This is a genomic window from Paenibacillus sp. SAFN-117 (assembly GCF_051966115.1).
GTDB classification, from domain to species: domain Bacteria; phylum Bacillota; class Bacilli; order Paenibacillales; family NBRC-103111; genus Paenibacillus_L; species Paenibacillus_L residui.
Genome location: NZ_JBQCLK010000001.1, coordinates 440,150 through 495,286, shown reverse-complemented (window position 1 = coordinate 495,286; position 55,137 = coordinate 440,150). Strand labels below are relative to the sequence as shown.

The 55,137-nt window shown below is 51.2% G+C and carries 49 protein-coding genes and 2 other annotated features; of the genes, 47 read left to right on the top strand and 2 right to left on the bottom strand.

Annotation, left to right across the window (positions count from 1 at the left end):
- Positions 1-178 precede the first annotated feature (178 nt).
- Positions 179-865, bottom strand: coding sequence for an N-acetylmuramoyl-L-alanine amidase family protein (locus ACTHRH_RS02100; RefSeq protein WP_144938841.1), 687 nt, complete (start codon positions 863-865; stop codon positions 179-181).
- A gap of 186 nt (positions 866-1,051) precedes the next feature.
- Here ACTHRH_RS02100 and lonB point away from each other — a divergent pair, with 186 nt between their 5' ends.
- From lonB to ACTHRH_RS01930, 34 genes are all read left to right on the top strand, one after another.
- A complete protein-coding gene (gene lonB / locus ACTHRH_RS02095; protein ID WP_379287774.1) occupies positions 1,052-2,764 on the top strand; it encodes an ATP-dependent protease LonB in 1,713 nt (570 codons plus the stop codon).
- Between the two features lie 176 nt (positions 2,765-2,940).
- The gene (lon, locus tag ACTHRH_RS02090; RefSeq protein WP_379287772.1) at positions 2,941-5,289 is read left to right on the top strand and encodes an endopeptidase La; all 2,349 of its coding nucleotides are present in this window, start codon (positions 2,941-2,943) and stop codon (positions 5,287-5,289) included.
- The gene (gene yihA / locus ACTHRH_RS02085) at positions 5,289-5,900 is read left to right on the top strand and encodes a ribosome biogenesis GTP-binding protein YihA/YsxC (protein ID WP_144938832.1); all 612 of its coding nucleotides are present in this window, start codon (positions 5,289-5,291) and stop codon (positions 5,898-5,900) included. Before lon ends, yihA begins: the two co-directional genes overlap by 1 nt.
- 392 nt (positions 5,901-6,292) lie before the next feature.
- Positions 6,293-6,883, top strand: coding sequence for a non-ribosomal peptide synthetase module (locus ACTHRH_RS02080; RefSeq protein ID WP_144938829.1), 591 nt, complete (start codon positions 6,293-6,295; stop codon positions 6,881-6,883).
- A 303-nt stretch (positions 6,884-7,186) separates the two neighbouring features.
- Positions 7,187-7,588, top strand: a complete 402-nt coding sequence (gene speD, locus ACTHRH_RS02075) for an adenosylmethionine decarboxylase (protein ID WP_144938826.1) — start codon at positions 7,187-7,189, stop codon at positions 7,586-7,588.
- Between the two features lie 238 nt (positions 7,589-7,826).
- The gene (locus ACTHRH_RS02070) at positions 7,827-8,363 is read left to right on the top strand and encodes a hypothetical protein (protein ID WP_379290179.1); all 537 of its coding nucleotides are present in this window, start codon (positions 7,827-7,829) and stop codon (positions 8,361-8,363) included.
- Between the two features lie 125 nt (positions 8,364-8,488).
- Positions 8,489-9,886, top strand: coding sequence for a glutamyl-tRNA reductase (hemA, locus tag ACTHRH_RS02065; RefSeq protein WP_379290177.1), 1,398 nt, complete (start codon positions 8,489-8,491; stop codon positions 9,884-9,886).
- 119 nt (positions 9,887-10,005) lie between these two features.
- A complete protein-coding gene (locus ACTHRH_RS02060) occupies positions 10,006-10,827 on the top strand; it encodes a cytochrome C assembly family protein (protein ID WP_144938817.1) in 822 nt (273 codons plus the stop codon).
- Positions 10,828-10,937: 110 nt separating this feature from the next.
- Positions 10,938-11,882 (top strand): hydroxymethylbilane synthase, encoded by a 945-nt coding sequence (hemC, locus tag ACTHRH_RS02055; protein ID WP_379290174.1) that lies wholly within the window; start codon positions 10,938-10,940, stop codon positions 11,880-11,882.
- 8 nt (positions 11,883-11,890) lie between these two features.
- Positions 11,891-12,694 (top strand): uroporphyrinogen-III synthase, encoded by an 804-nt coding sequence (locus ACTHRH_RS02050; protein ID WP_379290172.1) that lies wholly within the window; start codon positions 11,891-11,893, stop codon positions 12,692-12,694.
- Positions 12,695-12,736: 42 nt separating this feature from the next.
- Entirely contained in the window at positions 12,737-13,732 is a 996-nt protein-coding gene (hemB, locus tag ACTHRH_RS02045) for a porphobilinogen synthase (protein ID WP_144938808.1), read from the top strand.
- Between the two features lie 1,267 nt (positions 13,733-14,999).
- Positions 15,000-16,073: a uroporphyrinogen decarboxylase gene (gene hemE, locus ACTHRH_RS02040; RefSeq protein ID WP_440413822.1), complete on the top strand. Its 1,074-nt coding sequence runs from the start codon at positions 15,000-15,002 to the stop codon at positions 16,071-16,073.
- On the top strand, positions 16,060-16,995 hold the full coding sequence (gene hemH / locus ACTHRH_RS02035) for a ferrochelatase (RefSeq protein WP_440413820.1): 936 nt from the start codon (positions 16,060-16,062) through the stop codon (positions 16,993-16,995). The genes hemE and hemH overlap by 14 nt, the downstream gene beginning before the upstream one ends.
- A 6-nt stretch (positions 16,996-17,001) precedes the next feature.
- Positions 17,002-18,441, top strand: coding sequence for a protoporphyrinogen oxidase (gene hemG / locus ACTHRH_RS02030; RefSeq protein WP_144938799.1), 1,440 nt, complete (start codon positions 17,002-17,004; stop codon positions 18,439-18,441).
- Positions 18,442-18,467: 26 nt separating this feature from the next.
- Positions 18,468-19,766 (top strand): glutamate-1-semialdehyde 2,1-aminomutase, encoded by a 1,299-nt coding sequence (gene hemL / locus ACTHRH_RS02025; RefSeq protein ID WP_144938870.1) that lies wholly within the window; start codon positions 18,468-18,470, stop codon positions 19,764-19,766.
- Between the two features lie 440 nt (positions 19,767-20,206).
- On the top strand, positions 20,207-21,127 hold the full coding sequence (locus tag ACTHRH_RS02020) for an RluA family pseudouridine synthase (protein WP_379290163.1): 921 nt from the start codon (positions 20,207-20,209) through the stop codon (positions 21,125-21,127).
- Between the two features lie 136 nt (positions 21,128-21,263).
- Entirely contained in the window at positions 21,264-22,901 is a 1,638-nt protein-coding gene (locus ACTHRH_RS02015) for a LysM peptidoglycan-binding domain-containing protein (protein WP_186328398.1), read from the top strand.
- A gap of 487 nt (positions 22,902-23,388) precedes the next feature.
- Positions 23,389-23,624 (top strand) — a binding site (T-box leader).
- 186 nt (positions 23,625-23,810) lie between these two features.
- Entirely contained in the window at positions 23,811-26,483 is a 2,673-nt protein-coding gene (locus tag ACTHRH_RS02010) for a valine--tRNA ligase (RefSeq protein WP_379290160.1), read from the top strand.
- A 65-nt stretch (positions 26,484-26,548) separates the two neighbouring features.
- On the top strand, positions 26,549-27,931 hold the full coding sequence (locus tag ACTHRH_RS02005) for a bifunctional folylpolyglutamate synthase/dihydrofolate synthase (RefSeq protein WP_370451744.1): 1,383 nt from the start codon (positions 26,549-26,551) through the stop codon (positions 27,929-27,931).
- Between the two features lie 7 nt (positions 27,932-27,938).
- Positions 27,939-29,327, top strand: coding sequence for a UDP-N-acetylmuramate--L-alanine ligase (gene murC / locus ACTHRH_RS02000; RefSeq protein ID WP_440413816.1), 1,389 nt, complete (start codon positions 27,939-27,941; stop codon positions 29,325-29,327).
- A 176-nt stretch (positions 29,328-29,503) separates the two neighbouring features.
- On the top strand, positions 29,504-30,781 hold the full coding sequence (locus ACTHRH_RS01995) for an SPOR domain-containing protein (protein WP_440413814.1): 1,278 nt from the start codon (positions 29,504-29,506) through the stop codon (positions 30,779-30,781).
- Positions 30,782-31,230: 449 nt separating this feature from the next.
- Entirely contained in the window at positions 31,231-31,473 is a 243-nt protein-coding gene (locus ACTHRH_RS01990; protein ID WP_144938779.1) for a DUF4321 domain-containing protein, read from the top strand.
- 139 nt (positions 31,474-31,612) lie between these two features.
- Entirely contained in the window at positions 31,613-32,215 is a 603-nt protein-coding gene (locus tag ACTHRH_RS01985) for a Maf family protein (protein ID WP_144938776.1), read from the top strand.
- 138 nt (positions 32,216-32,353) lie between these two features.
- The gene (gene radC / locus ACTHRH_RS01980) at positions 32,354-33,043 is read left to right on the top strand and encodes a RadC family protein (protein ID WP_144938773.1); all 690 of its coding nucleotides are present in this window, start codon (positions 32,354-32,356) and stop codon (positions 33,041-33,043) included.
- 47 nt (positions 33,044-33,090) lie between these two features.
- Complete coding sequence (locus ACTHRH_RS01975; RefSeq protein ID WP_144938770.1) at positions 33,091-34,125, top strand: rod shape-determining protein; 1,035 nt, start codon at positions 33,091-33,093, stop codon at positions 34,123-34,125.
- A 29-nt stretch (positions 34,126-34,154) separates the two neighbouring features.
- A complete protein-coding gene (gene mreC / locus ACTHRH_RS01970; RefSeq protein WP_225312619.1) occupies positions 34,155-35,012 on the top strand; it encodes a rod shape-determining protein MreC in 858 nt (285 codons plus the stop codon).
- A 4-nt stretch (positions 35,013-35,016) separates the two neighbouring features.
- Positions 35,017-35,544, top strand: coding sequence for a rod shape-determining protein MreD (mreD, locus tag ACTHRH_RS01965; protein ID WP_144938767.1), 528 nt, complete (start codon positions 35,017-35,019; stop codon positions 35,542-35,544).
- Positions 35,545-35,612: 68 nt separating this feature from the next.
- Positions 35,613-36,272 (top strand): septum site-determining protein MinC, encoded by a 660-nt coding sequence (locus ACTHRH_RS01960; protein ID WP_150959657.1) that lies wholly within the window; start codon positions 35,613-35,615, stop codon positions 36,270-36,272.
- Between the two features lie 27 nt (positions 36,273-36,299).
- Positions 36,300-37,094, top strand: coding sequence for a septum site-determining protein MinD (gene minD, locus ACTHRH_RS01955; protein ID WP_144938761.1), 795 nt, complete (start codon positions 36,300-36,302; stop codon positions 37,092-37,094).
- Positions 37,095-37,100: 6 nt separating this feature from the next.
- Positions 37,101-38,252, top strand: a complete 1,152-nt coding sequence (locus tag ACTHRH_RS01950) for an FtsW/RodA/SpoVE family cell cycle protein (protein ID WP_150959656.1) — start codon at positions 37,101-37,103, stop codon at positions 38,250-38,252.
- 283 nt (positions 38,253-38,535) lie between these two features.
- Positions 38,536-39,396, top strand: a complete 861-nt coding sequence (locus tag ACTHRH_RS01945) for a M23 family metallopeptidase (RefSeq protein WP_379290151.1) — start codon at positions 38,536-38,538, stop codon at positions 39,394-39,396.
- Positions 39,389-40,264, top strand: a complete 876-nt coding sequence (locus ACTHRH_RS01940) for a M50 family metallopeptidase (protein ID WP_225312617.1) — start codon at positions 39,389-39,391, stop codon at positions 40,262-40,264. The genes ACTHRH_RS01945 and ACTHRH_RS01940 overlap by 8 nt, the downstream gene beginning before the upstream one ends.
- A 35-nt stretch (positions 40,265-40,299) precedes the next feature.
- Positions 40,300-41,535, top strand: a complete 1,236-nt coding sequence (locus ACTHRH_RS01935; RefSeq protein WP_260982131.1) for an Rne/Rng family ribonuclease — start codon at positions 40,300-40,302, stop codon at positions 41,533-41,535.
- Between the two features lie 66 nt (positions 41,536-41,601).
- Positions 41,602-41,748, top strand: coding sequence for a hypothetical protein (locus ACTHRH_RS01930; RefSeq protein WP_186328396.1), 147 nt, complete (start codon positions 41,602-41,604; stop codon positions 41,746-41,748).
- A 450-nt stretch (positions 41,749-42,198) separates the two neighbouring features.
- Here the strand turns inward: ACTHRH_RS01930 and ACTHRH_RS01925 are convergent, their stop codons facing one another.
- A complete protein-coding gene (locus ACTHRH_RS01925; protein WP_150959654.1) occupies positions 42,199-42,381 on the bottom strand; it encodes a hypothetical protein in 183 nt (60 codons plus the stop codon).
- A gap of 721 nt (positions 42,382-43,102) precedes the next feature.
- Here ACTHRH_RS01925 and ACTHRH_RS01920 point away from each other — a divergent pair.
- The 13 genes from ACTHRH_RS01920 to ACTHRH_RS01860 all read left to right on the top strand — a co-directional run.
- The gene (locus tag ACTHRH_RS01920) at positions 43,103-43,759 is read left to right on the top strand and encodes an HAD family hydrolase (protein WP_440413807.1); all 657 of its coding nucleotides are present in this window, start codon (positions 43,103-43,105) and stop codon (positions 43,757-43,759) included.
- A gap of 97 nt (positions 43,760-43,856) precedes the next feature.
- Positions 43,857-43,946, top strand: a sequence feature (ribosomal protein L21 leader region).
- Between the two features lie 12 nt (positions 43,947-43,958).
- Positions 43,959-44,270, top strand: coding sequence for a 50S ribosomal protein L21 (rplU, locus tag ACTHRH_RS01915; RefSeq protein WP_144935946.1), 312 nt, complete (start codon positions 43,959-43,961; stop codon positions 44,268-44,270).
- Positions 44,271-44,283: 13 nt separating this feature from the next.
- Positions 44,284-44,640, top strand: a complete 357-nt coding sequence (locus tag ACTHRH_RS01910; RefSeq protein WP_144935949.1) for a ribosomal-processing cysteine protease Prp — start codon at positions 44,284-44,286, stop codon at positions 44,638-44,640.
- Positions 44,634-44,945: a 50S ribosomal protein L27 gene (rpmA, locus tag ACTHRH_RS01905; protein ID WP_144935952.1), complete on the top strand. Its 312-nt coding sequence runs from the start codon at positions 44,634-44,636 to the stop codon at positions 44,943-44,945. Before ACTHRH_RS01910 ends, rpmA begins: the two co-directional genes overlap by 7 nt.
- Before the next feature lie 162 nt (positions 44,946-45,107).
- Positions 45,108-45,842, top strand: coding sequence for a Spo0B domain-containing protein (locus tag ACTHRH_RS01900; protein WP_440413804.1), 735 nt, complete (start codon positions 45,108-45,110; stop codon positions 45,840-45,842).
- 55 nt (positions 45,843-45,897) lie between these two features.
- Positions 45,898-47,205 (top strand): GTPase ObgE, encoded by a 1,308-nt coding sequence (gene obgE / locus ACTHRH_RS01895; RefSeq protein WP_144935957.1) that lies wholly within the window; start codon positions 45,898-45,900, stop codon positions 47,203-47,205.
- A 262-nt stretch (positions 47,206-47,467) separates the two neighbouring features.
- Positions 47,468-47,920: an ACT domain-containing protein gene (locus tag ACTHRH_RS01890; RefSeq protein ID WP_144935959.1), complete on the top strand. Its 453-nt coding sequence runs from the start codon at positions 47,468-47,470 to the stop codon at positions 47,918-47,920.
- A 241-nt stretch (positions 47,921-48,161) separates the two neighbouring features.
- Positions 48,162-49,448 (top strand): homoserine dehydrogenase, encoded by a 1,287-nt coding sequence (locus tag ACTHRH_RS01885; RefSeq protein ID WP_144935962.1) that lies wholly within the window; start codon positions 48,162-48,164, stop codon positions 49,446-49,448.
- A gap of 42 nt (positions 49,449-49,490) precedes the next feature.
- Positions 49,491-50,552 (top strand): threonine synthase, encoded by a 1,062-nt coding sequence (gene thrC, locus ACTHRH_RS01880; protein WP_379290140.1) that lies wholly within the window; start codon positions 49,491-49,493, stop codon positions 50,550-50,552.
- Positions 50,553-50,573: 21 nt separating this feature from the next.
- Positions 50,574-51,548 carry a homoserine kinase gene (thrB, locus tag ACTHRH_RS01875; RefSeq protein ID WP_144935967.1) on the top strand — a complete coding sequence of 325 codons (975 nt, stop codon included), beginning with the start codon at positions 50,574-50,576 and terminating at the stop codon, positions 51,546-51,548.
- A gap of 170 nt (positions 51,549-51,718) precedes the next feature.
- Positions 51,719-52,594, top strand: coding sequence for a prephenate dehydratase (gene pheA, locus ACTHRH_RS01870; RefSeq protein ID WP_144935970.1), 876 nt, complete (start codon positions 51,719-51,721; stop codon positions 52,592-52,594).
- Positions 52,595-52,600: 6 nt separating this feature from the next.
- On the top strand, positions 52,601-53,479 hold the full coding sequence (gene ilvE / locus ACTHRH_RS01865; protein WP_144935973.1) for a branched-chain-amino-acid transaminase: 879 nt from the start codon (positions 52,601-52,603) through the stop codon (positions 53,477-53,479).
- A gap of 248 nt (positions 53,480-53,727) precedes the next feature.
- The coding region (locus ACTHRH_RS01860) for a LysM peptidoglycan-binding domain-containing protein (protein WP_440413800.1) at positions 53,728-55,137 on the top strand (1,410 nt) is incomplete at its 3' end.

The window sequence follows — 55,137 nt, the reverse complement described above, 5'->3', positions numbered from 1 at the left end:
AAATGAATTGGCAAGGGTCTAGTTTCGTATTGCCTAAAAGTTACTTTAAGCGTATCTAGATTTTCAAGGTAGTTTCCGTCTTCCGCTCCAAAGGAGCAAACTAGCTGTATGAAATCCAGTTAGACGCGCCCTTACATTTGCCGGCACCAGCAGAAAATGAAAAATAGAAGGATTCTCATTACCGGCCAGGATTTGTGTTCATATATTGTTCGATCCCTTCTGCTACGGCAGCCGCGAGCTCCCGCTGAAGCTTGGGATCTGTAAGACGTTTACGGTCTGAGTCGTTGGAGATGAATCCCATTTCGACAATGACTGTAGGGCATTTACTCTGATTCAGGAGAAAGTAAGTTCTGCCTATAGCTGTGGAATGATCTCGGTTATACAATTCGTTAAGCGACCTTTGGATAGAGTGGGCGAGCTGTTTGCTTTCTTCGCTTTTCTGATGCAGAACAATTCCTCCGGATTGTGAAGACCGCTTGGACCAATTGACATGGATGCTGACCATGATTTTGGGCTTGAGCCGGCTGGCAATTTCCTTACGTTGAATCAGATCTCGTCTATGGCGGGAATGCACCTTCGGAAAGCGGTTATCATCACTCAGCGCATAATCACCTATTCGGTTGATGGCGACATTATAATTTTTCTCCTGCAAAATACTGTACAAATGACGCGCCAGTTGAAGATTGATATCCTTTTCAAGTAATGAGCCGTGAGAGGTGCCTCCATCTATTCCTCCATGCCCTACATCGATCAGCACATCGGTGCGGGGAAGCAGCGGGGAATTGGAGGAGGGAACGGGAGCCTCCGCGTTTGTTAAGGAGAACCATTGCAATAAGGCCAGAAGTGGCAGCAAATATAAAGGCATTGGTTTCTTAGTCTCCTTTCGGGGATATGCTATGGCTTATTTGGATTTTGATTAATCTTAGTTTTAGGCACCCCCGTCCATTTCATTCTTCGAACAAAAAACTTTGCCCTCAGAAAGGACTATGACGAACTCTGAACGGCAATACTATGAGCATAATCGAATTGTTCGAAAGGACGGAGGTAACCTATGAGTTTAAGTTGGATACTGATGCTGATCCAATTATTTTTTGCGGTCATTATAGGATTGTATTTCTGGAATTTGCTGAGGAACCAGCAGAGCAACCGAACCGCAGTGGACCGGGAATCGAAGAAGGAAGTGGAGAAGCTTAGAAAAATGAGGACGATTTCCTTGTCCAAGCCATTAGCCGAAAAGACGAGACCGTCCAAAATGGACGACATTGTCGGACAGAAGGATGGGCTCAAAGCATTAAAGGCGGCCTTATGCGGTCCTAACCCTCAGCATGTCATCATTTATGGACCGCCTGGGGTAGGGAAAACGGCGGCTGCGAGAGTCGTTCTTGAGGAAGCCAAAGCTAACCCCTATTCCCCTTTCAGGCAGGATGCCAAGTTTACGGAAATCGACGCGACTACCGCCCGTTTTGACGAGCGGGGCATCGCCGACCCGCTGATCGGTTCTGTACATGATCCGATCTATCAAGGGGCGGGTGCGATGGGAGTGGCGGGAATTCCCCAGCCCAAGCCCGGAGCAGTCACCAAAGCCCACGGGGGGATTCTCTTCATTGATGAAATCGGGGAACTGCATCCGATTCAAATGAATAAACTGTTAAAGGTACTGGAAGACCGCAAAGTATTTTTGGAAAGCGCCTATTACAATTCGGAGGATTCGAATATTCCGAGTTATATCCATGATATTTTTCAGAACGGGCTGCCGGCGGACTTTCGTTTGGTAGGGGCTACGACCAGGACTCCGCAGGAAATCCCTCCTGCGATCCGCTCCCGCTGTATGGAAATCTTCTTCCGCCCGCTTATCCCGGACGAAATAGGGCAAATCGCGGTGAATGCGATCAGAAAAATAGGCTTGCCGGAAAACCACGAAGCGGTTGAAGTCGTTAAGCGCTATGCGACGAATGGACGTGAGGCCGTCAATATCATTCAGTTGGCGGCAGGACTGGCAATGACGGATAACCGGCATGAAATTACAGCGGCCGATGTGGAATGGGTAGTGAACAGCAGCCAAATTCCCCCGCGTCCGGACAAGAAGGTGTCCGAAGAAGCGAGAGTTGGCCTTGTTAACGGCTTGGCTGTCTACGGACCGAATTTGGGAGCGGTACTGGAAATTGAAGTATCGGCTATTCCGGCGGAGCCGGGGACGGGAAGCTTTAACATTACTGGGGTAGTAGACGAGGAAGAGATGGGAAACAGCTCCAAAACATTGCGGCGCAAAAGCATGGCGCGCGGTTCAGTAGAAAATGTGCTGACTGTGCTCAAGAGGCTCGGATTCCGCCCTCAGGATTATGATATGCATATCAATTTCCCGGGAGGAACGCCTATCGACGGACCTTCCGCGGGAGTATCCATGGCCACGGCGATTGTATCCGCCATGCTGCAAATACCGGTTGATCCCAAGCTGGCTATGACAGGGGAAGTCAGCATTCACGGCAGCGTCAAGCCGGTAGGAGGAGTGGTGGCCAAAGTCGAGGCTGCCTTTCAGGCCGGCGCTCATCGAGTGATCATACCGGCGGAGAATTGGCAGGATCTGTTTGCCAATCTGGAGGGTGTGAAGGTTATTCCCGTCCATACTATTGAGGAAACGCTGCAGTTAGCGATCGGAATAGACATGACGGCGGCCGAAGAGGGCAATTCCGCAGCCTCCAAAGATGTGCTGGTCGCCTCCCCGCTTCCTTATCTTCATGCCAATCCAGTAAATAGGCCGACTTAAACTGCAAGTCCGATAGAGCGGCAATGGCTGGCCTGTGCGTGCCGGCCGTTGCCGTGTCTTTTTGACGGCGGGCCTACCCGGAGGAGAAAAGTCGCTGAAATTGGTGTTTTGAAATAACTTTTGATAAAATGGATTGCACACAGCGAAAAAGACAGAGTTCATCGGAGGTGCTGTAGATGGGGAATAAATCAAAGGTACGTTCTATGCCTTTGCTCCCATTACGCGGACTGCTTGTCTATCCAAGCATGGTTCTGCATTTGGATGTCGGACGGGAGAAGTCCGTGAAAGCGTTGGATAAAGCCATGGTCGACGACAGTTTGATTCTCCTGTGTTCTCAATCGGAAGTGAACATTGAAGAGCCGGCCATGGAAGATATATATCGAATCGGCACCGTTTCTAAAGTCAGACAGATGCTGAAGCTTCCTAACGGCACGATCCGGGTATTGGTAGAAGGAATGGTCCGGGCAGAAATCATCGATTACGTATCCACATCCGAATATTATGAGGTGCAAATTAAGGAATTGCCGGAACAGCTTGTTCCGGATCCTGAAATTAATGCTTTGATGCGCACCTTGCTCAACCAATTTGAGCATTATATTCATCTGTCCAAGAAGGTGACGCCTGAAACCTTGGCGGCCGTCTCAGACATTGAGGAGCCGGGCAGACTGGCGGATGTGATCTGCAGTCATCTATCTCTCAAAATTAAAGATAAGCAAGAAATTTTGGAAACGATCGATGTCCGGGAGAGAATGGAGAAGCTTCTCGATATATTGAATAACGAGCGGGAAGTGCTCGAGCTGGAGCGCAAAATCAGCCAGCGCGTCAAGAAGCAGATGGAAAAAACTCAGAAGGAATATTACCTTCGCGAGCAAATGAAGGCGATCCAGAAGGAGCTTGGCGATAAGGAAGGACGCGCGGGTGAAGTAGAGGAGTTAAGGGCCCAATTGGCCGAGACGGAAATGCCGGATCAGGTCAAGGATAAAATCAGTAAAGAAATCGATCGTTTGGAGAAAATGCCCTCCACCTCAGCCGAGGGTGGGGTCATCCGCAACTATATCGATTGGCTTCTGGCATTGCCGTGGGCTAAACAGACGGAGGACGATCTCGATATAGAGAAAGCAGAACAAATCCTCAACGAGGATCATTTCGGGCTGGAGAAACCGAAGGAGCGCGTGCTGGAGTATCTGGCCGTGCAAAATTTGGTCAAGAAACTGAAGGGGCCGATTCTTTGTTTTGTCGGACCTCCCGGAGTCGGGAAGACATCCATTGCCCGTTCCATTGCCCGTTCTCTTGGCCGGGAATTCGTTCGTATCTCGCTTGGCGGCGTACGCGACGAAGCGGAAATCCGCGGGCACCGGCGCACCTATGTAGGAGCCATGCCGGGGAGGATCATCCAGGGGATGAAATCCGCCGGAACCAATAACCCGGTCTTCCTGTTAGACGAAATCGACAAGATGTCGATGGACTTTCGCGGGGATCCCGCCTCCGCTCTGCTGGAGGTGCTGGACCCGGAACAAAACAACACCTTTAGCGACCACTATATAGAGCTTCCTTTCGATTTAACTAACGTTATGTTCGTCACTACCGCTAATGCGGTGCATAATATTCCGAGGCCTCTACTGGACCGGATGGAAGTGCTTTACATTCCGGGCTATACCGAAATAGAGAAGCTGCAGATTGCGAAGCGCTATTTGCTGCCGAAGCAAGAACGGGAGCATGGTCTGGAGCCGGGGCAATTAACGGTCGAGGAAGAAGCGCTGCAGAGTGTTATCCGTTTATATACACGGGAATCCGGGGTCCGAAATATGGAGCAGCAATTGGCCAGCCTGTGCCGTAAATCGGCCAAGAGAATTGTTTCCAAAGAAGCGGAGAAGATAACGGTGACGGCGGAGAATCTGAAGGATTTCCTCGGGCCGCCTAAATTCCGCTTTGGGGTTGCAGAGGAGCAGGATCAGATTGGTGCGGCAACGGGCCTGGCTTGGACCGAGGTCGGCGGGGATACCCTCATGATAGAGGTCAGCGTCATGCCGGGGAAAGGAAAGCTGACACTGACCGGTAAACTTGGAGATGTTATGAAGGAATCCGCCCAGGCCGCTTTCAGCTACACTCGCTCACGCGCGGAAGAACTTCAGATTGCGCCTGATTTTCATGAGAAGAACGATATTCATATCCATGTTCCGGAAGGGGCGATCCCGAAGGACGGACCTTCAGCCGGAATTACTATAGCCACTTCCTTAATATCGGCGCTTACGAATATTCCTGTTTCCCGCCAGGTTGCGATGACCGGCGAGATTACACTGCGGGGCCGGGTGCTGCCCATCGGGGGGCTTAAAGAGAAGGCGCTGGCAGCCCACCGTGCCGGAATTACAACCGTCCTGATGCCTAAAGATAACGAGAAGGATATTCAGGAAATTCCCGAGAGTGTGCGGGAGGATCTGCGCTTTATTCCCGTTTCGCATATGGATCAGGTGCTGGATGAAGCATTGGTTCGGCCTGTGCTTGCAGGAAAGCAGGTGCAGCCTTAATGAAAGTCAAGCAAGCGGAATTTGTCATTAGTGCGGTCGGTCCCGCGCAATATCCCCAGGACGCTCTGCCGGAAATCGCTCTGGCAGGGCGATCCAACGTCGGTAAATCCTCTTTAATCAACCGGATGATCGACCGCAAGAATTTAGCCAGGACCAGCTCGAAGCCGGGCAAAACTCAAACCTTGAATTATTATAAAATTAATCAGGACTTATATTTTGTTGATTTGCCAGGCTATGGTTACGCCCAAGTGTCCAAATCCATGCGAGCCGTATGGGGGAAATTTATTGAACAGTACATTCTGGAGCGGGAGCATCTCAAGCTTCTGCTCCATCTGATCGACCTGCGCCATCCGCCCACTAAAGATGACCAGGCTATGTTTGAATGGCTCAAATATAACGAGCTGCCGGTATGCGTCGTGACTACGAAGGCGGATAAGATTCCTAAGGGGAAATGGCAGAAGCATGTGAAAATCATCAGGGAAGCTCTTCGTATGGACAAGACGGACGAACTTGTTTTGTTCTCTTCGGAAACCGGGCAGGGCAAAGACGAGCTATGGTCTATCATTAAACAGTATGGAGAAATACCCGGCCCGGAAAGCGCCGGAGAGTAGGTTCTTATATTTCATCGAGAAACGTCTTTGGATACGGACTGCGAAGGCCGTTACTTCTTGTAACTTCAAACTCCAAGGCTCTAACAAAAATTTATGGAATTATTTATTGGATGCCGTTCGATAAGCGAGAATTAGCGAAGAACAGGGAAGGATTACTGAATTCCCTGTTTTTCTTTTTGAATTAGAGCGGTTTTTTAAGAAAAATGGCCCTATGACTAAAAAATTAGGGAGGAATAAGTGAGTTTGATGTAGTATACTAATAATGTACGATGTGCAAGGAATATCATCCAAGTCGTCAATCCATTCATGGCGACAGCTTGCAAGGCCAAGCGGAACAAGTTCATCCAGGAACGGTGTTCCGATGTGGTAAACTAAAGAATCGAGGGGTTTTTATGGCTCATAGGTTAGCGACTGAATACGTCAAGACCTGCCTGAAATTATCAGAAGCCGAAATGACCGATTTCATCCGATTGTTCCAGGAACATAAGGCCACACTTCACGTTATGGTTCTGGATAATGGAAGCCAGAACGTGGTGCTTCATGACGATGCGTCGGGGGAAGAAGTCATCCTCACCTTTGAACGCGATGCGAATGGCTTCATTTGCCGCGGTTCCTGTAAGCTGACAAGTCCGAATTTAGCCAACCTGATGCGAAGAGCGGTCTCCCGGTTCAAAGGGGACGCTATCGTCAACAGATATTATTCCAGCTTTACTATGGTTTATCATTATCATCAAGGGAATGTCGTTAAGATTATCGAAGTCAAAGGATCTAAACACAAGCTTGTCTATGAGTACAAAGATACATTGGGTCAGTTGGAACGGCTGTTCCAGAACAAGGAGCCGGAGAAGGAAATTGCCAGCCTCTACGCTCAGATTAATCAGCTGCTGGATTTGCGCAACGCGACCCCGGAGCGTGAAATCCGCGAGCATATCGACCGTAAGCTGAGCCGGATGACCCATCGTCTGTTTGTACTAGAGGCATGATTCCATGACAGATTAACATAGCATTATATGCATGGGGCCTGAAAGGGGCTCCTTTTTTTGGCTAAAAATTGATGAATTTCTTAATTTTTTATCATTTTTCCGGAAAATAAGTGGATATCTAAAAAAACTATTGCTTTTTCGCTCAATAGATGTTATTTTTAATTTCGTTGAAAACTTTATAGGAACCAGGATTCACTCAGGACATTGTATGTTGCGAGAGATTTTTCCCTCGAGAAGTGAATGACGTAGGTCCTAGCGGATGAAATCAAACAATTTTATTCCTAGGAAGGGGGAACCGAAAGAATGGAATACTCAACTTTCGGAAGACACGTTGCTGTCGATACTTGGGGAGTCGATTTTGATCTTCTTAACAACGCAGATTGGTTACAAGCGCAAATGATTGAAGCAGCGGAGGTTTGCGGTGCAACTGTTCTGTCAGTGCAGGCCAAGCAGTTTGAACCTCAAGGCGCAACCGTTTTGGTACTCTTGTCAGAAAGCCACCTATCCATTCATACCTATCCTGAGAAAGGTTTTGCCGCTCTGGATTGCTATACCTGCGGCGAAACGGTCGATCCGCAGCTCGCGATCGATCATATGGTCTCGGTCCTAAAGCCTGAAAAAGCCCACGCTAAGAAGCTTGTGCGCGGGATTGGTGAATTGCAGGTTGAAACACCCGATATGAAAATTGCGCAATTGGTTAAGTAAATTAGAGTTTATAAACGATTGAAATAAATTCCTTAAGACCATGGATTCTATCCATGGTCATTTGTTTGTCCATCCATCCATACAATGTTACAAAAGCTGTCTATAGATGCCGCTGAAGAAGCGGGCAGTCCCGATCGATGATATGCCGCAGCCTCTATAGAGGGCTTTCGGAAAAGAAGCCGCCGAAAGAGCGGTTCATCTATTTTCTGGGAAACATGGTGGATGGGGAGGGAACAGAATGGGAAGACTAAAACCTGCACGTCTTTTTGGAGTGCTGCTTATCCTTTTTTTGCTGCTGTGGCCAATTTACCAAATTTATGGTATGCTGCAGCCGGGTAAATCGAAGCAGGATGCGACTTTCTTGCTTTACCAGGTATCGTTATTTCAACTGGAGCTGCTGAGTAATTTGTTGGGAGAGGCGGAATCGGCGGCCCATACGGGCCAGTTGAATGCTTTGCGCCAAGCTGCCTATTCGGTGAATTATACTCATGAACGTTTGGTATTGGCTGTCGGCTCGGACCAATTAGCCGAATTAAAGTCAATCCCGCAATTATTACAGTTTATCATGCGCCTGCAGCTAGGCGGAGAGAGGCCGTTGAAATCCGCGGAGCTCGAGACGCTGGCGGAGATCAGGAAGGGCTGCAAAGCGATTTATGAGCAATATACCAAATTAATGACCTCGAATCGCACGACGGTAATCGCCATCGAGAATGACAAATTGGCTAAAGCCGATGAGGAGATGGCCGCCATCCTGCGGAACAAGCTGCTGCAATAAATTGGAAGCCCGATAGGGCCATATATTCATAATATTTTCAAATGTGAAAAGTGACCTTTCTACAGCCTGTGGTATAATAGTCTTTAGGGAAAGGAACGGTAGTAAGGAAAGGCAGGTGGACACAATTGCATATTATTGTAGTGGGCTTAAACTATAAAACAGCTCCGGTAGAAATTCGGGAGAAATTTGCTTTTGCGAAAGAGGAATTGCCGGAAGCGCTCGGTCAGCTTAAGAAAACAAAGAGTATCCTGGAATGTGTCATTGTGGGCACCTGCAATCGGACTGAAATTTATGCAGTCGTTGACCGGCCGTACCTGTGCGGTCACGCGATCCGCGGCTTTATTGAGGATTGGTTCGGAATTCCGCGGCAGGAATTCAATCACCATCTGTATGTCAAGGAAAATGAGCATGCGGTCCAACACCTTTTTAAAGTGGCCAGCGGCCTGGATTCGATGATTGTCGGCGAGACTCAGATTCTTGGACAAGTCCGCGATGCCTTCCTTCTTTCGCAGAAGGAGAAGGTGACGGGGGCTGTATTTAATACATTGTTTAAACAGGCTATTACATTGGCTAAGCGTGCCCATTCCGAAACGGGAATCTCTGACAACCCGGTGTCGGTAAGCTATGCTGCGGTGGAGCTTGGCAAGCGGATCTTCGGATCTTTCGCCAATAAATCGGTACTGCTGATCGGTGCAGGCAAGATGAGTGAGCTGACGGCCAAGCATCTGCGCGCCAACGGTGCGAATAAAGTGATTGTCGCCAACCGCACCTATGAGAAGGCAGTGGAATTCGCAGATAAATTTGCAGGGACCGCGGTTACATTCGACGACCTGATTCCGTCCTTGGCGGAAGCGGATATCGTCATCAGCTCGACCGGTTCGTCCGGGCTTATTCTTAACCGCGAGCAGGTGGACAGCATTCTTCACCTGCGCAAATTCAGGCCGCTCTTCATGATTGATATTGCCGTTCCTCGGGATTTGGATCCCGGGATCGGGGAGCTTTCCAACGTATTTTTGTACGATATCGATGATTTGCAATCCATCGTGGAGAGTAACTTGGCCGAGCGCCAGAGGGAAGCGGCCAAAATCGAGGCCATGATTGCGGAAGAGGAGCGGGTGTTCGAACAATGGATGAACACGATGGAAGTGGCTCCTTTAATTAACGCCCTGCAGACGAAATCCAACCGGATTCATGAAGAAACGATGGCCAGCTTGCTCAAGAAGCTGCCTGATCTAAGCGATAGGGAAATCAAGGTCATTCATAAACTGACGAAGAGCATTGTTAATCAGATGCTGCGAGACCCTATTGTACGGCTCAAGGAGCTGGCTAACGATAAAGATGGTCAGGAAGCGATCAATCTATTCTCGCAGATTTTCGCTCTGGAGTCTGCTCTGGACGGGCAACCTGATCATGAAGAAGAGGCTGGGCACACAACGTCGGAAGCAGCTCAATCCGCTGCCTCCAAGACAAATGATAGGCTTTTGCTCGGGCTTCAGCTTCAGGAGGCGTTGGCACGATCTTAAAGTGCATACCGGACAAGCAGGGTACGGTGCAGTAAGGCTCCTTCCATCCGTTATTCAGGCTTTCGGCCTTGCTGTCCTTAGCTGCTTGCAGGCAGGTTGATCCGCTAACAGGAGGTTGCATGGTCACTCAAAGCTGGATATACGATGCTATAATATATATTTACGCCCTGAGCCTTCTGTTTTATTTCTCTGATTTCGTCGGTGCGAATCAGAGAGCCAAACGGATGGGCACAGGGCTGCTTCTATTTGTTTGGGTCTTACAGACGGTTTATTTTTTCTTTGAGTTTAAAACCTTGCACGTCTTCACCGATTTTGAAACCCTGTTTTTCTTTTCATGGGTGTTAGTGACGGTCTCATTGGTGATCAGCCGTTTTTTTCGCATCGAACTGCTGGTTTTCTTTGTTAATCTGGTAGGCTTCTCCATACTTGCGCTTAATTTTTTCAGCGATAACAATGTATCAACCGCCCTGGAAGGTTGGGAAATTGCCGATGAGCTGTTGTTCATCCATATCAGCCTGGCTATCGGAAGCTACGCCGCCTTTACGATTTCTGCCATCTTGTCGGGAATGTATCTGTTTCTCCATAGCCAGCTTAAGGATAAGAAATGGTCAAGAACGATATGGCGCATCCCCAGCCTTGATAAAATCGGAAAATATACTTATATATCGGTTGCATCGGGAATGCCGCTGCTTATGCTGGCCTTTTCGTTGGGGACCGTATGGATTGTGCTGAAGGGCGAATACCAGCTCTTGTTCGATCCCAAGGTGTTGAATTCCTTGTTTATTTTGCTTTTGTATGCCTATCATTTAATATTAAAGCTTTCGTTAAAAGCCTCTGACTATCGCTTGGCCCAATGGAACCTGTTTGCTTTCGCGCTGGTGATGGTGAACTTTTTCATATTAAACCGGTTTTCGAATTTTCACGGCTGGTTTTGGATGTAGTTGTTCCAGGCTGAAGCCGTGGCAGTAGCAACACATAAATGAGATCGGGGTCGGGAAGAAATGGTTCGTTCAAGAGCCTCCTAATGACTCCGAGTAGGGAGGAACGCTGCATGCGAACGATCGTTGTCGGAACTAGGCAGAGCTCGCTTGCCTTAACGCAAACCAATCAAGTAATTGAAGACTTGCGCCGGATTTGTCAAGAGAATGGGATGGAATGCGAATTTGACGTCCGCAAAATTGTGACCAAAGGGGATAGAATTCTCGATGTCACTCTTTCCAAGGTCGGGGGGAAAGGTCTTTTTGTTAAAGAAATAGAACAGGCGCTGTTGAACGGAGAGATTGATATCGCTGTTCACAGCATGAAGGATGTGCCTTCGGAAAGCCAAGAGGGGTTGATGATAGGGGCCGTTCCCAAGCGAGTCGATCCTCGGGACTGCCTGATTTCGAACGGGCACGTCAAGCTGGACGAGCTGCCGCAAGGCGCTCTTGTTGGAACGAGCAGCTTGAGACGTGCGGCCCAATTACGGGCCTATCGCCCCGATCTTCGCATCCAATCGATTCGCGGCAATATAGATTCCCGCCTGCGCAAGCTGGAAACCGAGGGCTTCGACGGCATCCTGCTGGCAGCCGCCGGGCTGTATCGGATGGGGTGGTCCGATAAGGTCAGCCATTATTTGCCGCCGGAGGTTTGCCTCCCGGCTGTAGGTCAAGGAGCGCTGGGCATCGAATGCCGCAAGGATGACGACTTCGTGCTCCGTCTGCTGGCGCTGTATAACGATGCGGAGACCGCCGCAACCGTCCAGGCGGAGCGGACCTTCCTGGCGAGGCTGAATGGAGGCTGCCAGATTCCGATCGGCGCTTACGCCGAGTTCGCGTGGGATGCGGAAGCGGAGGCGTGCAGGCTGAAGCTGACGGGACTTGTCGGCGAGCCGGAAGGCGGTCGGATTCTGAAGGAGACAAGAACGGGGGACGATCCGGTCCATCTCGGGCTGGAAGTGGCGGAGAGCCTGATCGGGCAAGGAGCAGAGGAAATCCTCGCTCTGGCCAGAGAGTAGGGATTCCGATGGCGGCACAGAATAGGCCGTTATCCGGCCTGCGCATTTTGGTTACCCGCACCCGGGAGCAGTCCGGAGAGCTTGCAGGGAAGATAGAGGAGCTCGGCGGGCAAGCGATTGTACTGCCGGTTATCCGGCTCCAGCCACCTACCGATCCCGTCAAGCTGGCTGAACTGGAACAGGCCATCCGGGAGCTGGACAAGTTTGATTGGGTTATTTTTACTAGCGTTAATGCCGTTATTCATTTTTTTAACCGTCTCGAGCAATTTGAGGTGGAAGCCGTCCGGCTGCAGCGGTCGCGGATCGTTGCGGTTGGCCCGAAGACGGCAGGAGCATTGCTGGAGCGGGGATTGGTAGCGTACAAGGTTCCGGAGCGCTATCAGGCGGAGGATTTATTCGAAGCTATTGCACCGGAGCTGAAGCCCGGTCAGAAGGTTCTCTTTCCGCGCTCGGACTTGGCTCGCAAAGTGCTGCCCGACCGCCTGAATTCCTTGGGGCTGAAAGTTACGGAAATAGATATTTATGAAAACAAACTATGTACGGATCATGCGGACATACTGGTGGATCTGCTCGTCCGCGGGGAAATCGACGTGGTCACCTTGACCAGTCCGTCCACCTTTCGGAATATACTGACGTTAATCCGTACTGCAGGAGCGGAACCGGACGAGCTCTTGACCGGGGTCAAGCTGGCCTGCATCGGGCAGGTCACCGCCAGAGCGGTTCAGGAGGCCGGATGGAGCGTTCATTATTTGGCTGAAGAAGCGACGATCGATTCGCTCGTACAAGTGCTGATTCCGGCTGGCCGCGAATGAAATCAAGCGTACTTCATATACGATAAACGGGAGGAATCCATCATGAATTTTCCGATTGTCCGCCATCGCAGATTGCGCGCATCCCGGGCGATGCGCAATTTGGTGAGAGAGACTTCTTTATCTGTCAACGATTTGATATACCCGCTGTTCGTCACTCATGGAACCGGGATTAAGGAGGAAATTCCCTCCATGCCCGGCGTCTTCCATTATTCTCTGGACCGGTTGGAAGAGGAGCTTGCCGAGATTAACTCCCTCGGGATTCAAGCCGTGCTGCTCTTCGGCGTCCCGGAGCATAAAGATACGGAAGGAACGTCGGCATTTGCGGAGGACGGCATTGTTCAGCAAGCGACTCGCTGGATCAAGCAGCGTTATCCGGAGCTGCTCGTTGTGGCCGACACATGCCTCTGTCAGTTTACGGACCACGGTCACTGTGGTGTAGTTGTCCAAGATGCGGCCCGTGGACAAGCAGTCATCGATAACGATCCGTCTCTGGAGCTTCTCGCCCGCACGGCTGTATCGCAAGCGAAGGCCGGCGCCGATATCATCGCTCCGTCCAACATGATGGACGGGTTCGTGGGCGCTATCCGCGCCGCCTTGGACGAGGCCGGCTTCGAGCACGTGCCGATCATGTCTTATTCGGTGAAATACGCCTCGGCCTTCTACGGTCCGTTCCGTGATGCCGCTCATTCTACGCCGCAATTCGGCGACCGGAAGACTTATCAGATGGACCCGGCCAACGTACGCGAAGGGATCCGCGAAGCGGAAGCCGATGTGATGGAAGGAGCCGATTTTCTGATGGTTAAACCGGCCCTGGCCTATATGGATGTGATCAAGGCGCTTAAAGAGAACTTCGACCTTCCTCTGGTCGCTTATAATGTCAGCGCCGAGTATTCGATGGTTAAAGCGGCCGCGGAGAAGGGCTGGATCGATGAGAAAGCGGTCGTTATGGAGATGCTTCTCGGAATGAAGCGGGCCGGCGCGGATATTCTCATTACTTATTTTGCCAAAGACGTAGTTCGTTGGCTCAAAGAAGGATAACGGAGCATGGGGCTGGTTCCCTGCTCCGACTTTGATCTTCGCCGGCCAAAGACTCAAGTTTCGGTTGGTCAGGGTCAATGAATGCACTTAAGTACACGGTCTCTAGAGACCGTTATTTTTTTATCTTTGCTTCTAAGCTGCTGCCCACGAATCACGAATCTTATTTAATTCGGAAAACCGGAGTAAGCACTTGCTGCTTGATCTTTTATGGTTATCTGTGGTGAATTGCTCCTTGGCGAAAGTATCCTGTTTAATTGAACTGTAGATGTAAAAAAATGGATTCCCCGTATTGCATCACTTATCTATTTGGCGGTTCTTTCGACTATTATCCCCTTCGCTCAGAAAGATACGGTAAATGCGGGGAACCTTGCTTTCTTGACTAATTCTGTACTTGCATGTAGCTTACAAATCCGGATAATTCCAAAGTGACCTCTAAAAAATAACTGGACTAAGCATAGTAGGCAGAGTGGCTTGGACATAGAGACCGTTCGGGGAGTGTTTCTGAGGAAAAGGGATAGCAGTCAGAGGGGCCCGAGGAAGAAACGCGGGTTCGGGATGAGCATCACTGAGGGAATGGGATAGCAGTCAGAGGGGCCCGAGGAAGAAACGCGGGTTCGGGATGAGCATCACTGAGGGAAAGGGATACCAGTCAGAAGGGCTCGAGTAAGAACAATGGCTCGGGGGAGTGCTCCTGAGGGAAAGGGATACCAGTCAGAAGGGCCCGAGTAAGAACACGGTTCGGGATGAGTGCTTCTGAGGGAAAGGGATACCAGTCAGAGAGGCTCGAGTAAGAACTATGGTTCAGGATCGGCGTTACTGAGGGAATGGGATAGCAGTCAGAGGGGCACGAGTAAGAACACGGTTCGGAGTGAGTGCTTCTGAGGGAATGGGATATCAGTCAGAGGGGCACGAGTAAGAACTTTGGTTCGGGGTGTGTGCTTCTGAGGGAAGGGGATAGCAGTCAGAGGAGCTCGAGAAAGAACACGGCTCGGGGTGAGTGCTTCTGAGGGAAAGGGATAGCAGTCCGAGGGGCTCGAGTAAAAACACGGTTCGGCATTAGAGTGTTACAGAAGCGAAAGAGGCACTTTTACGGCGAAAGCTACCCCATCTCCGCAGCATATGAACCAATGGTTAGGCGGAAGCGCAAACTCGCAGACTATCGCGGCTTGTCATATTTTTGTCGGAATCTTGCTTTCAGATTGGTTGTTACCCCTTTTTAAATAGGGCATAATGAAAGATAGCATTTAAACGGAAAAGAGGAGAAAGAATGACTTTCAACGACACGTTCCTTAAGGCTTGTCGAAGACAGCCGGTAGATCGTCTTCCCGTATGGTATATGCGTCAGGCGGGGCGCTACGACCCCGAATATCGCAAAATTAAAGAAAAATACAGTCTTCTTGAAATCTGCAAGCAGCCGGACCTGGCTGCAGAAGTGACGCTCATGCCGGTCCGCAAGCTGGGAGTGGATGCCGCGATTCTGTATTCCGATATTATGAATCCGGTAGCCTCGCTAGGCATTGATTTTGACATTGTCAAAAACGTCGGTCCGGTCATTGCCAATCCGATTCGTTCCGCTCAAGATGTGGATCGGCTGCGCCCGATTGATGTGGAAGGTGATTTGTCGCATATTTTGGAGACGATCCGGATCTTGGACAGGGAGCTTAAGGTGCCGTTAATTACGTTTGCCGGAGCGCCTTTCACGATCGCCAGCTATCTGATAGAAGGACGCCCCTCCAAAACCTATATCCGAACGAAAGAATTGATGTATTCCGAGCCCGAAGTATGGCACCGGCTGATGGACAAGCTGGGCGATATGGTTATTGCATACCTGAAGGCTCAGATTGCGTCCGGAGCGAAGGCGGTGCAGCTGTTCGACAGTTGGGTAGGAGCCCTCTCCCCGAAAGATTTTAAACAGTATGTTCTTCCGGTCATCGATCGAATTTTCCGGGAACTGTCCCACCTGACGGAGCCCAAAATTTATTTCCCGGGAGTAAGCTCGGGAGAATTGCTGCCTGCGCTGCATGATCTCCAAGTGGACGTGGTTGGCTTGGATTGGAGAGTTTCGATTGCCGAAGGCCGGAGAAGATTGGACAACCGCTTTGCGGTTCAGGGCAACCTCGATCCTTTCGTGCTGACTGCACCGATGTCCGTCATTAAAGAACAGGCGAAGGAAATCATGGATCTCGGAATGAAGCAGCCCGGCTATATTTTCAACCTTGGCCACGGATTGTTCCCGGAGGCATCCCTTGATAAGTTGAAGGAACTGACGGATTTCATTCACGAATATTCCAGCTCTGTACTTAATTCATCGAAGGAAGTGAACTCGAATGTTCAAGCGTAAAGTCGGCGTACTGGTAATGTCCTATGGAACTCCGGAAAGCATGGATCAGATCGAAGCGTATTATACCCATATCCGCAGAGGCCATCCGCCTACTCCGGAACAACTGGATGAGTTAAAGCAGCGTTATGAAGCGATAGTCGGAGGATTCTTTCCGCTAAGGAAGAACACCGACCGGCAGGTGGCCGCCCTGCAGGAAACCTTGAACCGCGAGCACCCCGACATCGAATTTGTTTGTTATCAGGGACTGAAGCATGCTTCCCCGTTTATTGAAGACGGAGTCGAGCAGATGGTAAAGGACGGCATAACGGAAGCGGTTGGAGTCGTTCTGGCCCCGCATTACTCTACGATGAGCGTAGGAGCTTATAATAAACGCGCCAAGGAGAAGGCGGAGGAATTGGGTCTGTCCATCCGTTTTGTCGACAGCTATCACCTTCACCCGAAGCTGCTGAAGGCTTTGACGCAGAGGGTGGAGAATGCATTGGGCAAGTTCGGGGATGTTCCGAAGGATGACATCCGTGTCATTTTTACGGCTCATAGTCTTCCTGCCCGTATTCTGGAGATGAATGATCCTTATGTGGATCAATTAATGGAGACCTCCCGGGCGATTGCAGACAGAGCCGGGCTCAGCAACTGGCAGTTCGGCTGGCAGAGTGCCGGTCAGACAGCTACCCCTTGGCTGGGTCCCGATATTCTTGACACGCTCGAGACCATTCACAAGGAAGAACAAGTGAAGAATGTTCTCCTGTGCCCGATCGGATTCGTATCGGATCATCTGGAGGTTCTTTACGACATAGATATCGAATGCCGGCAGACTGCCGAGCAGTTAGGCATGCATCTGGAGCGGACCGAATCCTTGAATACGGACCCGTTATATATGGAAACCTTGTCCGATGTCGTTTATACGGAGTTGGAAAGGAAATGATTTGCTATGACCGTACCGAAGAAGATCGTCGTCATCGGAGGCGGCATTTCCGGGCTTAGTACCGCTTATTATATCGATAAATTCCTGAAGGAAAGCGGGATAAAATCTGAAATCACTATACTGGAAAAAAGCCCCTCAACAGGCGGCAAGGTTCGGACCTTGGCCAGAGACGGATTTGTAATCGAGAAAGGGCCGGATTCCTTCTTGGCCCGCAAAACTCCGATTATCGACCTGACCCGGGAGCTTGGCCTGGAGAACGAGCTGGTTCCAACCAATCCCAAGGCGAAGAAAACCTATATTATGAACAACGGAAAGCTGCATCGCATGCCTCCGGGACTTAATCTGGGCATTCCTACGGAATGGAAGCCTTTCTTGCGGAGCGGTCTTATTTCTCCTTGGGGGAAAGTAAGGGCGGCCATGGATCTGGTGCTTCCCCGCAGGAAGGAACCGGGGGATGAATCGCTCGGAGGGTTTCTGGAACGCAGATTAGGCAAGGAAGTGCTGAATAACATAGCCGAGCCGCTGCTGGCCGGAATCTACGCGGGGGACACTCATCAACTCAGTCTGCAGGCGACCTTCCCGCAATTTCAGGCCCTGGAGCAGAAGAAACGCAGCATTATTCTGGGGATGAGTGAGAGCAAGAGGCAGACCCCTCCTCCTAGCGGCGTTCCCGAAGAGGTCCGGCACAGTGTGTTTCTTTCTTACCGGGAGGGCTTGACCACGTTGATTCGCGGTTTGGAGGAGGCGCTGAAGAAGGCCGGAGTACGGACTCTGACCGGGCAGGGAGTGAAGGCTGTCGAACGCCTGGGTCAAGGGCAAGGGCGCGTTATTCTGGAGAACGGAGACAGCTTCGATGCGGATGGAATCGTCATGGCTATGCCGACGTACGCCATCTCTAAGGTGCTGCCCGATCTTCCAATGGTTCAGAAGCTGGGCGGCATGACCTACGTGTCCGTCGCCAATGTGATATCCGCCTTTGATGCCGGCCAAATTCCGCATGATCTGGACGGATCAGGCTTTCTAGTTCCCCGTAAGGAAGGCCGTTTCATAACGGCATGCACCTGGACCTCTTCCAAATGGATGCATACTGCTCCGGAGGGCAAGGTGCTTATCCGCTGCTACGTGGGCCGTTCCGGACAGGAGGAATGGATGGGCCTGTCCGATGAGGAACTGATGCGGAGAGTCCGCAAGGACATCAAGGATTTGACGGGCATTGAGGCGGAGCCTTTATTCTACGAAATTACTCGGCTGCCCAAATCCATGCCGCAGTATCCGGTCGGCCATCTGGAAATCATCCGCCAGGCTCGGGAAGAGGCCGCAAGGTTCTTGCCGGGGCTTCTTCTGACGGGAGCGGGATTCCATGGAGTCGGGCTTCCGGACTGTATTCGTCAGGGTAAAGAAACGGCCCGGCAAATGGCAGACCTGATGAGCCGGCCGCGTTTATAACACAAGAAGAAGGAAAGGTGAATAGGGTGAACAAGCCGCAGGGTAGAATCGATACGAAGTCCAAAGCTGCTTTCGCAGAGGCGAAGCAGTATATTCCGGGCGGTGTGAACAGTCCGGTCCGCGCCTTTAAATCGGTTGGGCTGACCCCGGTTTTTATTGATCGGGCGCAAGGGTCGAGAATATATGATATCGATGGCAACGAGTTCATCGATTATGTCGGCTCCTGGGGGCCTCTTATTATGGGGCATGCTCACCCGGAAGTGGTGGAAGCGGTCAAGAAGACAGCCGAGCGAGGCACCAGCTTCGGTGCGCCTACGGAGCTGGAAACCGAAATGGCCAAGCTTGTGGCGGAACGGATACCTTCGGTCGATATTGTCCGCATGGTCAACAGCGGAACCGAAGCGACAATGAGTGCTCTCCGGCTGGCCAGAGGGTACACCAAGCGCAATAAAATCCTGAAATTCGAGGGCAGCTATCACGGACATTCGGATTCCCTGCTTATCAAAGCAGGCTCCGGAGTAGCGACCCTGGGGCTGCCGGACAGCCCGGGAGTGCCGGAGGGAGTAGCCGCCAATACAATTACGGTTCCCTATAACGATCTGGCTTCGGTTCAGCTGGCGTTCGAGAAATACGGCGAACAAATTGCGGCCGTTATCGTGGAGCCGATTGCCGGCAATATGGGGGTAGTGCCTCCGCTTCCCGGCTTCCTGCAAGGGTTGCGTGATGTAACGACAGAATACGGGGCTCTGCTTATTTTCGATGAGGTCATGACCGGATTTCGGGTCGGCTACCATAGCGCTCAAGGCCTGTATGGGATAACGCCGGATCTTACCTGTCTCGGGAAGGTAATCGGGGGCGGTCTCCCGGTAGGAGCCTATGGCGGCAAGCGGGAGCTGATGGAGCAGATGGCGCCTAGCGGCCCCATCTATCAGGCGGGCACCTTGTCCGGCAATCCTCTGGCTATGGCCGCGGGTTATACGACCCTAAAACTGCTGACACCCGAAGTTTATGAGCTGCTGGAGAGAAGAGCGGCTCGGCTGGAGGAGGGCATGACGGCCAACGCCAAGGAACTCGGCATACCGAATACGATTAACCGGGTCGGCTCCATGGTATGTCCGTTCTTTACCGATCAGAAAGTATACAATTATGAAACGGCCAAAACTTCAGATCTGACGATGTTCAACAAATATTTCGGCCATCTGCTCGATCTCGGAGTGAATGTGGCCCCTTCCCAGTTCGAAGGAATGTTCGTCTCCGCTGCGCATACGGAGCAAGAAATCGAGACAACGATCGAACGGCATTATGAAGCGCTCAAACGGCTGTAACCATATTAGGGATCTTACTACAGCGGCGGGGGTGGGAAGTTTATCGAAAGCATCCTTGTCGCTTCCTTCGCCCTTAAGAGAATCTCTTACGCATTTTAAATTATGCTAGCCCAGTCTTGGCAAGGACCGATTCCTTGCCAAGCTTTGTTTTCGGGAGCTCCCCGCAAAGTAATGTATAAACCTTTATCGAAGCAAGGCAAGAAGAGCGACCGCGTTTTGGAGGAAGGGTTTAGTCGCTGACTCTGTGGATTGTGAACGGAATACGCTTCGGAGGTTTGCGACACTTAGTGGGGTCATTTTACATTGATGCCGGACAGGAGGTCATCGGGTTTGAATCTAAGCAAATATTATATAGCCGGGCTGCCGCTGGATTTAATTCTTGTAGTGGGCTTGTTTGGTTTGGTGCTGATCGGGATATGGTTTTCGGGAATCCGCTCGAAGTGAACACTGTGCGCAAAGGGGAGTGGCTGCAGATTACATACCGGCCCAGGGCCGGAAATCCGCCAGCGCAAGAGGGTGAGGCAGATATTATCGGGTCCGGGGAGGCTCCGACGGCAGAGGAGTGTCTGATCCGGCTCGGAATTCCGCCCAAGCTGCGCAGCCATTTGCTGCGGACAGAAGGCGTGAGGTGTCAGGGGAACCGTACTCTGGTCCGGTTGTTCCCGGAGGAGAGCAGCGGATATGAACCGGAATGGCTGCCCCTGGAGGTTCTGTACGAGGACGATTACTGTCTTGTCGTCAATAAGCCTGCCGGTCTTCCTGTACATCCCCAAGACAAGGGCGGGCTGGGCACTTTGGCTAACGCTGTCGCCGCTTATTATGAATCGACAGGGCAAGCCTGCCGTGTGCGACATATTCACCGGCTGGACGAGGATACGACAGGGCCTGTTCTCTATGCCAAGAATGAATATGCGCAGTCGATTCTCGATGCCGCGATGCGCAGCCGGGACATTCGCCGCTTCTATGTGGCATTGGTCGAAGGGCGGATCCATCCGGACAAGGGGACGATTAGCGCCCCCATCGGCAGGGACCGGCACCATGCCAAACGGAGAAGAGTCAGCTCCACCGGCCAGCCGGCGGTTACCCGCTACGAAACGATCGACCGCTGCGGGACGGCCTCTCTGCTTAGGCTCGAGCTGGTGACCGGGCGGACCCATCAAATTCGGGTCCATCTTAGCTATAAGGGCCATCCCATCACCGGGGATGCCTTATACGGGAAGGCCGATTCGCTGATTTCCCGCCAGGCTCTGCATGGCCAGGCGATTTATTTTCCCCATCCTCTTACCGGAGAGATCATTCAGGCCGAAGCACCTTTACCGGATGATTTTCTTACCTTGATTCAGGCCCGTTCCCGCAGTTAGTCCTTTTCGGAAATCGGTTCAATGAGAAAAGCGCCCGGCTCAAGCACCCGGGAAAAAATGTGGCATGCACCCTCGAGGTTTCCCATATAAATGGATTGAGCAAGGAAAGTCTCGAACCATGAAGGGAGGAGTCAGGGTGACCGAGCATCAAAGCGGGTTGCGCTTCGACATTTACGAACGGGTGCACTTGGATGAAAGCCTGGCTGGCATTCAAGAGCTTGATGAAATCGAAATGATCCCGCACATTCAGGTGCTTCAAGAAGGCGAACAGGCTGTTTTAAAAGGAAATCTGTGGTTGACCGGTACATACTTGGGCGACAGCGGTGAAGAGAGCAGAACGTTGGAGCATTTTATTCCCGTTGAAATTACACTGCCTATGAACCGCATTCACCGTCTGGAGGATATTGCCGTCGAAATTGAAAATTTCGATATAGATGTCTTATCGGCACGCAGCCTGAATGTAACCGGCGTGTTATCGCTGCACGGGATCGAAATGACATCCAAGCAGGACGAACTGTGGAAGGAAGAAGAGGAGTTTGTCGTTGTCCATCGGGCCGAGGACAAGGACCAGGAGGAAGTGCAGGAAGGTCCGGCGGATACCGATTCCCGCCAGTCTGCGGATGAAGAAGGGGCGGGCGACGTTGACTTGCCCTCACCGGACACAGAAGGCATTGAGGTCAACCTCGAAGAGGCACGGACCCGGCCGCAGGCCGTGGAACCGGAGTTCGCGGATTCGGGACAGGAAGAACCGCAGCGGCCGGATTTCCTGGCGGAAGAAGTCAGGGTAGAGCCGGAGGATCAGCGGTCTGTTCTACAAGACGGGGATGACTCGGACAAGACGGAAACTATAGCGGTATCTTTCCGCTCCGCGCCTCCGGAACGTATGGACAGTCTGCCTAAGGAAAATACCGAGCAAGCCGGGGAAGAGGAGTCTGCTGCACGCGAGAGGGAAAGCTACTCCTGGTCGGACAGCTTCTTTACCTCCCGTGCTCAGGCAGTCCCCGATTCCAATGCAGAGGAGAGCTTGGAGGAAGCATCCGCACCCGACGAGGAACCGTATGAGGAGCCGGCGGAAAGCTCAGAGACCGCTACCGCATTCGCCTCTCCGGAAGTGCCGGAGGTGCAGCAGCCATCTTTCGAGCCGAATCACCGCCCCTCTGCATCGGATCTGCCTTCCCCTTCCGGCTCAGACCGTACAGAAGGCATTACCGGAGAAAAAAAGGCGGAAGAGCCTGTATGGGAGGAAAATAAGGCCTCCGGCGAACCCGTATCTGCGGAATCGAATGTGGAATCAAATGCGGAAGCGAACGTAGAAGCGAATATCGAATCGATTGCAGAAGCCAATGAGGAAGCAAGTGCGGAGACGAATGAGGAAGCGGTAGAAACGATTGCCGTGTCGATGCCCGAAGAGAAGCAGGAGCTGAAGATCGCTTTCGGTAAAAAATCGGCCTCCGAAGCCTCCCCGTCTTATAATCTCGCCAATCTGATCCATAAGACGGACATTATCGAGCTGGAGTCCCCTCAACCGGAGATGAGAGAGCAGACGGAGGCAGGCCCGCCTTCATCCTCGGATGGAGTCGAGTGGAAACGCCTGTTCAGCCGTACAGAAGATACCGGGCAGCAATTTAAGCGCATGCGTATGTGTATTGTGCAGAAGGAAGAGACCATTGAGACCATCGCGGAACGATACAAGATCAATCCCCGCGAGATTATTTTGTATAACCGACTCGGCGATCAGCAGATTGAAGAAGGACAGGTGCTCTACATTCCTTGATTCAGGCTGGACGGTAAATAATAAGCCCCCTGGTTTCCATTGGAAGCCAGGGGGCTTATCTACTTTTTGGCCGGATGGAGACATCCTTGGTCTTACCGTTCCGACTCAGACTGCATTCTGATGCTTCAGTACATATCGAATAAAAAACCGAGGTAAAGCAAGAAGAAAGCAAACAAAATAAAAACATCCAGAGGATTGGGAAGCAGTAACGTTCGGACAAATTGTACGCAAATTAACGGGAATAGCACTGCTCTGACAGTAACCCGTACTTTCCACCACCACCGCTGCATCGCCGGTTTCCCTCCCTTAAAGGTTCTCTTGTATGACTAAGTTTATGAGAAGGACAAGCCCGGATATGCTGTTTCGTGGGGAAATCGTGAAAATATTGACTCACCCGTCGAATATGTTTATCATAGTCTATATGTAAGCTTCTCGAATATTAGGGGAGCATAAGGGAAAGCATCCCGTTGGACAACCGAATATCCTTAACAAGACGAGGAAAGGGAGGAGTAGACAGCCAACCCTTCAGAGAGTGAAGCCCTGGGCTGTAAGGCTTCACAGGATGTAACTGTTCGAAAGTCGCCCTGGAGTTGCAGACAAGCGGTCGTCCTATGAGACGTTCATCGTTTATCTGCCGGCCGCAGCCGTTATCTGTTCAAGTGCCGCGTGTATTCTTGCGCGGAATTAAGGTGGTACCACGGAAGAAACCCTTTCGTCCTTTGCGGCGAAAGGTTTTTTTGTGCATCGCAAAGTATTGGAAAAACCCTTTCCGAAGCAGAGTAAAGCCTGCCCGCGAGTAGAGGAAGGTTTAGACCCGACCCTGTAAGGGGGCGGACGGGATAAGCTGTGAAGGCCGCGCGTCACTTTGAGGCGGGATTTTGTGTTGAATAGACAGGAGGTATAGGTGAAATGAGTGAAACGAAAGTCAATCAGCCGTCGATCGAAATGCCTACCACATACGATCCTAAAGCGGCGGAGCAAAAATGGTACGATTATTGGATGAAGGGAGAATATTTCAAAGCGGGACAGCGGCCGGATGCGGAACCGTATACGATCGTTATCCCGCCGCCGAACGTGACCGGAATGCTTCATATCGGTCATGCCCTGGACTTTACCCTGCAGGATATACTTATTCGAACCAAACGGATGCAGGGCTACGATGCCCTGTGGCTGCCGGGTTCCGACCATGCCGGTATCGCCACCCAAACCAAGGTGGAGCAGAAGCTGCGCGAGGAAGGGCAGTCCCGGTACGATCTCGGGCGAGAGGCCTTCCTCGAGAAGGTATGGGAATGGAAGGAGCTCTATGCGAACACCATTCGCGAGCAGTGGGCCAAGATGGGCTTCTCCCTGGATTATTCCCGCGAGCGGTTTACTCTGGATGAAGGGCTGTCCAATGCGGTTCGTGAAGTATTCGTTTCCCTGTATGAGAAAGGGCTGATCTATCGCGGCAAATATATCATTAACTGGGACCCCGCGGCGAGAACGGCTCTGTCGGATATTGAGGTGGAGTACAAGGAGGTTCAAGGCAACCTGTACCATCTCTCCTATCCGTTAAAAGACGGAAGCGGTTCGATCATCGTTGCCACGACCCGGCCGGAAACGATGCTTGGAGATACGGCAGTCGCCGTTCATCCGGAGGACGAGCGCTATAAGCACATGATTGGCAAAACATTGATTCTGCCGATCATCGGCCGGGAAATCCCGGTCATCGCCGATGAATATGTCGAGAAGGAATTCGGAAGCGGCGCGGTGAAAATCACTCCTGCCCACGATCCGAATGACTTCGAGGTGGGACAGCGCCACCAGCTTCCGCAAATTCTCGTTATGGACGAATCCGGGACGATGAACGAGAACGCAGGCAAGTATCAGGGCATGGACCGTTTTGACTGCCGCAAGCAGATTGTTGCGGATATGAAGGAAGCGGGCGTGCTGGTCAAGATCGAGGAGCATGTTCATCAGGTAGGACATAGCGAGCGCAGCGGCGCGGTCGTGGAGCCATATTTGTCCACCCAATGGTTTGTTAATATGAAGCCGTTGGCCCAAAGAGCGATCGAGGTTCAGAAATCGGGCCAAGGAGTGCGTTTTGTGCCGGATCGGTTCGAGAAAATATACATGAATTGGATCGAAAACGTCCGCGATTGGTGCATCTCGCGCCAGCTATGGTGGGGACACCGGATTCCGGCTTGGCACTGCAGGGATTGCGGCGAGGTTCATGTTGCCCGGGAAGAGATCACCCAATGCTCTCAATGCGGCGGCACGAAGCTTCAGCAGGATGAAGATGTACTCGACACCTGGTTCAGCTCGGCGCTGTGGCCGTTCTCCACTCTGGGCTGGCCGGAGAAAACCGCTGACCTTGAACGATATTATCCTACGAATGTGCTGGTGACCGGCTATGACATCATCTATTTCTGGGTAGCGAGAATGATCTTCAGTGCCCTCGAGTTCACTGACCGGATTCCGTTCAAGGATGTCTTGATGCACGGGCTCGTACGCGATGCCGAAGGGCGCAAAATGTCCAAATCGCTGGGCAACGGAGTAGATCCGTTGGAGGTGGTGGAGAAGTACGGCGCCGATGCCATGCGCTTCATGATCTCGACCGGAAGCACACCGGGACATGACCTCCGCTTCCGATGGGAGCGGGTGGAGCAGGCGCGCAACTTTGCCAATAAAATCTGGAATGCCTCCCGCTTCGCGCTGATGAATCTCGAAGGCTTCCGGGCGGAGGATGTCGACCTTAGCGGCAGCCTCGGAACGGCCGACCGCTGGATTCTGCACCGGCTTAACGAGACGGCAAGGGATGTGACGAGGGCGATCGACCATTATGATTTTGGGGAGACCGGCCGCCTGCTCTATAACTTCATATGGGATGACCTGTGTGATTGGTATATCGAATTCAGCAAGCTGTCCTTATACGGCCAGGACCCGGAAGCGAAGAAAAATACGCAGTCGGTGCTTGCTTACGTGCTGGATCGGACTCTTCGACTGCTGCACCCGTTCATGCCGTTCATTACCGAAGAGATCTGGCAGCATCTTCCTCACGAAGGGGAGACCATCACTCTGGCACCGTGGCCTAAGGAGCAGCAAACATTCGAAGCGCCGGAAGCCGTTAAGGAAATGGAGCTGTTAATGGGGATCATCCGCTCCGTTCGCAACATTCGTGCGGAAGTGAATGTGCCGATGAGCAAGAAGGTCGAGCTGCTGATCAAGCCGGTTCATTCGGAAGCCAAAGCGATTCTGGACAGGAATGAAGAATACCTGCGCCGCTTCTCGAACACCTCGCTGCTTGTGATCGACACCGATCTGGCCAATCCGGACAAGGCGATGACGGCATTGGTCACCGGGGCGGAAATTTACTTGCCTCTGGCAGGCCTGATTGATCTGTCTCAGGAAATCGCGCGCCTGGAGAAGGAACTGCAGACGCTTCATGCGGAAGTCAACCGGGTTGAGAAGAAGCTCGCCAACGAAGGATTTATCGCGAAGGCCCCGGCGAAGGTCATTGAAGAAGAGAAAGCGAAGCTGGCCGATTATTCGGATAAACGGGATAAAGTGATTGCTCGGCTTAACGAATTGAAGTCTTCCTGATTGCAGCAGGCCCATTGGGATTCTGAACCTGTCAAACCGAGGCCTTTACTTCATATATTAAAGGGATGAGAACAATGAATCGAACGAGTGAGCATTCAAGCTCAAGCTTTCAAACCTATGCCGAGGCCGTCGAATGGATTACCGGGCTTATGCCTATGGGGATCCGGCCGGGGCTCAAACGGATGGAAACGTTCATGGAGAAGCTCGGCCATCCGGAGCGGAGGCTTAAATTTATTCATGTAGCCGGAACGAACGGCAAAGGCTCGACCTGCGCTTTTTTGACCAAAGTGCTGCTTCGTAACGGGTACGCAGTGGGTACTTTCACTTCACCGTATATGGAGAAGTTCACAAACCGCCTCCGCTTTAACGGGCAGGATATTGGCGAAGAGGAGCTATTGATGCTCGCCAATCGCATCAAACCGCTTGCCGATGAAATGGCCGCTACCGAGCTTGGCCATCCGACCATGTTCGAAATTACGACGACTCTGGCCATTCTCTACTTCGCTACGGTGACTTATCCCGATTATGTCGTTTGGGAAACCGGTCTGGGCGGAAGGCTGGATTCGACGAATATCGTATTTCCTGTCGTATCGATCATTACCAATGTCGGACATGACCATATGGACGTGTTGGGAAATACGCTGGATAAGATCGCCATGGAGAAGGCCGGGATCATTAAGCCGGGCGTCCCGGTCATCTCGGCCGTCGAGCAGCCGGAGGCCGTTGCGGTCATCGAGCAGGTATGCAGAGACAAGCGTTCCTCGCTGTATTTGTTGGGGCGGGAGTTCGATTACAGAGAGCTGTCGACCGAATTGAACCGTCAGAAGTTCGATTTCCGCAGCCCGTTTCGGGAGATCCCGGGTTTAACCATATCCCTTAATGGATATCATCAGTATAAGAACGCAGCCGTAGCATTGATGGCGATTGAGGTGCTTCGGCAATATTATGCTTTGATCGTGGAAGAAGAGGATCTGTATGCGGCGATGCTGGAGACGGAATGGCCGGGAAGGCTCGAGCTGGTCTCGGACCAACCGCCTCTGCTGCTGGATGGAGCCCACAATCCCGAAGGAGCGGAATCGCTGGCCCATGCATTGGCTTCGGTATACACATACCGTAAGCTTCATCTGATGATCGGCATGCTGTCCACGAAGGAGCATTTCGAGTACTTTGGGCATATACTGCCTTTGGCAGATTCCATCATCTTGACGGAGCCTGACTTCCGCAAGAGGCAGAAGGCAGAGGATCTGGCCGTCACCGCCCGCGAAGTTCTTCAGGGGCTGGGACGGGAGACGGAGATTACCGTAGAGCCGGATTGGAAGAAGGCATTGGAAATGTTGCGAGCCAGAACCGGTCCCGAGGATTTGGCTGTCGTTTCCGGAACCCTGTATTTAATTTCTGATGTCCGTTCATGGATATTGTATCAATCTGAATCTGAAAAAGGTTGGTGAGCACATCGTGAACACTTCAGAGCATGTTCATTTTATCGGCATCGGCGGGTATGGGATGAGCGCTATCGCCAAGGTGATGCTGGAAATGGGGTATAACGTGTCGGGGTCCGACTTGGCCCGCAAGGAATTGACGGAGAAGCTGGAGGCAGGCGGAGCCCGGGTTTTTATCGGACATGAGGCGGACCATGTTCGGGGGGCCGACCTGGTCGTTTATTCGACTGCATTGCCGAAGGATAATGTCGAGATGCGCAAGGCGGAGGAGCTGCGCATTCCCATTCTGCACCGTGCCCAGATGCTCGCCCGTCTGATGAACGAACGGAAGGGCGTGGCTGTAGCGGGGGCGCACGGCAAGACAACGACCTCCTCTATGATCGCTCTGGTGATGGAACGGTGTCAGCAAGACCCGACCTATATCATCGGCGGGGAAATCATGAATCTCGGGAGTAATGCCAAGGCCGGACAGGGAGAGTTCGTGATTGCCGAAGCGGACGAGAGCGACGGTTCTTTCTTGCAGTACCACCCGGTTCTGGCGATTGTGACCAATATCGAGGCGGATCATCTGGAAAACTATGACGGCGATTTCAATAAGCTTAAGCAGGCGTACGCTCAATTTTTGTCTCAGGTGAAGGAAGGCGGGAAGGCCATCGTTTGTTACGATGACGAAAATCTGCAGGAACTGCTGCCCAGCATCCGGAGCGATGTCATTACTTACGGCTTCGACGAGAAAGCCGATTATGCTGCATCCGATCTGCAGCTCGGGGACCGCAAGGTTTCGTTCGATGTCCGGCGCAAAGGTGAGCGGTTAGGACGAATCCGGCTGTCGGTTCCCGGCAAACATAACGTATACAATGCCTTGGCCACTTTAATCACTTGTATGGAAGCGGGGCTTACCTTCGATCAAGTGGCGGAAGCGATCACCGAATTCCGCGGAGCCAAGCGCCGTTTCCAAGTGCTTGGAGAAATCGACGATGTGCTGATTATCGACGATTACGCCCATCATCCTACGGAGATTGAAGCGACCATTCATGCGGCCAAGGCGACGGGGAAGAACATCATTGCGGTGTTCCAGCCACAGCGCTACACCCGGACCTTCTTCCTGTTTGAGCAGTTCAGCCGTGCTTTCGGGCTGGCCGATGAGGTGATTATTACGGACATCTACAGCCCGGCGGGTGAAGCCCAAATCGAAGGAATTACTTCCGCGAAGCTGGTTGAATTAATCCGCAAGAACAGCAACCCGAACGTGAGTTATGTACCGACTAATGAAGAGGTGCTGGATCTTTTGTTAGACCGGGTACAGCCGGGCGATCTCGTGCTTACGATGGGAGCCGGCGATATTTGGATGATTGCCGACCGGCTGGCCAAGGAGTGGAACCCTCCCAGACAGAAGGTTCAGTAACTTTAACACGAATAACCGAGTTTGCGCGGGATGCCGCACCGACCTATATTCTCTGCCCCTTTTCTCTTGAGAAGAAAAGGGGTTTTGCTATATTTCTGCGAAAATATTTTCTCTCTCATATTTTACTTGGACGGGTCATAGGCTAGTATTACCAAGAAGAACAAGGGGAGAAATCAATGAATAAAGCGCGGATCACATACCGTTTGGACAACGAATCGAATCGGCGCGGGGAGCGCCAGCGGCAGAGCGAGCCGCCTGCGGTCATCCCTCTTCACCAAGAGGAGTATCAAGTGGTGGAAGAAAGCCCGTCCCGTCTCAACCAATATACAAGCGATTTTGGCACCTGGAAAAGCCCTTTTGACGAGGAGACGGAAAGAATAGAACGGATGATCAGGGAAACGAACGAAAGAAATCATCCGGAAGTAAACCGTGCTCCCGATTATAACGTCCCTCATACTCCCATTATAGAAGAGGAACAGACGGACCATCGGCAGGAAAGATGGAACGGAGCGTACATACCGCCCTACGAGGAGCAGCCCGTGGTGACTACGACAAGATATGTCCGTTATTCCAAGCCGCCATGGGTGAAAATTATAAGCTCTGTGGCCGCCGCTGTGGCTACCGGAGTGCTGCTCGGATTTTTCGTGTTATCGATGTTTGACAAGCCGGTGGTTCCAACAGAGCCCGGAACGAAAGGTCAGGCTGAGCAAGGGCCACCAGCCGCTGCGGCCGCCAATGGGCCTGAAGCCGCCGATCCGGCAGGTGCCGCCGGGCAAGCGGAGAACGGATCGCTCGAAGCGGCCGTTCAGACGACAGCCGGCGGAGCGGATGTCAATATCGCAGCCAAAACCTATTCCGTATTGCAAAACGGAATATTCAGCAGCGCGGAAGGGGCGCAGACAGCCCAGGAGGATTTGCGCAGCAAGGGGCTTGCCGGGGTGACGGAGCAAACCGACAAGCATTATGTATATGCCGGTATCGCAGCCGACCGGAATGACGCGCTTAATTTGGGCAAGGAACTGCAGGGACGGCAAATCGAAATCTATGTTAAAAATTACTCCCTGCCGGCTTTGACTAAAGTGAATTGGCCGGGCAGCATTGAAGGGCTGGAAAACTACTTGGCATTGTCCGATCAAATGGTACAGATCATCAGCGGGATGACGGCAGTCCATCTGGAAGAAGAAAGTCCCACTCCTATGGACAGCAATAGTCTGCAATCCCTCAAGGAGAGGCATGAGGGTTGGAGCGGCGCCGCTTCTACCGTGGCCAAAGAAGCATCCGAAGAGGTCAAGCCGATCCTGCAGAAGCTGGATCAGGCAATGAACACCGCGCTTCAATCGATTGACCAATATACGAAAAATCCTTCCACCTCTATGCTCTGGGAGGCTCAGACCAGCTTGATGAATTTCGTTCTAACGGAGAAGCAGCTGCTGGAGACTATTGCGGTGAAATAACATGTTCTGCTGCACCGGTCGGATATTCCGCACGGGCGCAGCGGAATTTTTTTTATAATTTGGTACCTCGTAACTCCTGTATAAACCTTTATCGAAGCAAGGCAAGAAGAGCGACCGCGTCTAGAGGAAGCTATAGACCCCGCCCCTGTAAGGTTACGGACGGAATTAGCTTTGAAGGTTCCACTCCCTGCAAAGTATCCATAATAAGCTTCAAAGGCATGTGTCTCAATGTGAAATTATTTTTGGTCCATTTTATGGGAAATCGCAGACCGATCTGTTATCGAAACGGGAGGAAAGGGGTAAAAAACGCCCTAAACCGCTCGTTTCTTCCTTATTTCGACAATCATTCCGGGAAAAGACGAATCTTTTCGACATTCATTGTATTGACATTCGTTAACCCGTATAATATGAAATATGGTTTGTAAGTTTATCGCAAGGGATGCTGGTTGATGAAGAAAAACATGTTCACTTTGATATTGTTTTTGCTGGTCGGCCTTATAGCCGCGGCTATCGTAACGCAGCTGCTGGCACCGGTACAAGCTCTGTCATTTTTGACAAAATCAGCCGATATCGTTTGGCAGCCCAAAGCGGATTTACAAATTATCAAATATGATTTGTATATTCAGATCAAACTAAATTTGATAAGCATATTAGGGATTATTCTGGCCGTCTGGATCTATCGGAAGCTCTAATGCTCAGAGGACGGCGGGGTGCTTTCGGGCTCTCGTCCCGTCCCCCATACCGGATCTACCGAGACAGCGCCGAGGACCGGCTTCTTTTCTTCGGTACGGGTGATCGGGCCACCGGACCATTCCCCAGGGAGGATTAGCAGTGGAACCAACAGCAGCGAGCCGTCTTATTCTTGCTTCCACTTCGCCGCGCAGACAGGAATTGATCCGTGCTCTCGGTCTTCCATATGAGATAGTGGCCAGTGAAGCAGACGAAACGGTTGCAGATCATTTAACCCCGGCGGAGATCGTCGAAACCTTGTCAGAGAGAAAAGCCAGGGCCGTATACGAACGGGTGCCGTCCTACCCGGGCAGGCAAATTATTGTCGGGTCGGATACGATCGTTGTTTACAACGGAGAACCGCTCGGCAAGCCGGCCGATCGGGAGGATGCCCGGCGGATGCTCAGCATGCTCCAGGGCAATACGCATCACGTATTTACCGGAATCACATGCATTGAGGCAGGGTCAGGCCGGTCGCTTACGGCCCATCGGATGACGAGAGTCACCATGAAGCCGCTCAGCGAACGGCAAATTGACCGCTATATCGAGACAGGGGAACCTATGGATAAAGCCGGAGCCTATGCCATACAGGGCTTGGGGGCGACGATGGTCGAGGCGATCGAGGGGGATTATTTTAACGTAGTCGGACTGTCGTTAAATCTGCTGGCTGATATGCTTTATTCCTTTAATATCGAAGTTCTGTAGGCAATGTATCCATTGCCGCAAGCGCCGTGTTCAAAGGAAAGAAGTGAAGGTTTGGACTGGAGAAGCTTTGCTACCAGCGTTCGAAAAAGACGTTAATCATCGGAATGCTCAAAATATCCTGACAAGGAAGTGGAGAGAATGGAATCTCAAACGATGACTTTGCGCGAGATTCCCCATGAGGACAGACCTAGAGAACGAATGCAGCAGTATGGGGCTCAGGCACTCAGCAATGCGGAGTTGCTGGCTATATTGTTACGAACGGGAACCTACCGTGAGTCGGCGGTGCAGCTTGCCCAGCGCATTTTGCAGGAGGCGGGCTCTTTACGCGGGCTGGTCGGAATGAGTATCGACGAAATGATGGAGACGAAAGGAATCGGCTTGGCCAAGGCTCTGCAGCTTAAGGCAGGGATAGAGCTTGGGCGGAGACTGGCGGCTTCGTCCCTTCAAGAAACCGTTACGATTCGTTCCCCGCAGGATGTCTACTCCTTGCTCTCCGAGGATCTAAGATATTTGCAGAAGGAGCATTTTGTCTGTTTGTTTCTAAATACCAAGAATCATGTGCTGGCGCAGGAGACGCTGTCGATCGGCACTCTTAACGCTTCCCTCGTTCATCCGAGAGAAGTTTTCCTGGCGGCTATTCGCAGAAGCAGCGCGTCCATAATTTGTGTACATAATCATCCCAGCGGTGATCCGACTCCGAGTCCCGAAGACATTCAGATGACCCGGAGGCTGGCGGAGGCCGGACAGATTATTGGAATTGACGTACTGGATCATGTGATCATTGGAGACCGGGGCTATATCAGTTTGAAGGAAAAAGGGTATATGTAATATAATGATTAAATGCAGTTGAATTGCAGGAAGGGAGCCTCAAATATATGTTTGGTGGATTTTCTAAAGACCTGGGGATTGACCTGGGAACGGCCAACACCCTTGTCTATGTCAAAGGAAAAGGAATTGTCGTCAGGGAGCCGTCTGTCGTTGCCCTGCGTACCGATACAAAAACTATAGAAGCAGTGGGAGAGGCCGCCAAGAAAATGATCGGCCGGACTCCGGGAAATATTCGTGCGGTTCGTCCAATGAAGGACGGAGTTATCGCTGATTTTGAGACAACGGCAACGATGATCAAATATTTTATCCGTCAAGCAATGAAGCAGCGTTCACTGTTTCAGCGCCATCCCAGCGTTATGGTTTGCGTGCCGTCGGGAATCACTGCCGTAGAGAAACGGGCGGTGGAGGATGCAACGAAGCAGGCCGGCGCCCGTGAAGCGTTTACGATCGAGGAGCCTTTCGCGGCCGCTATCGGAGCCGATTTGCCGGTTTGGGAGCCGACGGGAAGCATGGTCGTGGATATCGGTGGAGGAACGACGGAGGTCGCCGTCATTTCGCTCGGAGGCATCGTTACCAGCCGTTCGATCCGTATTGCCGGAGATGATCTGGATGAGGCGATTACCCAATATATTAAGAAAATGTACAATTTAATGATCGGGGAACGGACTGCCGAAACGATGAAAATCGAAATCGGGTCAGCCATTGCGATGGAAAAAAGCGAGACGATTGAAATCAGGGGACGCGACCTGGTGAGCGGATTGCCCAAAACGATGACCGTCACTTCGGAGGAGATTGCTGAAGCGTTGTCGGATCCGGTTAACAGTATCGTGGATGCGGTTAAGGTTACGTTGGAGAAGTGTCCTCCGGAGCTGGCGGCCGATATTATGGACCGCGGCATTGTGCTGACCGGAGGAGGCGGGTTGCTTCGTAATTTGGACAAGCTGCTGTCCAGAGAGACCGGGATGCCGGTTATGGTCGCTGAGAATCCTCTCGATTGTGTCGCTATTGGAACAGGCAGGGCGCTTGACAATATCCATTTATTCAAAGCCAAATCTACAGCCGGGGGTCGGGTTAGACGCTAAAATAACGATAGATTAGAAGGTGGATCGGTTTGTTCAAATTTATGGGAAACAAAAAAATTGTTGTCCTTTTGGTTTCCTTGATCATCTTCGTTATTTTGATGGGCTTAACGATGTTGAGACCTGGAATGACCTGGCCTGAGAAATTTGTTAAAGATACAGTATCCTGGACCCAAGGGCTATTCAACAGACCCGCTCAAGCGATAGCGGGTTTCTTTCAGGATATCCGCGAGTTGAAAAACTTGTATAAAGAAAACAAGGTGCTCAAAGAGACGCTTTCTCATTACGCCCGAGATACGATGAGATTGAACAAGCTGGAGTCGGATAACAAAAATTTGAAGGAACTGCTGGAGTTTACCGAAAGGCAGAAGGGCTTGGACAACTATAAGTATCATGTGGCTCAAGTCTACGCAATGAGCGCTGATCCTTATACCAGCGTCGTCAACATCGATTTAGGAGAAAGAGACGGGATTCGCAAGGACATGGCTGTAATTTCGGTCCATGGTCTGGTGGGGCGTATTGATAAAGTGTCCGAGTTTACTTCCAGCGTGCAGCTGTTGACAGAGCTCGATGCAACGAATAATCAATCGAAGGCTATTGCCGCTACGGTCAAAGGCAAAGAGAAATCATTCGGAATTATTCAAAGCTATGATCACGAATCACAATTGCTTATCATGACCAATATTGACACTAACGACGATCTTGCCGAAGGCGATACGATCATTACGTCCGGAATGGGGCTTGTCTTTCCGAAAGGAATTGAGATAGGCACCGTCGTATCTAAAGAGGACGGGGATTTCGGAATCAACTATGTAGCCAAAATCAAACCGGCAGCCACTTTCCGCCATCTCAGCGAGCTTATGGTCGTGGAAGTTCAGGACCCGAGGTGAAGCGATGGGACGCCATAAACTGACATTGCTGCTGCTGCTGTTATTCGTTCTGGAGGGAACGGTGATGAAATGGATCATTCCCCCCTCCTGGCAACTGCAGGTGGTCGTATCTCCTCATTTGGTTCTGGTAGCGGTTATGTTTATCGGAATCTACCTCAATAAAAGCTGGGGCCTCGCTTATGGGCTTGGCTTCGGCCTGCTGCACGATATTGTCTATTACGGCCCAATGTTGGGAGTCTACTGTATGGCCATGGGCGCTGTAGGCTATTTAAGCGGGATTATTCCGTTTCGTTCGCAAGCGAATATAATGACGAGTCTCTTCATCGTCGTGACCGGAAGCTTGCTGTTTGAATGGATCATCTACGGAATCTATCGGGTAGCTCAAATCCGGTTAATCGATCCCCAGTGGGCATTTATGCATATTATGCTGCCTACTGTTTTTATTAACCTGTTGTTTGCGCTCGTTATTTACGTGCCGATGAGAAGGTGGCTCGACAACATTCGGAAGCTTCAGAAGCGGGAGAAGGAATAATTTCACGGCCGGGGAAGGAAAAGCAGCCTAGCGAATGGAATTGTTAGGGCAGGAGGTAGGGAAGGAACATGACTGCAACCAAACATCATGTTACGATAAAAGGAGTTAAGGACGGACTGGTGTTCGTTCTGGACGACACCTGCCGCTTAACGGATTTGCTGGAAGAGTTGCAGCATAAACTCGAGAAGACGCATCATAAGATCTTGTCCGGTCCTCTCATACGAGTCTATGTTAAATTAGGGAAAAGGGTTATCAATGAAGCGGAGCAAGAACAGATTAGGGAATTGATCGGACAGCACGGGAATCTGATCATTCAATCGTTCGAAACCTCCGCTTCTCCGGCCCTTCCTCCCGAAATCCTTCCAAGCGGCATAAAGGTAATAACGGGAATCGTCCGCTCCGGACAGACGGTAACCCATGAAGGAAATGTAATGCTGCTCGGTGATGTCAATCCGGGGGGAAGCATTCTTTCGACGGGTGACATTTTTGTGATGGGTTCCCTGCGGGGGATGGCCCACGCGGGAACGCAAGGCGATGAGAAAGCCATTATCGCCGCATCTTATATGAGGCCTACTCAGCTTAGAATTGCCGGCATCTTCAGCAGGCCTCCGGATGAATGGGGCATTGACGAAGCATTGATGGAATTTGCCTATATTCAAAATGCGAGGATGGAAATAGACAAGATCTATCACATCCAGCGTATACGCCCGGATCTGGGCAAGGGTTAAATTTATTTGGGAAACGGAGTGAGCATATTGGGAGAGGCAATTGTCGTCACTTCCGGTAAAGGCGGTGTGGGCAAAACGACGACGTCCGCCAATGTCGGTACCGCCTTGGCCCTCCAAGGCAAGAAAGTGTGCATGGTTGATACGGACATTGGCTTGCGCAACCTGGACGTCGTCATGGGCTTGGAGAACCGCATCATCTATGATCTGGTGGATGTCGCGGCAGGGCGCTGCCGGCTGAAACAGGCATTGATCAAGGACAAGCGCTTTGAGGAACTGTACCTTCTGCCGGCCGCTCAAACCAGCGACAAGCATTCGGTCACGCCGGAGAATGTCCGCGATATCGTTCTGGAGCTGAAGAAGGATTTTGACTTCGTCATTATTGATTGCCCTGCGGGAATCGAACAGGGCTTCAAAAATGCGGTAGCCGGGGCCGATAAGGCGATTGTCGTGACTACGCCGGAGAATGCGGCCGTCCGGGATGCCGACCGGATTATCGGGCTGCTGGAGAAGGAGAATGTGGAGTCTCCGAAGCTGATCATCAATCGGATCAAAGGAAGCATGGTCAAAAAGGGCGAGATGCTCGACATTGATGAAATCTGCTCGATTCTGGCCATCGATCTGCTGGGGATCGTTCCCGATGATGAGCAGGTCATCAAAGCGGCGAACTCCGGCGAGCCGACGGTCATGAATCCGGATTCCCGGGCAGCACTGGCATATCGGAATATTGCCAGACGGATTCTAGGGGATACGGTTCCGCTTATTTCACTGGAAGAAAAGCCGGGTATCATCAAAAAAATGAAGCAATTTTTCGGGATGGGATGATTAGTTGTGCTCGCTAAATTAAAGAGGATCGATTGGTACATAGTTCTCATCCTGGGTGTCTTCATGATTGTCAGCTCGCTCCTCATTTATAGCGCAACGGTAGATGTGCCCAAGTATGCTAATTTTAATTTCCATATCAAGAACTTTATCTACTACGCTTTAGGATTTTTCCTTTTCCTTGTTATCTCGCTTCTGGATTACCGGATACTGCTAAAGCTTTCTTGGTACGCCTATGGGTTAGGAATTATACTGCTTCTTGGCTTGTACAAATTCGGGGTCGTACGGGAAGGTGCCATCGGCTGGTATCAACTGGGAGGCTTTGACTTTCAGCCCGCTGAATTTATGAAGCTGGCTCTCATTATGGTGATCGCCTCCTTCATGAGTATGAGAGAAGGCGAACCGCTACGTTTGGGGAAGGATGTCATCCCGATCGGCCTGATCGTTTTCGTACCGTTCATTCTCGTTTTCGAGCAGCCGGATCTCGGCAATGCGGTTATATATATCGCCATTCTGCTCGGTATGCTCTGGATCGGCAACGTACAATTCAAGCACGTTGCGATCGGCGCGATCATTGTAGCCGTAATCGTCGGCAGCTTTTACTATTTGTACCAGCATTACCACGATTCCATCGAGGCCTACCTGCAGGCTAACAATAAAGGGCACTGGGTCAAAAGGATCGATACGTTCCTTAACCCGGAGCAAGCCGATAAGGACGCCCGCTTTCATCTGGAAAGGGCACAGATTGCCATCGGTTCCGGCTCCTTGCTCGGGGACGGTTATCTGAAAGGAGATTCCATTCATAATAATTTTGTTCCCGTTGCCTATTCCGATGCCATTTTCGTAGTGGTGGCGGAGGAGTTCGGCTTTGTCGGGTCTGCGGTGCTGCTTATGCTGCTGTTCAGCTTCCTCTACCGAATGATTCTGATCGCACTGAAGTCGAGCGACCGCCGAGGGTCATTTATCGTCATCGGGATAGTCTCGATGTATGTGTTCCAGATTTTCCAGAACATCGGAATGTGGTTTGGCTTGCTGCCCGTTACGGGAATTACGCTCCCTTTTATCAGCTACGGGGGAACCTCGCTTCTGATCAATATGGTCTCCATAGCCATAGTCATGAGCGTACAAATTCATCAGGAACCGGAGGAAGACTTGGCCTGACCTAAGCTCTCGCTTTCGCCATTCCCTGCAGGGGATGCGGAAGACAGGGCTTATTTTTTTACCCCTTATTTTCTTGCGGATAAGCCCTATACATAAATACTCCTTGCCCCTCATAGGATGAAGTAAACAAGCTGTGTGAGTTCAACAGGTTCCCGTTAATGATCTTAAGCGGCATCAGCCGAAATTTTGATCTGAATAGGCTCCAACTGCAGTTGGTTGCAGCGCCTGAATGACTTGTCTAATGGGACTTGTTGAACTGCCTCGTAATCGGGAGGGGTAAACGGTGGAAGTGAAAGCCAATGTACGCCAGCGCAGGCAAGAGCGAATCAAATCGCTTCAGAATGATCATCGGGCAGAACCAATGCCCAGGATTTCTCCCCCTGAAGCCGAACCTCCAACGGCCGCGGATGAACGGTGGTCCGATCCGGAATTTGTGTGGAAAATGAAGCAAAAGCAATGGCTGAGTTCCTCCGGTCACCGATCAAGCGATGATTCGGAGCAAGGAGGATCGGGAGGGAACCGCTTAGTCCCGAGCACCAGGGCTATCTGGTTGAAGCTGCTCGCCAGTATCCTTGGCTTCATGCTGGTATGGGGCATGTTCCGGCTTGAGCATCCATGGGCTTATCAGGGCAGACAATGGGTTGGGGCTGCTTTGACACAGGACATGCCTTTCACCGCCCTGGCCGGCTGGTATGAGCGCACCTTCGGCGGAGCCCCCTCTTTCCTGCCTGCTTTTCGCGGGAAGAAGGAGCAGGAAGCGCATAGGGCGGATTCTCCGCAGCTCAAGCATTTCACGGTTCCCGTTCAGGGAACGCTAGTCTCTTCCTTCTCGGCGGATCAGCCGTGGGTTGTCATTCAGACGTCAGGGGAAGCTCCGGTCTATGCGATGGATACGGGGAGAGTAGAATTTGCGGGTTATTTGGAGGATACCGGATACACGGTAGTCATCCGCCATGCTAACGGATTGCAGTCCACATACGGATATTTAAAGGCGAACTTGTGGGAAGAGAATGATTGGATTGAGGGCGGGGAGCTGCTTGGAAAAACGAGATCGGGAACCGGACGCTGGGCGGAGCAGTTATATTTTGCGGTGAAGAAGGACGAGGAATCGATTGATCCTACGGAAGTGGTAGCCTTTGATTAAGTGGCTGGGAACGCGCTACCGCTTTCATCCTCTGTTTGTCCTGATGATGCTTCTGTCCCTGTTTACAGGGTATTTTGTGGAATTGATCACCTTGTTCGGCATTGTGCTCATTCATGAGCTTGGACATGTTTTTACGGCGAAAAGCTTCGGATGGAACGTCACTGAGGTTCAACTGCTCCCGTTCGGCGGAGTGGCGGTTGTTGAAGAAAGCGGCAACGTTCCCGCCAGAGAAGATCTGATAGTGGCGTTAGCCGGCCCCTTGCAAAATTTGTGGATGGCGGCCTTTGCTCTGTTGGTGCTTGCGACCGGATGGGCTGACCCCGAGTGGTGGATATATTTCATACAGGCGAATTTATGGATAGGCGCCTTTAATCTGCTGCCGATTCTTCCTTTGGACGGGGGCAAAATTTTACAGGCCGTGCTAAGCTACTTCCTGCCTTATCACCGCACTTTATTGCTCACGACGTGGATCAGCTTAATCATGAGTTTCGGCCTCGTTGCGGCTTCGGTCTTCCCTTGGAACGGAGGAGGGGTCCATTTGAATTTGCTGGTCATCGGCTTATTCCTTCTCTATTCCAATTGGTACGGTTACCGGCACCTTCCTTTTCAATTCGTAAGATTTCTGATGAGCCGCCATGATCGTTTTGCCACTAGCTGGATAAGGGGGACCATAGCACAACCCATTATCGTCTCGGGGGGGCATCGGGTAACGGAAATCATGCGTCTGTTGATGAGGGAACAGTATCATTTGATCTATATTATGGGGGATCAAGGGTCGATCAGGCATGTCGTTCCGGAACAAAGGCTGATCGATGTTTATTTTAGCGGGAAAAAAAGGAACGATGCGGTATCCGACTTATTCGTGTAAAATGGAGCTTAGCGGTTAAGGGCAGAGGTGATTTTTTGAAACAAGTTTTAGTTCAGAATAAGCAAGGATTATGCAAAATCGTTGTCATGGAAAACGGAAAAATGACGGAATATTATACGGAACGTCCATCCGAGATTGAGAAGGCGGGCAATGTTTATAAAGGAAAAGTTGTCAACGTTGTTCCCGGCCTTCAGGCGGCATTCGTCGATATCGGCTTGGACAAGAACGCTTATTTATACATTGATGATCTGCTGCCAGCCCACTTGGAGAAGCAGCCTGAGCACAAACCGTCGATTCGCGATTTGGTGAAGGAAGGGCAGGAGGTCATCGTGCAAGTGAAGAAGGAGCCTGTCGGTTCCAAGGGGGCGCGGGTAACGACTCACTGCACCATTCCGGGGCGCTGGCTCGTCTTCCTTCCGGAAGCGGATTACGTAGCTACCTCGAGAAAAATTAACTGTCCGGAGGAAAAGACCCGCCTCCGGCAATTGGCGGAAGCCCTTCGTGAGCCGGGCGACGGCATCATTGTGCGGACATTGGCGGAGGGGCAATCATCGGAAGTTCTTGAGCAAGATTTCCAATGGCTGAAGGATGTGTGGTCCTCGATCTTGAGGAAAGCGGAATGCAGCACAGCTCCCGCATTGCTGTACCGGGACCTGTCTCTGCTTCCCAGACTGGTCAGGGATTTATTTAACGAGAGAGTGGACGAGTGGGTGGTGGACGAGCCTCAGGTCGGTGCGGAAATTAAGGCGATGCTCGACGATATGGCGCCGGAGCTGACGGAGAGAGTCCGGATATATTCGGATCGGACCCCGCTTTTTGAAGCATACGGGATTTCAGCGGAGCTGGAAGCAATGTCCCGGCGTCAAATCTGGCTCCATTGCGGAGGATACATCGTTGTCGATCGGACGGAAGCCTTAACGGTCATCGACGTGAACACGGGCAAGTATACCGGACAGGACAACCTGGAACGGACGGCTTATGTCGTAAATAGAGAAGCTGCGAGTTTGATCGCCCGCTTAATCCGTTTTCGGGATCTTGGAGGCATCATTCTGATTGACTTTATAGATATGGAGGAGGAAGAGCACCGAAGAGGCGTGCAGGAAGTGCTGGAAGAAGAGGTTCTCGGCGATCGGGCCCGGACGAATCTGGTTGGCTGGACGAGGCTGGGGCTGTTCGAATTGACCCGTCAGAGGAGCCGGCCGGCGATTGATGATAATAGCCGGTGCCCGGTATGTGGAGGCAGTGGGAGGTTGCTGTCCAGGGAGGGCTAGATATACTCTTTGTCCTTCGGGATAGCAAAAGCTATTGCAAAGTAAGGACGGGCAGGGGACGTTCAAATGACGGTTGAAAGCCGATTGCGAAGCCGTTACAAGTCGATTGCAGCGCCGTTACAAGCCGATCGCAGCGCCGTTGCAGAGCCGATAGCAAGCAAGCTGTTGCAAAGCCGATGGCAAACGCAGTTGCTAAGTAAAGACGAGCAATAGTACATTAAATTCCTCCCTTTTTCCAAAAAGAGAGCGAAAGACGCTCAAATGTGCAGGTCTTTTGGACGAAATGGGGCCATTTCGCAAAAAATCGCTCCAAAGACCTGCATTATCGCTTTAGAATCAGGCATGTGGCGACTTTTACCCAAAAAGACCTGCACTATTGCTTTAGAATAAGGCGTTGCACGCGTTTCTCTCCAAAAGACCTGCAGTTTCTCCACGGCCTGTCTTTACGATCTCTGGCGGTATAGGGAGGGCTGGCGGGCGTCTATCGTTGGCCAAGAGCAAGAGGAGGGTGTCCCGTCGCGAGGCGGAATGCGGGTAGGGGCGTCTGTGTTATTTGCTGCCAGACTCCTGAAGGCCACACCTAGCAATCCATAGGGAAGCCGACTTTTAGCCGCCCCGTATGCCCTTCTGTCTCTCTTCGCAATGATAAGTTTTACATTTTGTTCAAGAGTTGTTAACTTCCGAATCCTCTGAGCTCCTTGACGATTTTTCCGTGTTCTCCAGCCGCTTATCGTGACATTCAAAGCAGTACAATTCCCCGTTTTCGGCTACCGTGCCGTTTAGAAAACCGTCCATGCAATAAATTTTTACCCCGCACCGGACACAAGCCCCTACATACTCTTTCATCCTGCATACCCCTTTCAGACGATAATATAAAGAAATACGTTCTATAATCTACATTATATTTATAACTCAGCTACTTTCGCACTTAAATAAACTTGTGATGACGGCGAAGATAAGAAAAAGATACTGCTATGTTTAACAGGTCGAACCTGACCAAAATTCTATCAAGATCGAAGAGAGTCTCTTATGCTTCAGATAACGAAACGAACGAAACTTCACAACTACCTCATAGGCGGAAGATAAATTGCTGCGATTATGCAGTTATTATGAATCGATTCAGAACATTATGGGGAAAAGCCTGCGAAAATGCACGAATTTACCTATAAGATCAACCCGAACTCCCTTTAAACGAGAAGAAAGATGCAGATTCGCAGGCTTTGCAGCGGACACGGAATCAATTCGTCCAAAAGGATGCACTTTTGCAGGCTTTGGCCAAAAACAAAGTTCGTAAAATGGAGTTATTTTACATTTATCATAAAAGGCTGCCTGATGTTGAAAAAAGAAAGGCGTAGGTCTATTGTGCCTCCTCGAAAGGAAAGGCATGGGCCCGTTGATCCAGGTAGGAAAGACTTCCCGGGTATTGAGAAACAAAAGGACTTAGAAAAAAAGGGATTATATGGAGCAAGAAGGTTGCCAAAGGTAAATAATATGATATTATTTTAATATGGTAAAGTGATAACGTAATAAAATAATACATCTCTTTTTTAGGGAAGGAGAGACATGGATGATCCGAGCGGTTGTTTTCGATTTTGACGGGCTGATCCGAGATACGGAAACGTATGAATACTATTCATTTGTTAATCTGCTTGGCGAATATGGGGTAGAGCTGCCCCTTGAATTATACAGCAGCAGAATCGGCGGGGATACGGATACCTTCTGCCCATACTCCTACCTGGAATCTTCCATCGGCAGGACGCTGGAACGAGAACGTCTGAGAGAACGCCGGAGAGAAATCTATGCTGAACTTATTCATACGGAGAAGACCAGACCCGGGGTGGAGGATTATTTGCAAGCCGCACAGAGGATGGGATTACGGATCGGCTTGGCCTCGAGCGCCCCTTCGAGTTGGGTGATGCCGAATTTGGAGGAGCTGGGGCTGGTTCCGTATTTTGAATGTATCCGGACGCATGATGATGCGGTTCGCGTTAAGCCCGATCCCGAGCTTTATCTCAACGTGCTGGATGCCTTGGGGGTGAATCCGCGGCAGGCAGTCGCCTTTGAAGATTCTCCTAATGGGGCTTTGGCTGCTTTCAGAGCTAATATGCGTTGTGTCATTGTTCCGAACAAGCTGACTGAGCAATTGACCTTCGGACATTATGACTTGCGCCTGAGCTCCATGAAGGATATGGGGCTGGAAGAGGTGCTTGCCCGCCTCGGCTGAATGGGCAGAAGAATTCCGGCCACCCGATGGGCTATCGTTAATTTTTTGAATTGATTTACGGGATATAATATGATAGAATGATTCAGTATGTTGCAGCAGCATGCTGTAACCGCGCATGTCGGGTTATCAAGAGACCGGGCTCCGCAAGGGCAAGGCCACCTGGACGATGGCGAGTCTGAGACATGAGGAGGTGCAACGAATGTACGCAATTATCGAAACTGGCGGAAAGCAGTACAAGGTTCAAGAAGGCGATGCTATTTACATCGAGAAGCTGGATGTTAACGAAGGCGATGTGGTTACTTTCGACCGTGTTCTTCTCGTTTCGGGAGACAAAGGCGTTTCGATCGGATCTCCGGTCGTATCCGGCGCTTCGGTTTCCGCGAAAGTGGAGAAGCAGGGCAAAGGCCGCAAAGTGATCGTTTACAAGTACAAAGCTAAGAAGAACTATCGCCGCAAGCAAGGACACCGTCAACCGTACACTAAAGTAGTGATCGAAAAGATTCAAGCGTAACCGGAGCCTTCCGATGATTAAAGTAATCATTACGCGACGGGCATCGGATGAGACCATTGAATCCTTCTCTGTGAAAGGACATGCCGACTTTGCCGAATCCGGCAAAGATATCGTTTGTGCCGGTGTTTCGGCCGTAACGATCGGAACGATTAATGCCGTTGAAGAGTTGCTAGGCATTGCACCGGACACCGAGATGAAGAGCGGCTGGCTTACGGCCTGCTTTCCGGACGGACTCCCGCAGGAGCAAGAGGAGAAGCTTCAGCTGCTGCTGGAAGCTATGGTGGTCACGTTGAAATCCATTGAACAATCATACGGTTCCTATATAACGGTTAAGAATAAATTGGGAAAAGGAGGTAGACAGACATGTTGAAGTTAAATCTTCAGTTGTTCGCATCGAAGAAGGGTGTCGGTTCCACGAAGAACGGACGTGACAGCATTGCCAAGCGTCTGGGTGTCAAGCGTGCCGACGGCCAATTGGTAACGGCAGGAAGCATCCTGGTTCGCCAACGCGGAACCAAGATTCATCCGGGAACGAATGTCGGCATCGGTTCCGACGATACTTTGTTTGCGAAAGTGGAAGGCGTTGTTAAGTTTGAACGCTGGGGCCGCGATCGCAAGAAAGTGAGCGTCTACCCGGCTGAAGCTGCCCCTGTAGCAGCAGCAGTAGAAAGATAATCAACGGTGAACAGACTCCGGCAGCTTCTGCCGGAGTTTTTTTCGCTCTGAACAGTGTGTCCCATGACATTCGCCGGATCATTCTTAAGTTAGGCGGATGCAGTTCGAGTAGGAAAATGCTATACTTGAACAATGTGGAATCCATAGGGGACGGTGCAAGCCATGAGCCGGATGAAATTGCTGCAGGCATTGACATTGGTTATTTTTGTTGCCTCATTATTAAGTCTTGCTGCATTTGCGATGCCATTTTTTGCACGCTGGTCGTTCGCTGCACTGCTGGTTGTAAGCGGTTATGCTTTCCTCAGGCTGGAGCAAGCCCGCCGGCAAGCGGCCTGTGATGATCGGCTTATACAGACGGTGAGTCATCATCGGCATGATTGGATGAATGATTTTCAAGTGCTGCTCGGTTTAATGAAGCTCAAGAAATTTGATAGTATGCAGCCTTATATGGATAAAATAAAAGCAAGAATGCATCAGGAAAGCTGCATGGCCAAGTTGGGCTCTTCTTCGTTAATCGCGTATTTGATGTCATTTCGTGCGGACAAGCGCCCGCTGGAATTGGAGGTAAACGTTGAGCAGGAAATTAATCTGGCACAGCTAAATGTAGAGAAGGACGGGGTGACCTCCCTGCTGAAGGAGACCGTGGAATGTTTCTGCGGCTGTGCGCAAGGGAGCGACGGGGAACCAAACCGGCTAAGCATCGAAATAGGGCTGGAGGACACGGACTTGCTGCTTGACTTTGTCTATGACGGAAATTATCGCGAGGATCTGCTGGGAGAGGCTGTGACGGCGATGAAGAAACGCCGGAATAACAGCCGGGTTTACATAGAGGAGGAAATCGGTCAGAACCATGTCGTGCTTACCTGCCGATTTAAGAATGCAGCGGGCCGGATATGAGAACAAGCTGTGCGTATCTATACTATAGATGTAGGAAATTCGGGGTGAACCGTTTATGTTTGTAGATAAGGCCAAGATTTACGTAAAAGGCGGCGATGGAGGAGACGGAATAGTTGCCTTCCGGAGGGAAAAATATGTTCCCGAAGGCGGTCCGGCGGGTGGAGACGGAGGACGCGGAGGCGACGTCATCTTTCGCGTGGACGAAGGGCTGCGGACGCTGATGGATTTTCGGTATCAGCGTCATTTCAAGGCTCCGCGCGGCGTTAAAGGAAGGAATAAATCGATGCATGGCGCCAATGCGGAAGATATGATCGTTAGGGTGCCGCCGGGAACGGTCGTTATCGATGACGATACTCAAGAGATCATCGCCGATCTTACCACACACGGTCAAGAAGTTGTAGTCGCCAAGGGTGGAAGAGGGGGACGTGGAAATACCCGCTTTGTTACCGCCAAGCATACGGCCCCGGAAATTGCCGAGAAGGGTGAGGAAGGCCAGGAACGGTGGGTTATCCTTGAATTGAAGGTGATGGCCGATGTAGGGCTTGTCGGTTTTCCAAGCGTGGGCAAATCCACACTGCTTTCCGTCGTTTCGGCCGCACGGCCGAAAATTGCGGATTATCCCTTTACTACCCTGACACCCAATCTGGGAGTGGTGGACGTCGGGGACGGAAGAAGCTTCGTCATGGCGGATTTGCCGGGCCTGATTGAAGGCGCTCATCAAGGTGTGGGATTGGGCCATGAATTTCTGCGCCATATCGAGCGCACCCGGATCATTGTCCATGTTGTGGACATGGCTGTCACTGAGGAAGAGGGAAGAGATCCCTATGACGATTGGCTCAAGATCAACGAGGAAATCAAGCTTTATAATGCCAAGTTGGAGGAACGTCCGCAGTTGGTAGTTGCCAGCAAAATGGATATTCCTGGGGCGGAAGAGAAGCTGCAGCGCTTTAGGCAGCTTCTGCTGGAGAACCATGGAATCGAGGAAGTGCTTCCTATCTCCGCAGCTACGCGCGAAGGAATCCAGGAGCTGATCTACAAGGTGGCAGATCAATTGGACGCCATTCCCGACGCACCGCATGTGGAAGAAGTGCCGGAAGCGGAAGAACGGAAGATCTACCGTTACGAAGAAAAGACCGATACAGGCTTCACTATCCGTCGGGAGAACGAAGTCTATGTCGTTGAAAGTCCCACTATTGAGAACTTGTTGAAACGAACCCAGTTCGGCTCTCATGATGCGGTGATGCGGTTCGCCCGTATTATGCGCAAGATGGGCGTTGACGATGAATTGCGCAAACGCGGAGCTACCGACGGAACCATTATCCGGATTGGAGATTTTGAGTTCGAGTTTGTTGAGCAGGGGTAAAGACGGCCTTTAATCTGATTATAGGGGATAACCGCCCACAGGGGCTGGGCTGGAGAGACAATAGTCTCACCTGGGAATCACGATTGAAACTCGTGACCCCAAGAAATAGGCAGACCGCCTTTCCATGAGGGAAGGCGAGGCTGCGTTTTTTCTTTTTGCACATGCTCGCGGTTAATAATTGCCTATTGCCACCAAGCGGGGTATCCGTTATAATGTCCACTATATAGAAACAAAAGTATGTATGGGGAGGACGATTGGCAATATGTCCGCTAGAAATGAAAGGGAGCCTTTTTATCTGGTTAGAGAAGATATATTGCCGGAAGCCGTTCTGAAAACGATGGAGGCCAAGGACCTGCTGGCCCGGGGCGAAGCGAAGACGATCCATGAAGCTGTCGATAAAGTCGGGATCAGTCGAAGCGCCTTCTATAAATACAGAGACGGCATCTATCCTTTGAACAAGGTGGACAGGGAGAGAATTGTGACGGTCTCCATGAATCTGGAGCACCGTTCAGGCATTTTGTCCAAGGTGCTGGCTTGTATTGCCGGCCTGGAAGGGAATGTGCTGACTATTCATCAGAGCATCCCGCTGCAGGGGATGGCTAACGTCGTTATTTCTGTAGATACTTCCCGAATGGACGATCCGATTAGCGGCATGCTGGAAGCCTTGAATAATATGGACGGGGTTCGCAAAGCACTCGTCATCGGGCAGGGATAGCTTTGTCCGACCGGTTCGGGAGACCGGGAACGGGACGATTTCCACTCATTGGCGGGATACGAGAGCAGGATGGACGGGAATCTCCATTCAAGAGAACCGCGATCAGATTTATTTTAGTGCGATGTATTTCCTTGCGGGTGCCGGAATTCCGGACAGACCTGCAGTAGCTTCATTTGCCTAGCTAATAGGGCCGGGCATATATACACGAGAATAGAAAGACTGGAAGATGGGGGAATAGTGGATGAAGCCGATAAAAGCGGGATTGCTTGGTTTGGGAACGGTAGGGACGGGCGTGGTCCGGATTGTGGAAGGACACCAGGAAGATTTGGTCATGCAAACGGGTTCTTCTCTCACCATAGAGAAGATTCTGGTCAAGAACCGCAGCAAGGAGAGAAGCATTACTGTCGGACCGGATAAGCTTACGGAGGATCCGTGGGAGATTATCAACCATGAAGAGATTGATGTTGTTGTGGAGGTTATGGGGGGAATTGAGCCCGCCAGAACCTATATACTTGAAGCCCTGAGCCGCGGCAAGCATGTAGTCACCGCCAATAAGGATTTAATGGCTCTTCACGGGCAGGAGATTCTCGCCAAGGCAGCGGAGAACGGCTGCGATGTCTTCTATGAAGCGAGCGTGGCAGGGGGAATACCCATTATCCGTACGCTGGTGGAAGGCTTTGCCTCGGACAGAATTACGAAAATTATGGGAATTGTGAACGGCACTACCAATTATATTTTAACCAAAATGAGCCAGGAAGGGGCTTCCTACGAGGATGTTCTGAAGGAAGCTCAGGAGCTGGGGTATGCCGAGGCTGACCCAACATCCGATGTGGAGGGGCTCGATGCCGCCAGGAAAATGACGATTCTCGCCACACTGGGCTTTAACGTCAATGTATCTCTGGACGATGTGAGTGTTAAGGGAATCAGCTCGATTTCGAAAGAGGACATTCTGTATGCGAAGAAGCTCGGGTATGAAGTGAAGCTTCTTGGAATAGCGGAACGCAAGGATGACTCGATCAGCGTTACGGTACAGCCTACGATGGTTAACAGAAGCCATCCGTTGGCCTCCGTTAACGGAGTATTTAATGCTGTCTATGTATATGGCGAAGCTGTGGGAGAGACGATGTTCTATGGGCCGGGTGCCGGCGAGCTGCCTACGGCCACCTCGATTGTGGCCGATCTGGTGGCGGTAGCCAAGAACCGGAATCTGGGAGTCAGCGGCCGCAGAGTCTTTACCCCGTATAAAGAGAAGAAGCTCAGAACGGCGGAACAGGTCGATTATAAAAACTTTATGCTGCTCCATGTGGAGGACGAACCCGGAGTGCTTGCCAAAATTGCCAAAGTATTCGCACAGCATGAGGTTAGCCTGGAGTCGGTGCTGCAGCAGCCGAACCCGAACAATCCGAAAGCGGAGCTGATTATTATTACCCATGACGCCAACCAGGCGAGCATGACGAAGGTGCTTGAGGATTTCCAAACTTTGGACGGCATTGATAGAGTGCAAAGCGTGTATCGTGTGGAAGGCTGATATCCGAAGAAGATATAAATTTATAATTAGGAGTCTGAAAAGATGAGATATCTAGGATTGCTTGAAACTTACAAAGCTTATTTACCCGTAACGGATCGTACCCCAATGATTACTCTTCATGAGGGAAATACTCCGCTCGTTCGCGCGGAGAAGCTGTCGGATGAGCTGGATTTGGACGTTTATTTCAAATACGAGGGGCTTAATCCGACCGGTTCCTTCAAGGACCGCGGCATGGTTATGGCCGTTGCCAAAGCAATGGAGGAAGGAAGCCGGACGATTATGTGCGCATCGACGGGGAATACTTCCGCTGCTGCAGCCGCCTATGCGGCACGCGGCAATTTAAACTGTATCGTCCTCATCCCTAACAATAATATTGCTCTCGGCAAGCTGGCCCAGGCGATAATTTATGGCGCCAAGGTAATCGCCATTGAAGGGAACTTCGACCGTGCTCTGGAAATCGTCCGGGAAATTACGGCCAAGCATCCGATCACATTGGTTAACTCCGTAAATCCATATCGGATTGAAGGTCAGAAAACCGCCGCATTCGAGGTTTGCGATCAGCTTGGCAAGGCGCCTGATTATCTGGCCATACCGGTAGGGAATGCCGGGAACATTACGGCTTACTGGAAAGGATTCAAGGAATACAATGAGCTTGGCAAAACCTCTTCCCTGCCTAAGATGATCGGCTTTGAGGCCGAAGGTGCCATGGCCATCGTTAAAGGCGAGCCTATCCGCGAGCCGGAGACGGTAGCTACGGCGATTCGGATCGGCAACCCGGCGAGCTGGACAGGTGCCGTTAATGCGGCCGAGGAGTCCGGAGGGCAGATTAATTATGTAACGGATGAAGAAATTCTGCACGCATACCGAACCATTGCCTCCAAGGAAGGAATTTTCGCCGAACCGGCTTCGGCCGCTTCGATAGCCGGGGTGATGAAGCTCAATAAGGAAGGTTATTTTACAGGTGGAGAATCCGTGGTATGCGTTCTGACCGGACATGGGCTTAAGGATCCGAATATCGCCATCAAGAGCGTAGAATCGGAGCCGCTTGTTGTCGAAGACAACGAACAGGCCGTTATGGAAGCTATCCGTAAGCTCGAATCGTAATAAGAAACCGGAGTGAACGACATGAACAAGGCAAAAGTCCGCGTCAAGGTTCCCGCCAGTACCGCCAATCTCGGACCGGGATTTGACAGCCTCGGAATGGCCCTCAACCTGTATGCTTGGATCGAAATGAAGGCATCCGATCGCACGGAGATTCAGCTCTACGGAGATCATATGGAGCAGGTGCCGACCGATAAAAGCAACTTGATTTATAAGGTAGCACAAATGGTATTTGCGGAGGCGGGAGTAGAATGCCCGGAATTGGAAATATCCGTTTACAGCGAGATCCCGCTTACCCGCGGTCTGGGCAGCAGCGCATCGGCTATCGTCGGAGCGATGGCGGCGGCGAACCGGCTGATCGGCAGTCCGCTTTCGGATGACAAGCTGTTCCAGATGTCCAGTGCCTTGGAGAAGCATCCCGACAACGTCGGTGCTTCTTTGTTCGGAGGCATTATAACGGCCTATTGGGATGGTTCGCGGGCGGAATATATCCGGATAGAACCGCGGCCGAATCTAGAGGTGCTCGTCGCTATTCCGGAGTTTCATCTGTCTACGGACAAGGCGAGGAAGGTTCTGCCTGAGCAGGTTCCTCTGAAGGATGCCGTCTTCAATGTCAGCCACACTTCCTTGCTGGTGGCTGCATTATGCAGCGGACGATATGATGTCATACGCCATGCGATGAAGGATGCGCTTCACCAGCCTTACCGTGCCTCCTTGATTCCGGGAATGAAGACAATACTGGACAAGGCTACGGATTATGGGGCATTAGGAGTAGCTCTTAGCGGGGCAGGACCTACGCTTCTCGCTTTAGTTGACGCGGAGAGCGAAAGCCGTTCCGAACTGGAGCATTTTCTGTTATCGACGCTGCAAGGGGAGGGAGTGCCGGCACAGACGATGTGGTTGAAGCCTGCCCTGCATGGGGTTGAAGAACTCAATCATTTCGATGAGCAGCGGAGCTTCCTGGATAACGTGCGTAACAGCCCGGAAGCCAGGCTATGAACTACCGGTTTAGCTTCCGGGGAACAGGCCGCTGTCTTGCAATTTCGCATGGCAGGTGTTAAGATTCAGAAGAAAAAACTCGATATTTTGGCGAATTCCGACAGTAAGTATGTACTTTAAGGTTGGAATGGCCAAAGAGGATCGACAGGATAAAAAGGAGAGGTCCGGGCGTGACCAAAATAGCCTTTCTTGGACCCGAGGGAACGGTATCTCAAGAGTCTGCACAATATTTTTTCAATAACGAGTCTTACGAATATATTCCATACAGCTTTATATCGGACGTATATAACGCTACCGTATCGGGTCACACGGATGTCAGTGTCATTCCGATTGAAAACACGATCGACGGCTCCGTCAAACTGCATGTTGACCAGCTCGTTCTTGGCGACCTGCAGATCCAAGCGGAATGGATTTATCCCTCAATTCAGAATTTAATCGGTTTCAAGCAACCCCAGGAGAACGGGCTTGCGGAAATTGAGAAAATCATTTCGATCGATGTCGCTATCGCTCAATGCCGTAACTTCCTGCAGGCACATCTGCCGGAGGTCAAGTTCGAATTTGTCAGCAGCACTGCGGAGGGAGTAAGAAGAGTTCGGGAGTTGGCTTCCCCCGCTGTCGCGGCGATCGGCACGAAGCTGGCGGCTAAGCAGTATGGACTGGAGCTTCTGGCGTCCAACATTACGGATCACCAGAATAATTTCACCCGCTTCATCCTGGTGGGGAATTCTTCACCGCCGCTCAAAGTTGCAAATAAATACAAGACAACTCTGCTTGTAACCCTTCCGGAAGATTACCCGGGCGCCCTGCATCAAGTGCTGTCCGCTTTCGCCTGGAGGAGAATCAATTTGTCCAAAATAGAATCGCGGCCGACCAAGCTGAAGCTCGGAACTTATTATTTCTATATCGATGCGGAAGGATCCTTGGATTCCGTACTGATGCCGGCAGCCATCGAGGAAATCGAGGCTCTGGGCTGCCAGGTCCGTATTCTGGGCTCTTATCCCAGCTATAATTACGAAACTTCTGACACAGCACATATGGAGGTGTAGTCATCCATGTCACAATGGATCTATCTAAACGGGGAATATGTAACTAAAGAGGAAGCGACCGTATCCGTTTATGACCACGGCTTTTTGTACGGTGACGGAATCTTCGAAGGTATTCGTATTTATAACGGAAATATTTTTAAATGCAAAGAACATCTGGACCGATTGTACGATTCCGCCAAATCGATTATGCTCAACATTCCCCTGACGTACTCGGAGATGGAGCAAGCTTTAGTGGAAACCATTCGCAGGAACGGATTGAAGGATGGCTATATCCGACTTGTCGTTTCGCGCGGTCCCGGGGACCTCGGTCTGGACCCGCGGCGCTCGCCCAAAGCCAGCGTCATCATTATCGTTGAACAGCTTTCCATCTATCCGGAGGAAGCATACATTCACGGTTTGAAGACCGTTTCCGTATCGACTCGCCGCAACGTTCCGGATGCATTGAATCCGAAGATCAAATCGTTGAACTATTTGAACAATATTCTGGTTAAGATCCAGGCCAATTTGGCCGGGGTCGGAGAGGCTATTATGCTCAATTCCCAAGGGTATGTAGCCGAAGGCTCCTCGGATAATATATTTATCGTTAAGCGTGGAACCGTCTTTACTCCTCCATGCTATTGCGGAGCTCTGGAAGGAATTACCCGGGCAGCGATTATTGAAATTTGTCAAAAGATCGGGTACACCGTCAAAGAGGAACCGTTCACCCTTCATGATGTGTATGTCGCGGATGAAGTGTTCTTTACGGGTACGGCAGCGGAAGTGATTGCCGTTCGGGAAGTGGACGCACGCATCATCGGTGAAGGAAAGGCAGGCCCGATCACCACCCGTCTTCTTCAGGAGTTCCGGAATATCGTAGAAGTTGACGGTGTTAAAGTTTACGAATAATTTTTTATAAAGTACAAAGCTCCTGCGAGACGGTTTAGTCTTGCGGGAGTTTTTTTTGCGTAAAGGATGTCAAAAGCCTATTTCCTGCATACAATGTAATGTCATTTCTGGGCACGGTGAAGGTGCCGGGGGCAAGGTCAGGTTGATTCCAGCTTCAATCACCAGGCGCGGAGCGGGAGACACCGGCTACCGAAGAAGTCGGCCTGAGGCCATCGGCTCGCTCCGTACATTACAAGGAGGTTTTAGGCTTGAAAATTCATATCGTCAAGAAAGGTGAATCGCTGTATCAATTGTCGAAGAAGTACAATGTAGATCTCGACAAATTGATCGAGTTTAATCCGCAAATTGAAGACCCGGACAAAATTGATGTCGGCACGAAGGTGAAAATTCCGAGCCCTTCCATACCGATGGAACCCCCCGAAAGCGACATTGCACATAAACATATTGTTAAGCAGGGGGATACTTTGTGGAAATTGTCCAAAAAATGGGGAATTCCGCTCAAGGCTATGATTGACGCCAATCCGCAGCTTAAAAATCCAAGTATATTAATGACCGGACAATTGGTTTATATCCCCAAGTGGAATCCTGATGGGGGCAATCAACCGAATGTTCCTGGAGAAGCCTCACTGCAGGAACTGAATGTGATGGCAGAGATGAATGCTATGGCGGAGTCCAATCTTATGCCCGAAATGACCATGCCTGTACCGCCGCACAAGAAGAATACGGCCCCGATTGTGCCGGAAGCTCCAATTCTGCCGATGGCAGAGGAGGTAAAGGAAGAGATCGAAGAAGTTAAAGAAGAGGTTAAGGAAGCTAAGGAAGAGATCAAAGAAGAGGCCAAAGAAGTACAAGAACTTCTGAAGGAAAAGGTCGAGCCGAAAGAAGTCGTGGAATTGGAAGAAATAAAAGAGGTGGCGGTAGAGAAGGAAGAGGAGAAAGCATACCCGTCCGTTCTGCCGTTTAAGGAAAACATACATCAGGAAGCTCTGGAGGAGAATGTGAATTTGGTTGCCCCCTTGGAGAAAGAATCGGTTCCTCATTCATATCCTTCTATTATGTATACGGAGCACTTGTTTGAACAGTATAATGTGCCTGCCGTTGAAGCTGCCGTGGAATATACGGGCTGGGCTCAAGCGAATGCAAATGTGGAGCCGCAAGTGAGCCCTTATCAAGACTGGAGCTCCTGGCCAACGTCTAACGAGGCAGCCTTGAACGCTCCTTATGAGTATGCCAACCTCCCGCAGCTTTCGGGAGTTGACCCGAATGTACTGCCGCAGCCGCAATATGCGCCTTATTCTTACGAGTCTAAGGGTAAGCACGATTGCGGATGCCAAGGGCATCATCATGCCTCCTATGCGGATTATCCGGGCCTTCAGCCTTATTCTGTGCAGATGACAAACGTTAGCCCTATGGCGAATGTGAGCCCGGTACAGGAAAAAGGGAAGGCCGAGAATAAAAATCCGGCCGGAACTTGGCAGGATGGCGGTCATATACATTCGGCAGGACACTGGCCGCATGACGGGGGCAATGTGCAATCGATGAGCCACTGGCCGCATGACGGAGGCAATGTGCAATCGATGAGCCACTGGCCGCATGACGGGGGCAATGTGCAATCGATGAGCCACTGGCCGCATGACGGGGGCAATGTGCAATCGATG

Excerpts from the sequence above, each read along its gene's own strand:
- ACTHRH_RS01930 (WP_186328396.1), top strand. The coding sequence starts at position 41,602 with ATGACGGTTGAAAGCCGATTGCGAAGCCGTTACAAGTCGATTGCAGCG.
- ACTHRH_RS01960 (WP_150959657.1), top strand. The coding sequence starts at position 35,613 with ATGACTGCAACCAAACATCATGTTACGATAAAAGGAGTTAAGGACGGA.
- ACTHRH_RS02070 (WP_379290179.1), top strand. The coding sequence starts at position 7,827 with ATGGGAAGACTAAAACCTGCACGTCTTTTTGGAGTGCTGCTTATCCTT.
- radC (WP_144938773.1), top strand. The coding sequence starts at position 32,354 with ATGGAATCTCAAACGATGACTTTGCGCGAGATTCCCCATGAGGACAGA.
- obgE (WP_144935957.1), top strand. The coding sequence starts at position 45,898 with ATGTTTGTAGATAAGGCCAAGATTTACGTAAAAGGCGGCGATGGAGGA.
- speD (WP_144938826.1), top strand. The coding sequence starts at position 7,187 with ATGGAATACTCAACTTTCGGAAGACACGTTGCTGTCGATACTTGGGGA.
- lon (WP_379287772.1), top strand. The coding sequence starts at position 2,941 with ATGGGGAATAAATCAAAGGTACGTTCTATGCCTTTGCTCCCATTACGC.
- ACTHRH_RS01995 (WP_440413814.1), top strand. The coding sequence starts at position 29,504 with ATGAATAAAGCGCGGATCACATACCGTTTGGACAACGAATCGAATCGG.
- ACTHRH_RS01925 (WP_150959654.1), bottom strand. The coding sequence starts at position 42,381 with ATGAAAGAGTATGTAGGGGCTTGTGTCCGGTGCGGGGTAAAAATTTAT.
- rplU (WP_144935946.1), top strand. The coding sequence starts at position 43,959 with ATGTACGCAATTATCGAAACTGGCGGAAAGCAGTACAAGGTTCAAGAA.
- ACTHRH_RS01890 (WP_144935959.1), top strand. The coding sequence starts at position 47,468 with ATGTCCGCTAGAAATGAAAGGGAGCCTTTTTATCTGGTTAGAGAAGAT.
- ACTHRH_RS01920 (WP_440413807.1), top strand. The coding sequence starts at position 43,103 with ATGATCCGAGCGGTTGTTTTCGATTTTGACGGGCTGATCCGAGATACG.
- hemB (WP_144938808.1), top strand. The coding sequence starts at position 12,737 with ATGAATTTTCCGATTGTCCGCCATCGCAGATTGCGCGCATCCCGGGCG.
- rpmA (WP_144935952.1), top strand. The coding sequence starts at position 44,634 with ATGTTGAAGTTAAATCTTCAGTTGTTCGCATCGAAGAAGGGTGTCGGT.
- hemC (WP_379290174.1), top strand. The coding sequence starts at position 10,938 with ATGCGAACGATCGTTGTCGGAACTAGGCAGAGCTCGCTTGCCTTAACG.
- mreD (WP_144938767.1), top strand. The coding sequence starts at position 35,017 with ATGGGACGCCATAAACTGACATTGCTGCTGCTGCTGTTATTCGTTCTG.
- ACTHRH_RS02010 (WP_379290160.1), top strand. The coding sequence starts at position 23,811 with ATGAGTGAAACGAAAGTCAATCAGCCGTCGATCGAAATGCCTACCACA.
- hemG (WP_144938799.1), top strand. The coding sequence starts at position 17,002 with ATGACCGTACCGAAGAAGATCGTCGTCATCGGAGGCGGCATTTCCGGG.
- yihA (WP_144938832.1), top strand. The coding sequence starts at position 5,289 with ATGAAAGTCAAGCAAGCGGAATTTGTCATTAGTGCGGTCGGTCCCGCG.
- thrC (WP_379290140.1), top strand. The coding sequence starts at position 49,491 with ATGAGATATCTAGGATTGCTTGAAACTTACAAAGCTTATTTACCCGTA.
- thrB (WP_144935967.1), top strand. The coding sequence starts at position 50,574 with ATGAACAAGGCAAAAGTCCGCGTCAAGGTTCCCGCCAGTACCGCCAAT.
- ilvE (WP_144935973.1), top strand. The coding sequence starts at position 52,601 with ATGTCACAATGGATCTATCTAAACGGGGAATATGTAACTAAAGAGGAA.
- lonB (WP_379287774.1), top strand. The coding sequence starts at position 1,052 with ATGAGTTTAAGTTGGATACTGATGCTGATCCAATTATTTTTTGCGGTC.
- ACTHRH_RS01990 (WP_144938779.1), top strand. The coding sequence starts at position 31,231 with ATGAAGAAAAACATGTTCACTTTGATATTGTTTTTGCTGGTCGGCCTT.
- ACTHRH_RS01910 (WP_144935949.1), top strand. The coding sequence starts at position 44,284 with ATGATTAAAGTAATCATTACGCGACGGGCATCGGATGAGACCATTGAA.
- ACTHRH_RS02060 (WP_144938817.1), top strand. The coding sequence starts at position 10,006 with ATGGTCACTCAAAGCTGGATATACGATGCTATAATATATATTTACGCC.
- ACTHRH_RS01900 (WP_440413804.1), top strand. The coding sequence starts at position 45,108 with ATGAGCCGGATGAAATTGCTGCAGGCATTGACATTGGTTATTTTTGTT.
- ACTHRH_RS02050 (WP_379290172.1), top strand. The coding sequence starts at position 11,891 with ATGGCGGCACAGAATAGGCCGTTATCCGGCCTGCGCATTTTGGTTACC.
- hemH (WP_440413820.1), top strand. The coding sequence starts at position 16,060 with ATGTTCAAGCGTAAAGTCGGCGTACTGGTAATGTCCTATGGAACTCCG.
- ACTHRH_RS02005 (WP_370451744.1), top strand. The coding sequence starts at position 26,549 with ATGAGAACAATGAATCGAACGAGTGAGCATTCAAGCTCAAGCTTTCAA.
- ACTHRH_RS02080 (WP_144938829.1), top strand. The coding sequence starts at position 6,293 with ATGGCTCATAGGTTAGCGACTGAATACGTCAAGACCTGCCTGAAATTA.
- ACTHRH_RS01885 (WP_144935962.1), top strand. The coding sequence starts at position 48,162 with ATGAAGCCGATAAAAGCGGGATTGCTTGGTTTGGGAACGGTAGGGACG.
- ACTHRH_RS02100 (WP_144938841.1), bottom strand. The coding sequence starts at position 865 with ATGCCTTTATATTTGCTGCCACTTCTGGCCTTATTGCAATGGTTCTCC.
- hemE (WP_440413822.1), top strand. The coding sequence starts at position 15,000 with ATGACTTTCAACGACACGTTCCTTAAGGCTTGTCGAAGACAGCCGGTA.
- ACTHRH_RS01975 (WP_144938770.1), top strand. The coding sequence starts at position 33,091 with ATGTTTGGTGGATTTTCTAAAGACCTGGGGATTGACCTGGGAACGGCC.